This window comes from Kitasatospora sp. NPDC004614, from assembly GCF_042873675.1.
Taxonomy (GTDB): domain Bacteria; phylum Actinomycetota; class Actinomycetes; order Streptomycetales; family Streptomycetaceae; genus Kitasatospora.
This window is the reverse complement of record NZ_JBIALR010000013.1, coordinates 172,331-226,584: the sequence shown is the minus strand read 5'-3', so window position 1 is coordinate 226,584 and position 54,254 is coordinate 172,331. Positions and strand designations below refer to the sequence as shown.

Sequence of the window (54,254 nt, the reverse complement as noted above, 5' to 3'; positions counted from 1 at the left end):
AACGCTCGGCTGGGAAACCCCAGCCGAGCGCCTGCATAAACTCATCGCGGCCTAGACAACCGACCACGTGTTGCAACGACCCCTAGAAACCGCCGAGCGGTGAGGGCCCTCTTCGGACGTGACGCGGGATCAGGCGCGCTGCTCCGGAACGGCGGCCGTCGAGCCGTCCTCCGGGAAGTGACACGCGGTCAGGTGACCTGCGACGTTGCCGGACAGCTGGATCAGCGGCGGCTCCTCCACGGAGCACTTCTCCTGCGCCTTCCAGCAGCGGGTGCGGAAGCGGCAGCCCGACGGCGGGTTGAGCGGCGACGGGACGTCACCGGTCAGCCGGATCCGCTCGCGGTTGTCGTCCGGGTCGGCCTCGGGCACGGCGGACAGCAGCGCGTGGGTGTACGGGTGGCGGGGCGACTCGTACAGCGACTTGCGGTCGGCGATCTCGACGATCTTGCCGAGGTACATGACTGCGACACGCTGCGAGAAGTGGCGCACCACCGACAGGTCGTGGGCGATGAACAGGAAGGCGATGCCCAGCTCGCGCTGCAGCTCCTGGAGCAGGTTGACGACCTGCGCCTGGATGGAGACGTCCAGCGCCGAGACCGGCTCGTCCGCGACGATCAGCTTCGGGTTCAGCGACAGCGCGCGGGCCACGCCGATGCGCTGGCGCTGGCCGCCGGAGAACTCGTGCGGGAAGCGGTTGTAGTGCTCCGGGTTGAGACCGACGGTCTCCAGCAGCTCCTGCACCCGGCGCTGGATGCCGCCCTTCGGGTTGATCCCGTTGATCTCCATCGGGGCGCCGATGATCGTGCCGACGGTGTGCCGCGGGTTCAGCGAGGAGTACGGGTCCTGGAAGATCATCTGGATCTCGGACCGGATCGGCGCCAGCTCCTTGCGGGAGGCGTGCGTGATGTCCTGGCCGTTGTAGCGGATCTCGCCGCCGGTCGGCTCCAGCAGGCGGGTCACCAGCCGGCCGAGGGTCGACTTGCCGCAGCCGGACTCGCCGACCAGGCCGACCGACTCGCTGCCGTAGACCTCCAGGTCCACGCCGTCCACCGCGTGCACCGCGCCGACCTGGCGCTTGAACAGGAAGCCGTCCATCACCGGGAAGTGCTTCTGCACGCCCTTGATGGTCAGCAGCGGGTCACCGGAACCGGTGGCGGCGCCGCCCGGCTTTTCGAGGGTCAGTTCGTTGCTCATGATGTCCCTCTCAGCCGAGCCGCGGCTTGATCTGGTCGATGAAGATGTCCTGCCGCTTCGCCGCGCTCAGGTGGCAGGCAGCGGCGTGCCCGGTGGCCGGGGCGAGCGGCGGGCGCTCCGAGGTGCAGCCGCCGCCGATGACCTGCTCGACGAAGTCGCAGCGCGGGTTGAACGGGCAGCCGGTCGGCAGGTTGATCAGGCTCGGCGGGGTGCCGCGGACCGGACGCAGCGGCAGGTCCACGTCGCCGGTCAGGCTCGGCATCGAGGACAGCAGGCCCCAGGTGTAGGGGTGCTGCGGGGCCTTCAGGACCTCGCGGACGGTGCCGCGCTCCACGGCCCGGCCCGCGTACATCACCATGATGTTCTGCGCGGTGCGCGCCACCACGCCCAGGTCGTGGGTGATCAGGATGATCGCGGTGCCCATCTCCTGCTGAAGGTCCTTCAGCAGGTCGAGGATCTGGGCCTGGACGGTGACGTCCAGCGCGGTGGTCGGCTCGTCGGCGATCACCAGCTTGGGGTCGCAGACCAGCGACATGGCGATCATCGCGCGCTGGCGCATACCGCCGGAGAACTGGTGCGGGTAGTCGTCGACCCGGGTGGTGGGCTGCGGGATGCCGACCCGGGTCAGCATCTCGATGGCCCGGTCCCGGGACTCCTTCTTGGAGGCACCGGTGTGCTTGCGGAACGTCTCGCCGATCTGCTTGCCGATGGTGTGGTACGGCGACAGCGCGGTCAGCGGGTCCTGGAAGATCATCGACATGGTCTTGCCGCGGAGCTTCTCCAGCTCGCGGTTGGACGCGCCGACCAGCTCCTGGCCGTCCAGCTTGATCGAGCCGGTGATGTCGGTCCGGTCCGGGTTGTGCAGGCCCAGTACGGCCAGGTTGGTCACCGACTTGCCGGAGCCGGACTCACCGACGATGCCGAGCGTGCTGCCCGGGGACACGTCGAAGGAGAGGTTGTCCACGGCCCGGACCACGCCGTCCTCGGTGCTGAAACGGACCGAGAGGTCGCGGACTGAGAGGAACGGCTTGTCGCCGCCGCTGCCGGCGGACGAGGCCTCCTCGGGCTTGGCCTGGGTGGTCATGGACTGGGCTCCTCGGTGCGGTACGTGAGGTCGGGACTGCTGGGTCGGCCTGGGGTGCGGCCGGTCAGGCCAGGCGGATGCGCGGGTCGATCAGGGCGTAGGCGGCGTCGACGATGATGTTGAAGAACACGATCAGCGTGGCGGCCACCACGGTGACGCCGACCAGCAGCGAGAGGTCGGAGTCGTTGAAGGAGTGGATCGCCAGCTCACCCAGGCCGTGCAGGCTGAAGGTGGTCTCGGTGATGATCGCGCCGCCGAGCAGGACGCCGAGGTCGATGCCGAAGACGGTGACGATGGTGCCCATCGCGCCGCGCCAGGCGTAGCGCATGAAGACCGAGGTACCGGACATGCCCTTGGCGCGCGCCGTCCGCACGAAGTCCTCGGACAGCTGCTCGACCATCGAGGAGCGGGTCATACGGGTGTAGTTGGCCGTCCAGATCAGCGACAGGACGATCCACGGGACCAGCAGGCCGGTGAACCAGCCGACCGGGTCCTGGGTGATCGGCACGTAGGTGGGCTGGTCCAGCAGGTCGGTGCTGTAGACCAGGGCGACCAGCGCGAGCGGACCGGCCACGTAGATCTGCATCGAGGAGACGATCAGCGAGGCGGCACTGGCGATCTTGTCGGCCGGCTTGCCCTGCTTGTGGGCGGCCAGCATGCCGGTGCCGATGCCGAAGATCAGGAAGATCACGGCGGAGCCGGCGGTCAGCGACAGGGTGGTCGGGAAGCGGTCCGCCAGGATGCTGCCGACCAGTTCCTTCTTGTCGAAGGAGTAGCCGAAGCACGGGGCGGAGCAGGCCACGTTGTTGTAGGTGCCACCGGTGAAGATGGCGCTCAGCCAGTTCCAGTACTGGACCGGCAGGGACTTGTCGAAGCCCATGTCGTGCCTGATCAGGGCGAGGTTCTCGGGCGTGCAGATCTTGCCGCAGTAGAGCCGCGCCGGGTCCGCCGGGATCGCGAAGAACAGCGCATAGGTGACCATCGAGACGATCACCAGAATGACGAGAGCGCCGAGTGATCGGCGGACGAGGAATCGGAGCATCGGACGGGCTCTCCTGATCGGGGAGGGGCACCGGCAGGTCGTGCCGGTGCCCCACCGTGAGCTACTGCTCGGTGATGACTACTACTTGACGTAGATGTTGAGCGGCGACTGCAGGCCGGCCAGGGTGTCGAACTTGACGCCGCCGAGGCCCGAGCCGTACAGGCTCAGCGAACGCTGGTACACGTCCGGGATCGAGTACGCCTTGTCCTGCAGCTTCTTGTCGATCGCGGCCCACGCCTTGCCCTGGGCGATCGGGTCGGCGATCTTGACCGCCGCGTCCATGGCGGCGTTGATCTCCGGGTCGTTCACGTGGGCGTAGTTCTGACCACCGTCGGCGATCATGCGGCCGTCCCACACCGGCTGCAGCGAGGTGTAACCGGTCGGCCAGTCGGCGCCCCAGCCACCCCAGTACAGGTCGAACTCGTTGTTGACCTGCTGGATCGCGTCGTAGTAGGTCTTCGAGTCCAGCGGGTGCGGCACGAACTTGAAGCCGGCGGCCTCGAGGTTGGTGCGGATGGCCTCGGTGACCTTCTGCTGGATCGGGGTGTTGTTGTAGGCGTAGACGATGGTCTGGCCCTGGGCGTTCGCCTCGGTCAGCAGCTTCTTGGCCGCCTCGATGTCGCCCTGCGGCTTCTTCTTGATGTCGAACGGGTCGTACGACTCGAAGCCGAGGACGGTCGGGCTCATGTACGAGGTGGCGTAGTCACCGTAGGAGGTGCCGCCCTGCAGCTGGCGGGTCTGCTGGTGCGGGAACGCCTTGACCAGCGCCTCGCGGACCTTCTGGTCCTTGATGCGGCTGTTGTTGATGTAGTAGTAGTCCACGTACGGGGTCAGACCCTCGAGCGTGCGGGACTTCAGCTTCTCGTCGCCCTTGACCTTGTCCACGTAGGTCGGGTTGACCGTGTTGTGGAAGGTGAAGGTGTTCTTGTCGTCGCCGTTGTCCGCCATGAAGCGCTCGGTGGACTGCTGGGTCTGGACACCGAAGGTCATGTGCCACTTGTCCGGGTACGCGTTCCGGATCGGGTCGGTGGCGCCGTCCCAGTTCGGGTTGCGCTCCAGGTCCAGCGAGCGGTCGGTGACGTGCTCGGTGATCTGGTACGGGCCCGAGGAGAACGGCTTCTTGTCGTACTCCTCCTTGGTGTCGTGGGCCTTCGGCACGGCACCGTAGCCGGTCATGGCCAGGGTGAAGTTGGCGTCCGGGTGGACGTCCTGGAACGCGATGATGACGGTCTTGTCATCCGGGGTGGTGATCGCGTCGAGTTCCTTGCCGTCGTACGGACCGGTGTAGGCGGCGCGGTAGTTGTCACCCGAGATCCACTGCTGGATGTAGGTCGGGCCACCCTTGATGAACGAGGCGTAGGTGCGCTCGATCGAGTACTTGATGTCGGCCGAGGTGATCGGCGCACCGTCCTGCCACTTCACGCCGTCCTTCAGCGTGAACTTCCAGGTCTTGCCACCGTCGGTGGTGGTGCCGGTGTCGGTGGCCAGGTCGCCGACCAGCTTCTGCGAGCCGTCCGCGGCGGTCTTGTAGCCCGTCAGCTGACGGGTGAACAGCAGCGAGGCCTCGGCGTTGTAGTTCATGTAGACCATGGCCGGGTCCAGGTGCGAGAAGTCGTCGCGGTCGATCATGTTGACCGTGCCGCCCTTCTTCGCGCCGGGCTCGGGGATGGCCGGACCCTTCGAGTCCTCGGCGGTGCCGACGGAGATCGTGGTGGCGGCAACCGGGTCCTTCGAGCCGCTCGCCTTCGGGTCGTTGTTGGAGTGGCCACTGGAGCACGCCGTGGTGACGGTCAGGGCCCCGGCGACCATGATGGCTGCAGCGAGCCGCGACTTGCGAGAACTCATCTTCATCCTGCCTGGGGTAGGTGTAGTGACTATGTGCAGTGGGGTGCCCGGGGCTGGCTTTCCCATCCCCCCGGAGTCTTGAGGACCTGCTAGCGGTTGGCCTTCGGGTCGAAGGCGTCCCGGACGGAGTCGCCGAGCAGGTTGAAGGCGAGAACGAAGATCACCATGGCAAGGCCCGGGAAGAGCAGGAAGGTGACGTCGGTCCGCAGGTAGTTCGCCGCGTCGGCGATCATCCGGCCCCAGTCGGGGACCGGCTCGCTGACGCCCACACCGAGGTAGGACAGGCCGGCTTCGGCGGTGACGAACGCCGGGAGCGCGAGGGTGGCCTGAACCAGGATCGGGGTCCACAGGTTGGGCAGGATCTCCTTGAAGATGATCCGCATCGGAGAGGCACCGGTGACCTTGGCGGCCTCGATGAACTCCCGCTCGCGCAGCGCCAGCGCGGTACCGCGCAGGATGCGGGCCAGGCCCATCCAGCCGAGCAGCGACAGCACGATGGTCACCGCGACGAACGGCAGCCACTCCGGGACCTTCTCGTTCTTGCTCACCAGCAGGCTGGTGACCACCGGCATGGTGGCGATCAGGAAGATCTGCGACGGGAACGACATGAGCACGTCGATGACGCGGCCGATGAAGAAGTCGGCCTTTCCGCCCAGGTAGCCGAGCGCGACACCGATCACGGTGGTCAGGATCGAGGTGGCGAAGGCGATGATCAGCGAGGTACGGATGCCGTAGACCAGCTGCATCATGATGTCCCGGCCGAGGCCCGGCTCCAGGCCGAACCAGAAGTCACCGCTCATGCCGCCGTTGGGGGCCACCGGAAGACCGGAGTCGGTCAGCAGGGTCGGGTCGTCCTGGCCGTAGTGGGTCTGCGCGTCGTTGCCGTAGATCATCGAGATGAGCGGCGCGAAGATCGCCACCAGGATGAAGAACAGCACCACGCAGGCGCTCACTACGCCGGTGCGGTCACGGAGGAAGCGGCGCCACATCAGCTTCCCGGGAGAGAGGCCGCGGAAGCCGGGTTCGGCGGGCGCGTCGGCCGAGGCGTTGTCCGCGAGGTCCGACGTGGACCCGGGGGTGTCCCCGTCCGTCGTGGCCCCAGTAGGCGTCGTCATGGTGCTAAAGCTCCCGACCGTGGTCCGTGCAGAAGCAAGGAGTAAGAACTTGGATGAATGGACTCTTGCAAGTCGTTTATCGAACGTCAAGAGTTCCTCAGTTGTCAGGGGCCCATTTCCTGCTTCGTGCTGGAATGTCAACCACTTTGTAGTTCCTGAACTCTTGACAGCCTCCGATCGAGACGGTCAAAACCGGACAAACGTGATCAAGGCTCGTTCACGTGTCCGTAACGATGAACTGTCAGGTCCGCTATCTGGACAGCGAGTTCAGCGGGCCGATCTTGCGACGCGCGTAGACCCCGTGTCCGTTTTGGTGTTATTCGGTGGAATTGGGCTCGGCAATTGAGTGTCCGATAATCGGACACCTGCGTTTTCGGGCATGCCGGAGCGAATTCATGGGTAGGGGTCACCCAATTCGGGCGGCAGGCCCGGCGTCGACCGCCTGGCAATTTCTCGCCATTGGCGGGACTTCGCCGCGCGGGCGTTACTTCAGCAGCCCGATGTTCTCGTAGACGAGGTCGCCGAGCCCGGCCGCGCCGAGGTTGGCGAGGTTCTTCCGGACGCCGTAAATGGCCGGGCGCTGGTACAGCGGAACCATGCCGGCCACCTCCCACGCCTCGGCGTCGGCCCGGTTGAGCGCCGTCGTCCGGTCGTCCACGCTGTCGGCCTTGGCGGCGTCCGCCATGGCCCGGTCGAGCGCCTTGGTGCCCACCTGGGACCAGTTGGAGCCGGAGTCCTGCTGGAAGGTGCTGATCGAGTTGGAGACCGGGAAGGGGGTGCCCATCAGCGCGAACGCGGTCAGGTCGAAGTCGTGCTTGTACACGTAGCCGTCGAAGAACTCACCGGCCGGCACGGTCTGCACCGTCACCTTCACCCCGACCTGTCCCAGCATCCGGGTGACCAGCGCGCTCTCGTTGGCGGCCAGGTTGTTGTCGGCCGGCGCCACGAACCGCAGCGTCAGCTCCTTGCCGTCCTTCGTGCGGACGCCCGAGGGCCCGAGCTTCCAGCCCAGCGAGTCCAGGGACGCCTTCGCGGCGTCGGGGTCGAAGCGGCTCAGGCCGCTCGAGTTGTCCTGGTAGCCGTGCTGGGACGGCACCAGGAAGTGGTTGTTCATCGGCACGTACGGCCAGTCCAGGCCGGCCAGGTCGGTGCGGGTGATCTCCGCCCGGTCGATCGCCCGGACCAGCGCCTGCCGGAGCTTCGGGTCGGCCAGCAGCGGGCTGCGGCCGTTCAGCACCAGGTGCCGCAGGTTCGGACCGCCGGCCCGGCGGGCCTCCCCGCCAGGGGTGGACCCGATGATCCGGTAGCCCTCGGTGTTGGGCCCGTTGTTGTAGTAGTCGACCGTGCCGGCGGCGAACGCCTGCGGCATCTTCCCGGTGTCGATCGCCTTGAAGACGATCCGGTCCAGCAGCGGCTTGTCGCCCCACCAGTCCGGGTCGGCGACCACCGTGACGGTGCGCGCCTCCGGGTCCATCCTCTCCACCTTGAACGGACCGGCGGTGACCGGGAAGCGTCCCTTGAAGGAGGTGTTGAACAGCTCCGGCGTGGCGATGTACTTCGCGGGCAGCAGCGGGGCGTTGCCGGCGTTGTTGAACATCGCCTGCCACTCCGAGTACGGCTCCCGGAAGGTCATCACGGCCTGGTGGTCGTCCTGGCCGCGGACCACGCTCTCCACCTGGTCGAAGCCGTTGCTGAAGGCGGTCCGGTACGCCGGGTCCTGGCCGTTCAGCGCCTGCCAGTCGGCCTGCAGGTCGCGCCAGGTGATCGGGGTGCCGTCGGACCAGTGGGCCTTCGGGTTGAGCGTCCACACCACGGTCTGCTTGCCCTGCCGCAGTTCGCTCGTGGCGTCGGTCAGGTAGGCCGGGTTGGGGGTCTGCATGCCGCCCGCGTCGGAGCGCCAGAAGGTCGGCAGCAGCGCCTTGGCCACGTCGTTGGTGGAGACCTCGGGGCCGTCCGCCTGGATCGGGTTCCACTGGCCGGAGTACTGGTCGATCGCCCAGTTCAGGGTGCCGCCCTGACGCAGTGCCGTGCGCGGCTTCGCGTTCAGCGCCTGCTGCGTCATCCGGGGGGCGTCGCCGCCCGTCGGAACCCTGGATCCGCCGTCGTCCGACCCGCTCTTCGAAGCGCAGGAGCACAGCGCGAAGGACAGTACCGCCACCGAGGCGGTCAGGGCGAGGGCGCGGCGGCTTCGCGGGGCGGAGGGTCTCGGCACGCGGCACATCTTGCGTATCGGTACGACAAGTTGTCGACCAGCGGTCGATCAAGTCTTGATAACGCGGCGCGGCCACCCCGCCCGCCGCCCGTTTCGTCCCGTTCTGGGACGCCACTGGCGAGGATCCGCCAGCATGCCGAAGGCCGGGGCTCCGACGGTGGAGCCCCGGCCCGGCGCGGGTGTTGACGGCGGGTCAGCCGGCGAACTTGTACGCCCGGTCCCGGCCCGTCTTGGCGATGGTCTGGCCGACCGCGTCCGCCACGTCCTGCGCGGTGATCGCGGAGGACTGGCCGGCCTTGGTGATCTTCACCTTGTCGAAGGTGGTGCCGAGGGCCTTGGTCAGTTCGTCCAGGTCCCACTTCAGGACGACGTTGCCGGAGGCGTCCGGGACCAGCGTCAGCGCCTTCGCCGCGGTGCTCTTGCCGAAGTTGAACTGCTTGGTGCCCGCGGAGATGGTGATCTGGCCGTTCAGCACCTGCTTGCCGATGCTGTCCGCGGCGGCCTGCAGGGCGTCCTGACCGACCTTCGGCTTGGCGTCGGTCAGCGGCAGCGCCACCTCGGCGTCCGGCTTGCCGGCCGCCCGGTCCCGGTAGGACTGCTCGACCTTGTCGGCGGCCGACGAGGAGTCCAGGCCCTGTCCGGCCTTGCCCGGCACCACGACGGCGGCGCCCGCGCCCGCCTCGGTGAACTTGACGTAGCCCTCCTGCAGGCCCTGCCCGGACTTCGAGGCCAGGTCGTCCAGCGCCGCCTTCAGCTTCGCCTTATCCACCCGCACCTGCGGCTCGACCGCCTTGCTGCTGCCGGTCAGCGAGGAAAGCACCTCGACCGGGTTGTAGCTGTGCTTGGTCAGCCCGTCCACGGTCGCCGTGGTGTCGAAGCTCAGACCGGCACTGGCCGGGTCCAGGGTCACCGACTGCTCGCCGATCTTCAGCCGCAGCGGCTGCTGCCCGGCCTTGCCGACCGAACCGTCCAGCGCCGTCACCGCCTGGTCGCGGGAGTCGCCGCCGATGTCGGTGCCCAGCACCGTGATGCCCTTGGGAATGTCGGACTGATTCATCATCAGGCCCGCGCCGTACGCCGCCGCGCCCAGGAACACCAGGCCGGCGACGCCCGTCACCATGAGCTTCTTGGCCTTGCCGCCACCGGACTTCTTGGCGGCCGGCTTCTTCGGGGCGGGCTTCTCGGCCTCCTCCGGCTCCACCGGCGGCTGGTCGTTCGACAGGTCGCGCCTGGGCGTCGCCGCCCGCGGCCCGCCGGGGAACGGCTGCGCCTCGGGCAGGTCGGCGAACCGGCCGCCGCCGTTGCCGCCGTTGCCGTTGCCGTTCGCCGGACGGGGCCGGTCGGCGGCGAAGGGGTCGGCCGCGGCCGGACCGGACGGCGTCTTCGGGGCGTTCAGGAACAGCTGGGTGGTCGGCGGGTCAGCGGCTATCGCACCGCCCCGGGGCGGCTCCTCGCCGGTGATTGGGTCGAAGCCGCCGATCTGGGTGTCCTCCGGCTCCGCGCCCGGGCCCTGGGCGGCGGCCGGCTCGGCCGCGAACGGGTCCTGGCCACCGGGGAACGGGGCCGGGGCGCCCTGGCCGCCCGGCACGCCACCGCGCTGCGGCCGGGCCGCGCCCGGGGCCTCGGCGGCGAACGGGTCCTGGGGGCCCGCGAAGGGCTCGCCCTGCGGCTCCTGGGCGGCGTACGGCTCCTGAGCGGCGAACGGCTCCTGGGCACCGGCGTACGGGTCCTGGGCGGCGGCGAACGGCTCGCCCTGCGGCGCCTGCTGCTGCCGGCGCTGCGGCGTGGCGGCCCGCGGACGGCCCGCGAAGGGGTCCTGAGCGGCCATCGGCTGCTGCTGGTGGTGCTGCTCGGGCTGCTGCTCGGCCGCGTACGGGTCCTGAGCGGCCATCGGCCGCTGCTGCCCGGGCACCGGCGCCTGCTGCTGCGACGGCTCGGCGGCGGGGGCGAACGGCGAGGCCGGGGCGCCGGACGGGCGCGGCGCGGCCTGCGGGCCGCCGGCCGGGCCGCCCGCCACCGGGGCCGCGGGGGCGGCCGGCGCGGGAGCCGGGGCGGGCTCCTGACGGCTCTTCTGCCGGGGCTTGAACCACTCGCCGGTGGACTCCGACTCGGAGGCCTTGGGCGCGGTGGGCTCCTGCCACTCCGGCGGCAGCTTCGGCGGGGTGGCCGTGCCGCGGCCGGCGCCGGCGTCCATCACGCCGAGCACCGGGTCGCCGCCGGCCCCGCCGCGGTGGCGCGGGCCGGCCGGCTCGGCGGGCTTCTCGTCCTTGACCTTGCTCTGCACCACGACCGGCGGGATCGGCCGGGAGCCGGGGATGTTGATCCGGATCCGGGTGGTCAGCGTGGTCTCCGTCTTCGGCCCGTCGGCCTCGTCGGCGCGGGCGCCGGGAGCGGTCCGTGCGGCGGCGGGGTCCGGAAGTCCACCGGGCAGGCCGGTGCCGTACGGCGGGGTGCCCGACGGGTACGCGTCGGGGCCGCCGCGGCGGGGCTGCGGGTGGGCGTTGTCAGATTCGCGGCTGCTCAATGCTGCTCTGCTCCGGATTCGCGGCCGGGCCGACTGGGCCGTCCGCTGCGTATGGGGCGGGTTGGGCCGCCGTACGGCGGCGCGTGCGGCGTGCGGCGGGCCGAACGGCCCCGGGGACATCGGCTGTTCACATGTCGGCTGCGGCAACGCCCCGTCACGCGAGTGGTGCCGAAGGTACCGCCCGGCCCGGTTCGGGCCAAACGGAGGGGGTGGCCCGCCGAAGCACCACCATACCGACTGCGCATACGACCCGTCGGACGGCCGGGGGATGCCGATGGTCCGGATCCCCCCGGTACGGCGCTACTTGCCGCCGTCCTTGACGGCCTGTCGGGGCTGCGGCGCCGGTACGCCGAACAGGAACCCGGAGCGGGTCGGCAGGGTCGCGCACACCACGCCGAGCACCGAGCCGCCGAACAGGTAGGCGTACGCGGTCGCCGTCGCGGAGAGCACCAGGTCGCCCTCCGGGCGGGGCGCCAGCAGCACCGCCAGCACCACGAACCAGCCCGCCAGCGGGGCGCCCGCGCCGAGTTTGGTGCCGGTCGCCCGCAGCCCGCCGTAGAACAGTCCGGCGCAGGCCAGCAGGGCCAGCAGCACGCCCAGCGGCGCCCACAGAGCCTGCACGAAAGCTCCGCACACCGAGACCGCCGCGCCCAGCAGGAACAGCACCGCGTAGGCGGCGATCCGGACGCCGCGCGGCGGCAGCCGCTCGCCCAGGCGGTCGTCGCGGCTGCCGAAGAAGGGGTGGAGGAGCTTCACCGGGCCACCCCGGCGAACAGGTCGCTCTCCGGGCCGCCGGGGCCGAGCGCGCCGCGGACCAGCTGGTAGTACTCGGTGGCCAGCAGCGGCTGGCCCAGGTCGTTGCTGAGCGCGAAGTGCTGCCCGTCCACCACGATCTGGGTGGCGTGCGCCCGCATCGCGGCGGCCTTCGCACCGGCGTGCGCCGCGTTGTCGAGCGCGGTGGTGATCAGCAGGTCGTCGACCACGCCGGGGATCTGGTCGACCGGTGCGACGCCCTTGAACGGGGCCTCGTCGGCGGTCCGGCGCAGCCCGGCCTCGATCACCGAGCGGGGCATCCGGTTGTAGTAGACCTTGGCGATCCGCCAGGGCTCGCCCAGCTCCGGGCGGAACGCCGGGTCGGCGGCCAGATCGTAGCCGCGCAGCGCGACCCGGTGGGCCTGGATGTGGTCGGGGTGGCCGTAGCCGCCGTTCTCGTCGTACGTCACCAGCACCTGCGGGCGGGTCTCGCGGATCACCGTGACCAGGTGGCCGGCGGCCTCGTCCACGTCGGCCTGCCAGAAGCAGGACGGGTCCTCGTTGTCCGCGACGCCCATCATCCCGGAGTCCCGGTAGCGGCCCGCGCCGCCCAGGAAACGGTGGTCGGTGACTCCCAACTCCTGCATGGCGGCGGTCAGTTCGACGATCCGGTGGGCGCCCAGGGTGTTGTCCCGGTCCTGCGCCAGGTGGGCCAGCTCCGGCGGGATCACCTCACCGCCCTCGCCCAGGGTGCAGGTCACCAGGGTGACCCGGACGCCCTCGGCGGCGTAACGCGCCATGGTGGAGCCGTTGTTGATCGACTCGTCGTCGGGGTGGGCGTGCACCAGCAGCAGCCCGCGCGCGTCGGCCGGGGGTACGGAGGTCATGTCCGGCAGCTTACGGCCTGCCCGGAGGGGACTCCCCGGACAGGCCGTGGCGGCACGCGGGCGGCGGTCAGAGCTTCAAGCTGTTGATCATTCCGGCCAGGTTGGCCGTCACCTCCTGGATCGACGGTGCGATCGAACTGGAGGCCAGGTAGAAGCCGAGCAGTGCGCACACCAGCGCATGGCCCAGTTTCAGGCCCGAACGCCGGACCAGGAGCCAGACCACGAAGAGCATCAGGACGGCGGCGGAGACGGACAAAGCCATGACGGCTCACACCCTTCCTCGGGTGCGCCGCCCCGGGGAGGGGCAGCGGGCGGAACGATGGTCAACTGATACCGGATCGGTGACCTCCGGGTGACGTTCCGTGAGCCCGTCCGGGGTGTCGTGGCGGCCTCGTCCGGGTACAGCGCCGCCGGTCAGGGGCGGTCCGAACGGCCGTACGCCGCGGGTGCGGCGGGCTGCTCCGAAGGAGTGAGGCCCTAGGGTCTGCGGCATGACCACCGAGAAGCCGCACGACACCTTCCCCCGGCAGTACGCGCGCACCAACCGGTTCACCACCGGCGCGCCCCGGTCGTTCAGCGTCACCCCGGACGGCGCGCGGGTGCTGTTCCTGCGCTCCCGGGGCGCCGGGGCGCCCGCCAACCTGCTGTGGAGCCTGGACGTCGCGACCGGCGCCGAGACCGTGCTCGCCGACCCGGCGGTGCTGCTCGGCGGCGGCGCCGAGGAGCTGTCCGCCGCCGAGCGGGCCCGTCGCGAACGCAGCCGGGAGACCTCCGCCGGCATCGTCGGCTACACCCTGGACTCCGCCGGGCGCACCGCGGTCTTCGCCCTCTCCGGGCGGCTGTTCGCGGTCGCGGTGGAGACCGGCGAGTACCGCGAACTACCGGCCGCCGCACCGCTGTTGGACCCGCGCCCGAGTCCGGACGGCAACCACGTCGCGTACGCCACCCCCGGCGGCGAGCTACGGGTGACGGCCCTCGACGGCAGCGGCGACCGGCTGCTCGCCGGGCCCGAGGGTGAGGGCGTCAGCTGGGGGCAGGCCGAGTTCATCGCCCAGGAGGAGATGGGCCGCGACCGCGGCCACTGGTGGGCCCCCGACGGCAGCGCGCTGCTCGCCGCCCGGGTCGACGACACGCCGGTGCGCCGCTGGTGGATCGCCGACCCCGCCAACCCCGGGCGCCCGCCGGTCGAGATCGCCTACCCGGCCGCCGGCACCCCCAACGCCGTGGTCGGACTCTGGCTGCTCGGCCTGGACGGCACCCGCACCGAGATCCGCTGGGACCGTGCCGCCCACCCCTACCTGGCCCGCGTGCACTGGTCGGCCGGCGGCCCGCCGCTGCTCCAGGTGCAGGCCCGTGACCAGCGCGAACAGCTGGTGCTCGAGGTGGACCCGGCCACCGGCGACACCACCGTGCTGCTCACCGAGCGGGACGAGGACTGGCTGGAGCTGTTCGGCGGCGTCCCGGTACGGCGCGCCGACGGGCAGTTGGTGCGGATCGCCGACCACGGCGACGCCCGGGTCCTGATGGTCGGCGAACAGGCCGTCACCGACGCCGAGTTGCACGTCCGCTCGGTGCTCGGCCTGGACGGCGAGCAGGTGCTGTTCTCGGCCTCCTGCGGCGCCGCCGAGTTCGAGCGACGCCCGCCCGGCTGGCTCGGCGTCTTCACGTACGGCCCGGACGGCGTGCGGGAGCTCGGCGAGGGCGCGCTCGGCGCGGTGCGCGGGGGCGGTACCACCGTGCTCACCACCGCCGACCCGCGCCGGCCCGGCACCACCGTCACCGTGCTGCGGGACGGCGCCGAACCGCTGGTGATCGCCTCGCACGCGGACACCCCGCTGCTGACCGCCCGCCCGGTGTTCCGGTTCGCCGGCGAGCGGCGGATCCCCTGCGCGGTGCTGCTGCCCACCGGCTACGACCCGGACGTGGACGGCGACCTGCCGGTGCTGATGGACCCGTACGGCGGCCCGCACGGGCAGCGCGTGGTGCAGGCGCACAACCCGCACCTGACCTCGCAGTGGTTCGCCGACCAGGGCTTCGCGGTGATCGTCGCCGACGGGCGCGGCACCCCCGGGCACAGCCCCGCCTGGGAGAAGTCCATCAACCGGCGCACCGCCGAGATCACCGTCGCCGACCAGGTCGACGCGCTGCACGCGCTCGCCGAGGAGTTCCCGCTCGACCTCGGCCGGGTCGCCATCCGCGGCTGGTCCTACGGCGGCTACCTGGCCGCCGCCGCCGTGCTCCGCGAGCCCGACGTGTTCCACGCCGCGGTGGCCGGTGCGCCCGTCACCGAGCACGACCTGTACGACACCCACTACACCGAGCGCTACTACGGCGACCCCGCGGTGGAACCGGAGGCGTACGAGGCCAACTCGGTGGTGGCGCTGGCTCCTTCGCTGCGTCGGCCGCTGATGATCGTGCACGGCCTGGCCGACGACAACGTGGTGGTCGCGCACAGCCTGCGGCTGTCCACCGCGCTGCTCGCCGCCGGCCGCCCGCACACCGTGCTGCCGCTCTCCGGGGTCACCCACATGACGCCGCAGGAGGAGGTCGCGGAGAACCTGCTGCTGCTCCAGGTCCGGTTCCTGAAGGACGCCCTGGGCATGGCGTAACCGGTGCACCCGTGACATCCGTCATGCGGACGTCACGACGGTGCACACTGCCGACGGCACCCCCGTTCCGAGGAGTCTTGAGGAGTCGCAGAGAGACGGCTCCGAAGGGACTGAGAGACAGATGGGTACGGGAACGGGGGAGGTCGCGGCCTTCCGGAACGTCAGCAAGAGCTACGGCCGGGTGAAGGCGGTGAACGGACTCGACCTGGTCCTGCGACCGGGCGAGACGGTCGCCCTGCTCGGCCCGAACGGCGCGGGCAAGTCCAGCAGCCTCGACCTGCTGCTGGGCCTGCGCGAACCCGACAGCGGCACCGTCGAACTGTTCGGCGGCACCCCGCGCGAGGCGATCACCGGCGGCCGGGTCGGCGCGATGCTGCAGAGCGGCGGCCTGATGAGCGACGTCAAGGTCCGCGAACTGGTCACCCTCGCCTGCAAGGTGCACCCCAAGGGGCACAAGCCCGGGGAGGTGCTGAAGACCGCCGGGATCGCCGACCTCGCCGACCGCCGGGTCGACAAGCTCTCCGGCGGCCAGGAACAGCGCGTCCGGTTCGCCCTCGCGGTGGCCGGCGCCAACGACCTGATCGTGCTGGACGAACCCACCACCGGCATGGACGTCTCGGTCCGCCAGCAGTTCTGGGCCACCATGCGCGCCCAGGCCGACGCCGGCCGCACCGTCCTGTTCGCCACCCACTACCTGGAAGAGGCGGACTCCATCGCCGACCGGGTCCTCGTCCTGCACAAGGGCCGGCTGATCGCCGACGGCACCTCCGCCGAGATCAAGGCCAAGGCCGGCGCCCGCCGGATCGGCTTCGAACTGCACCCCTCCGACGGCGGCCCGCTCGACGAGGCCGTGCTGCGCGCCCTGCCCGGCACCGTCGGACTGGACGTCAGCACCCGCACCGACGGCGTGCACACCGTCCGGATCCGCTCCACCGACGCCGACGCGGGCGTCGCCGCGCTCTACAAGGCCGGCCTGTACCCGCGCGGGCTGGAGGTCACCAGCCTCGGCCTCGAGCAGGCCTTCCTGACCATCACCGGAGAGCAGGACAAGGACGACGAGGAGAGCGCGCGATGACCACCCTGATCCAGCTGGAGATCCTGCGCACCCTGCGCAACAAGAAGTACCTGATGCTCATCGTCCTCTACCCGGCCCTGCTGTACGTGTTCTTCATCAGCGCCTACGGCAGCGGCGGCACGGTGGCCGGCGGAGTCTCCGTCAAGTCGTACTTCATGGTCTCGATGGCCACCTTCGGCGCGGTCGGCGCCGTCCTCACCGGCTCCGCGCAGCGGATCTCGCTGGAACGCAAGAACGGCTGGACCCGCCAACTCCGGCTCACCGCACTGCCCGGCCGGGCCTACACCATCGGCAAGATCGCCGCCTGCGCCGTCACCACGCTGCCCGCCATCGCCGTGGTCTTCGCGGTCGGCGCGATCGAGGGCGTCGACCTCACCGCCACCCAGTGGCTCGGCCTGGCCGCCGTCCTGTGGCTCGGCAGCTTCGTGTTCGCCGCGCTCGGCGTCGCCCTCGGGTACGCCGCCCAGCCGGACGCCGTCCAGCCCGTCGTGATGATCGCCTACATGCTGATGGCACTGCTCGGCGGCACCTGGTTCCCGGTCAGCGACTCGCTGAAGACCTTCGCCCGGTTCAACCCCGTCTACGACTACAACCAGCTGGCCTCGTTCATCCACGGCCAGGGCGTCGCGGGCTCCGCGATCGCCGCCCTGGCCGGCTTCCTGGTGCTGTTCACGGCCGTCGCGGCCTACCTGTACCGCAAGGACTCCCAGCAGGCATGATGGCCCGCATGCAGACCACCGGCCCGGCCCGCCGCCCCGACAGCCTCGGGGAGGACGGGCCGACCGGCCGGTGGACCACGTACCCGGGCGCGCCCGTCGAAACCCGCCGGCAACTGCTGGTCAAACTGACCTGGACCGCCGTCTGGGCGTTCTACCTGCTGTACCCCGTCCAGGACCTGGCGACCGGCCGGCACACCACCACCGCCACCGCGGCCGGAGCGGCGCTGCTGGTGGTCTTCCTGGCCGCCTACATGTCGCTGGTGGTGATCCGCCATACCCACCGGATCGCCCGATCCCGGCAGTACGTGCCGTTCGCGCTGATCCTCGGCATCGCCATCGGCACCTCGATCGGCCTCGGCGACGCCTGGCTGACCCTGTTCACCTACACCTCGGTCTGCGCCGCCATCGTCCTGCCCGGCCGCACCGCCCTCGGCGGCATCGCCGCCGTCACCGCCGTCTTCGCGGTGATCGGCCTCAGCACCGGCGCCGACCACCGGACCCTGATCGAGATCGGACTGCCCTGCCTGCTGGCCGGCGTCGCCATGTACGGCATGCAGCGCCTCGTCACCACCATGCGCGAACTGCGCGAGGCCCGCACCGCCGTCGCCCACCTCGCCGCCTCCGAGGAACGGCTGCGCCTCGCCCGCGACCTGCACGACCTGCTCGGACACTCGCTCTCGCTGATCGCCATCAAGAGCGAACTCGCCGGCCGCTTCATGGACGCCGAGAAAGCCGCCGAGGCCCGCGCCCAGGTCGGCGACATCGAAAAGGTCGCCCGGCAGTCGCTCACCGACGTCCGCGAAGCCGTCAGCGGCTTCCGCCGCCCCACCCTGGCCGTCGAACTCGCCGCCGCCCGCACCGCTCTGACCGCCAGCCGGATCGAACTCGACGCCGACCCCCGCCTGACCGACGAACGCCCCGGCCTCGGCCCCGAGGAGACCGGCGCCCTCGCCTGGGCCCTGCGCGAAGCCGTCACCAACGTGGTCCGGCACGGCGTCGGCGCCACCCGCTGCTCCGTCCACCTCGACGAGACCTGGGAGGACGACGGCCGCCACGCCGTCCTGGAAGTCGTCGACAACGGCCCCGGCCCCGGCAAGTCCCACCCCGGCAACGGCCTCTCCGGCCTCCGCGAACGCCTCGAACAGGTCGGCGGCCACCTCGACGCCGGCCCCGCCAACCGCGGCAAGGGCTTCCGGCTGCGCGCCCTCGTCCCCCTGCGACCCGGCCCCAGCGGGGAATAGGCTGCGCCCCGTGACGGACCGAACCGGCGACCAGCAAGTACGCGTACTCCTGGCGGAAGACCAGAGCATGGTGCGGGAGGCCCTCGCCGCACTCCTCTCCCTGGAGGACGACCTCGACGTCGTCGCCCAGGTCGCCCGCGGCGACGAGGTCGCGGCCGCAGTGACGGAACACCGGATCGACGTCGCCGTCCTCGACATCGAGATGCCCGGCATGACCGGCATCGACGCCTGCGCCGAGATCCGCCGCGTCCACCCCCGCACCAAGGTCGTCATCGCCACCACCTTCGGCCGCCCCGGCTACCTCCGCCGCGCCATGGAATCCGGCGCCGACGCGTTCCTGGTCAAGGACGCGCCGGCCGCGGAACTCGCCGAGGCGATCCGGCGCGTCCTGCGCGGCGAGAAGGTCATCGACCCCACCCTGGCCGCCGCCGCACTCGCGGAAGGCGCGAACCCCCTCACGGGACGCGAACGCGACGTGCTGGCCGCGGCGGCGGACGGCTCCGTCAACGCGGACATCGCGGCCCGGCTGCACCTCTCCGAGGGGACGGTGCGGAACTACCTGTCGATGGCGATCCAGAAGACCTCGGCGCGCAACCGCGCGGAGGCGGTACGGGTCGCCCGCGAAAAGGGCTGGCTGTAACAGGATGAGGTGAACCACCAGGGGCGCGGGGAGACTTGCGCGAGCAGGCGGGTGCGAAAACAGGGGCGCTGGGGGTACCCCCAGGCGAAGCCGAGGGGGCGGAACTGCACGACCAGCGCAGACCACGTCCCCAAGGTCGCGATCAAGTGCAGGTCATTGTCCTGCGTCGCGATCTTGCGGACGGGGTGCCTCCCGCCTCGCGCAGTTCCCCGCGCCCCCGGTTTCGCACCCTCTCGCGCCCTCAGTTCAGCCGGTGCCGCGCCGATTTGGCCTCATCGCGGACGCGCCTCGCGCTGTCCGGGTCGAACGCGTCCAGGATCTCCGCGTACGAGTCCATCTCCGCGGCCCCGCCCAGGAAATCGCCGGTCTTGACCAGCAACTCGGCGCGCTCCAGCCGGAGTTGTGCGGGGTGGCGGGGGAGGAGCAGGGCGAGTTCCGCGGCCCAGAGCTGGGTGCGGGCGTGTTCGGGGCGTTCGGCGGCCCAGTGGCGGATGTTGCCGAGGACGCGCAGGACGGTGTCGAGCGGCTGGGCGGGGGTGAGCAGTTCGGGGGTGTAGGGGTGGCCGGACGCGGCGACCAGGCGTTCGACGTCGGGGATGTCGAGCAGGCGGCCGCCGTGGAAGGGGTCGGCGAGGACGTAGTCGTCGCTCCCGTCGGGCCCGCCGACCGCGACGATGAAGTGGCCGGGCAGGGCGATGCCGTGAACGGTCAGGCCGGCCCGGGCGGCGACCGCCGACCAGACCAGGGAGAGCATGATCGGCAGCCCGCGGCGGCGACGGAGCACCTCGGGGAGGAGGGAGGACTCCAGCCGCCGGTAATCGGACTGGCGGCCGTGGAAGCGTTCCCGGCCGCCGAGCACCGCCGCGAGGAGCGCGGCGGTCTCCTCGGGGCCGCGCGGGCGGCGTTCGGCGACGGCCTCGCGGATGGCGGCGGCGTGCCGGTCCAGGGCGGTCTGGCAGGCGCTCAGGACGGCGTCGAGGTCGGGCGGTTCGGCGCTGTCGCCGGGGTCGCCGAGGGTGTGCTCGGCGGCGGCGAGCAGGCACAGCAGCACCGGGTCGGGGTTGTCGGCCCGGGCCTCGGCTCGGAAGCGGGTTCTGCTCTGCTCGGTCACTGCGGCCTTCGGTTCAGCAGCGGTTCGTGGCTCGGTTCAGGTGGTGCACGCTACCGCTGGGGAAGGCGCGCGTAATGGTAAGTGTGACTGGTCGTGAAGCCCCGGTGGTCGTAGAGCGCCTGAGCGCCGTGGTTGTCGGCCTCGACCTGCAGGTAGGCGCCGGTGGCGCCCTCTTCGGCGGCACGCGCGGCGAGTACCGCCATCACGGTGGTGGCCAGGCCGCTGCGGCGGGCGGCCGGGACGACCTCGATCGCGGAGAACCCGGCCCAGTCGCCGTCCACCGCCATCCGGCCGATCGCGAGCGGGGTGCCGTCGGGGCCGGGCACGTGGGCGAACCAGACCGACGGCCCGCCGTGCAGGACGGCGCTGGCGGCGGCCTCCAGGGCGGGGTCGTCGCCCACCCGGCGGTACAGCGAGAGCCAGTCGCGGTCGGCCGTGCGGGACAGCCGGACCTGCCGCCAGCTGTCCGGTGCGGCAGCCCTGGTCAGTCCGCCGAGCCGGGCCTCGCGGACCGTGGTCGGGGCCAGCCGGTCGCCCAGCCCGTCGAGTTCGGGCGGCGAGGCGCCGTCCACCACCTCGACGAGTGCGGGCAGGCCGCGGGCCGCGTACCAGTCGCGGACCAGGTCCAGCGCCTCGTCCAGCGGCAGGCCGGGGTCGCCGATCGCCTGCACCGAGTTGGCGCGCTTGGTGAAACCGGCGGAGGCGCGCAGCACCCAGTCGCCGAGCCGCTGCTGTTCGACGGCGGGCCAGCCGCGCGCCGCGGTCCGCTGGAGTTCGGCCGGAGTGACGCCGGGCACCGGGACGTTCCGGGCGGGGAACGGCGGCACCGGCTTGCCCGCGACCAGCAGATCTGCGGCGAAACGCGCCGACACGCCGTGCCGGGACTCGATCGTCAACCCGTCGCCGTCCCAGGAAGTGAGCACGCCGATCACATCGCGGAACACCGGCCGTCCGTCCGCCACGCCGTCAGCACGCCGCGCCGAGACGCGTCTTCCCACGTCAGACGGGTCTATCCGGACCTCCGGACGGGCCTCCAGCGGTACTCCGCCGACCATCAACCGCACCTCCTGTGCATTTGCGTCCCCCGACCCGCGATACTAGGGGCGGGCATCGACGACGCCGCGCGCACCGCGCGACCGAGTAAACAGTAGGGCGGCAGCCCTTCCGAGGAGGAACGACAGCGTGACCTACGTCATCGCGCAGCCTTGTGTCGACGTGAAGGACAAGGCGTGCATCGAGGAGTGCCCCGTCGACTGCATCTATGAGGGTTCGCGTTCCCTCTACATCCACCCGGATGAGTGTGTGGACTGCGGTGCGTGCGAGCCGGTGTGCCCCGTCGAGGCGATCTTCTACGAGGACGACACTCCGGAGGAGTGGAAGGACTACTACAAGGCGAACGTCGAGTTCTTCGACGACCTGGGCTCGCCCGGCGGCGCCTCCAAGCTCGGCCTGATCGAGCGTGACCACCCGTTCATCGCGGCCCTGCCCCCGCAGAACGCCGACCACTGATCGGTGGCATCCACGCTGTGAGCACCAACGACAGCACGCACGCGCCGTTCCCGGGACACCCGGGGGCGGCGCGCCGCGTATCCGACCGCCTGCCGGTCTTCCCGTGGGACAAGCTCGAACCGTACAAGCGCACCGCCGAGAGCCACCCGGACGGGCTGTGCGACTTCTCCGTCGGCACCCCCGTGGACCCGGTGCCGGAGCTGATCCAGCAGGCCCTGGCCGCGCACACCGACACGCCCGGCTACCCGACCGTGTGGGGCCCGCTGGCCCTGCGCGAGGCGATCGCCGGCTGGCTGAACCGCCGGGTCGGCGCCGAGATCGGCCCCGCTGCGGTGCTGCCCACCGTCGGTTCCAAGGAACTGGTGGCGTGGCTGCCCGGCCAGCTCGGCCTCGGCCCCGGCGACCAGGTCGCCTACCCGAAGCTCGCCTACCCCACCTACGAGGTCGGCGCGCTGCTCTGCGGCGCCGAGCCGGTCGCGTACGGGGACATCGACGAGCTGGACGGCAGCAAGGTCCGGCTGCTCTGGCTGAACTCGCCGTCCAACCCGACCGGACGGGTGCTCGGCACCGACGAGCTGCGTCGCGCCGTCGAGTGGGCCCGGGAGCACCGGGTGCTGCTGGTCAGCGACGAGTGCTACCTCGAACTCGGCTGGGAGGCCGAGCCGGTGTCGGTGCTGCACCCGTCGGTGTGCGGCGGCTCGCACGAGGGGCTGCTCACCGTCCACTCGCTGTCCAAGCGCTCCAACCTCGCCGGGTACCGGGCCTCGTTCGTGGCCGGCGACCCGGTGGTGGTCCGTGAGCTGCTGGAGATCCGCAAGCACGGCGGCATGATCGTGCCCGCGCCGGTGCAGGCGGCCACCGCGGCCGCGCTCGCCGACGACGCGCACGTCGCCGAGCAGCGGGAGCGGTACGCGAAGCGGCGCGGCGCGCTGCGGGCCGCGCTGGAGGCGTACGGGTTCCGGATCGAGCACTCCGAGGCGAGCCTGTACCTGTGGGCGACCCAGGACCGGCCGTGCTGGGAGACCGTGGCCGAACTCGCCGAGCTGGGCATCCTGGTGGCCCCCGGCGACTTCTACGGCCCGGCTGGCGACCGCTTCGTGCGGGTGGCGTTCACCGCCACCGACGAGCGGGTGGCCGCCGCCGTGGAGCGGCTCAAGCGCTAGGCGCGTGGAAGGGGCGGAGCCGGTCGGCTCCGCCCCTTCGGCGTTCGTGCGACGGATCAGCCTGCGAGGTGGCTGCCGCCCGCACCGCCCAGCCCGCCGAGCAGCCCGCCCAGCGGGGTGGCGCCCAGCAGGCCGCTCAGCGGGTTGTTGGTGCCGCCCATCGGGGGCATCCCGCCCAGGCGGTTGGCGGACTCGTGCTCGGCCAGGCCCGCGACGGCGCCGGTGACCGGCAGCGACTGGACGGCGCCGAGGACCGGGGCGAGCTTCTCGGCGGCCGGCAGGCTCTGCGCCAGGCGGTCCACCGGCAGGTTCTTGGCGACGGTGCCGAGCGGGGTGGCGGTGGCCTTGCGGGCGGCCGGGAGGACCTTGTCGGTGACCGCGGGGCCGACCTTCTGCTCGACGGCCGGGACGACCCGGTCGGACAGCGTGCCGAGCGCACCGGTCAGCTGGTCGGCGTGGGCGGCCGGGCCGAGGTGGCCGAGCGCCTCGTCGGTGGAGGGCAGGGCGTGCGACACGGTGCTGCCGGCCGCGTCACCGACGGCCGGACCGCCCGCCGCGAGGGCCGCGGAGCCGGTGGTGCCGACCATGTGGCCGAGCTCGTGGCTCGCCCCCTGCACCGTGTCGCCCGAGTTGGGGACGTTGGCCAGCTTGGTCACTCCGGCGCCCAGGTCGGTCTGCGGGACCACCTCGGAGGCGGAGGCGGCACCCGCGGCCGCGAGCGGCGCCGCGGTTGCGGCGACGAGCAGCGCGGCCTGGGCGAGCCGGCGCGTGAGGGGGAGGGACATGGTGCTCCTAAGAGGTGAGGTCTACGGTCCGCCGGGCGGACGGCCGGTACGGCTGTCCGCCCGGCGGGCGACGTGTATGACCGCAAGAGCACCGGGAAGGTTTCGGCCGGTCAAGGTCAAGGGTTGGTAAAGATCGGACGATCCGCTTTCCGGCAAACCGGGTGGATCGTCCACGATGCGACGGCTGAAGAATCGTCACTTCCCTTGGCGGGCACGGAAACCCTCGTCCGCGTCCCGGACCGGCGTGTCGGCGGTTCGCCGACTGCCGTGCCGTCAGCGGGAGTTGACGCGAATCACCCGGTGGGCCGTCACCCGGGCATTTGTGCGTCAACGCACCGCCGGCGCCGTCACTTCTTCTTCGGCGGCGCGCCCAGCGTCACCAGCACCCGGTCCGTCGGGGCGGTCGGCAGCGGCTTCCAGCCGTCGTTGGGCCGGTCCACCCGCCACACCTTGCCGTCGTAGGCGACCTGCCCGATGCCCAGGTCCGCCGCCCGGGCCACCGACCACTGGGCCAGCGCCCAGCCGGTCTGCTGGGTGCCGCCCGCGCTCGCGGTGCTCGCGGTGGGCTGCGGGGTGAAGGCCAGCACCTCGCGCGGGTCCTTGGCTGCCTTGTCGGCGGTCGCCACCGTCACCGCCTTGCCGAACTCCCGGCGCACCCGGTCGGACACGCCGGTGGCCGGCGGGGCCGCCGCGTCCGGCTGCGGAAGCTCGTGCACCACGCAGTTCAGCGCCGCCGGCTCGCGGCCCATCAGCACGGTGGCCAGCAGCGTCGCGTTGTTCTCGTGCTTGGCGTACGCCTGCGGGTAGCCGCTGCGCTGCACCTGCTGGGCGGCGTCGGTCAGCGGCATCTGCGCGTAGCCGTTCACCTTCACCAGCGCGTCCAGGAACTTGTTGGTCGCGTACACCGGGTCCATGATCTGCTCGACGGTGCCCCAACCCTGCGACGGGCGCTGCTGGAACAGGCCCACCGAGTCCCGGTCGCCGCCCTCCAGGTTGCGCAGCTTGGACTCCTGTATGGCGGTCGCCAGCGCGATCGTCACCGCCCGCTCGGGCAGGCCGCGGGACATCGCCACCGCCGTGATGGTCGCCGCGTTCGCCGCCGCGCCCAGCTCCATCGACCCGGAACCGGACGTGGCGGTGACCTTGCAGCCCTCGTCCGGGACGGTGATCTTCTCGCGGTTCAGCCACACCACCAGGCCGCCGACCACCGCAAGTGCCAGCACCCCCACCAGGATTCGCCGCCACGGCCGCCGACGGCGCTCCTCGGCGCCACCCTCCGAATACTCGGCGTCTGTGGCCACCGTGGCCCCTCTCCTCGTCGTCCGTCGTCCACGCAGCGGTCCGCTTTCCGATTCCGCGCCGTCCGCGGACACCGTAACCGTTCGGACGGTCGTACGGGTCCGCGCGGTTGCGTGCCAGGCCCCGGGGCCGCCCGGCCGCTCGGTAGGGTGGCCGCCATGAGCAGCCCGAACGAGCCCCTCGACCTGACCCTCGACGGCGGCACGCTGACCGCCCGCCTCGTCGACTTCCCGTCCGTCAGCGGCGAGGAGACCGCCCTCGCTGACGCGGTCGAGGCCGCGCTCCGGGCCTACCCGCACCTCACCGTCGACCGGTTCGGCAACAACGTGGTCGCCCGCACCCACCTCGGCCGGGCCGCGCGGGTGGTGCTCGCCGGACACCTGGACACCGTCCCGATCGCCGACAACGTGCCCTCGCACGTCGAGGGCGACCTGCTCTACGGCTGCGGCACGTCCGACATGAAGTCCGGCGTCGCGGTCCAACTCCGGCTCGCCGCAACGGTGGAGGAGCCCAACCACGACGTCACCTACGTGTTCTACGACAACGAGGAGGTGGAGGCCGAGCGCAACGGCCTCGGCCACCTGTTCGCCACCCACCCCGACTGGCTGGCGGCCGACTTCGCGGTCCTGATGGAACCCAGCGGCGCCGTCGTCGAGGGCGGCTGCCAGGGCAGCCTGCGCGCCGACATCACGCTCACCGGCGTGCGCGCCCACGCCGCGCGCAGCTGGCTCGGCGACAACGCCATCCACAAGGCCGCCGAAGTGCTGCGCCGGCTGGTCGAGTACAAGCCCCGACGGGTCGTCATCGACGGCCTGGAGTACCGCGAGGGCCTGAACGCCACCCGGATCGACGGCGGCGTCGCCGGGAACGTCATCCCCGACGAGTGCCGGATCCACGTCGCCTTCCGGTTCGCCCCCGACCGCAGCCTGGAGCAGGCCGAGGACCACCTGCGGGAGGTCTTCGACGGCTACCAGCTGGACATCGTGGACGCCTCCCCTGCCGCTCTCCCCGGTCTCTCCCAGCCCGCCGCACAGGCCTTCCTGGCCGCCGTCGGCGGCGAGCCGCGGGCCAAGTTCGGCTGGACCGACGTCGCCCGGTTCTCCGCGCACGGCGTCCCCGCGGTCAACTACGGCCCCGGCGACCCGAATCTGGCACACAAGCGCGAGGAGCACTGCTCGCTGACCGCGATCGCCGAGGTCGAGGCCCGCCTGCGGGCCTGGCTCACCGCGTAGCCGCCGCACGGCCTTTGGCGGACGGGCAGCCGTTTCCCGTTGTTCCTCGGAAAGTTGCCTTGTCAGGCGTAGGGTTTCGTCATGACAGCCAACGGAGATGAACCCGTCCGCAGGGCCAGGAAGCCGTGGCCCGAGAAGCGCAAGGGCCCGGTGCTGCTGCGGCGGGACCAGGTCGAGACGAAAACGACGGACCAGGCCCTGCTGGACACCACCGGGCCGACCGACTGGTTGCACACCGACCCGTGGCGGGTGCTGCGGATCACCTCGGAGTTCGTCGAAGGCTTCGGCGCGCTCGCCAAACTGCCCACCGCCATCAGCGTGTTCGGCTCCGCCCGGACGCAGGTCGGCTCGCCCGAGTACCAGACCGGCGTGGAGATCGGGCGGGCCCTCGCTGAGGCCGGCTACGCGGTGATCACCGGCGGCGGCCCCGGTGCGATGGAGGCCGCCAACAAGGGCGCCGTCGAGGCCGACGGGCTGAGCGTCGGCCTCGGCATCGAGCTGCCCTTCGAGCAGGGCCTGAACGAGTACGTCGACCTGGGCCTGAACTTCCGCTACTTCTTCGTCCGCAAGACGATGTTCGTGAAGTACTCCCAGGGCTTCGTGGTGCTCCCCGGCGGACTCGGCACCCTGGACGAGCTGTTCGAGGCGCTCACCCTGGTGCAGACCCACAAGGTCACCCGGTTCCCGGTGATCCTGTTCGGCAGCGCCTACTGGGGCGGGCTGGTGGAGTGGTTGAAGTCCACCCTGGTCGCCCAGGGCAAGGCCAACCCCGAGGACCTCGAACTGTTCCACGTCACCGACGACGTCGCCGAGGTGCTGAAGGTCCTGGAAGAGGCCCGCAAGCCGCAGGGCACGCCCGCCTGATCGAGGCGGACGGATAGGTCCTAGGCGAGCCCCCGGCGGGCGACCGCCGGGGGACGGGTGCCGCGGATCGACGCCACCATGTCCAGCACCTGACGGGTCTCCGCGACCTGGTGCACCCGATAGACCTGCGCGCCCAGCCAGGCGGAGACGGCGGTGGTGGCCAGGGTGCCGAGCAGCCGCTCGTCCACCGGCTTGTCGAGCGTCTCGCCGACGAAGTCCTTGTTCGACAGCGACACCAGCACCGGGAACCCGGTCGCCGTCATCTCCGGCAGCCGGCGGGTCGCCTCCAGCGAGTGCCGGGTGTTCTTCCCGAAGTCGTGCCCCGGGTCGATGATCAACCCGTCGCGGCGCACCCCGAGTTCGATCGCCCGCTCGGCCAGCCCGACGGTCACCCGCAGGATGTCCGCCATCACGTCCTCGTACCCCACCCGGTGCGGACGGGTGCGCGGCTCCGCGCCGCCCGCGTGCGTGCACACCAGGCCCGCGCCGTACCGGGCCGCGACCTCGGCGAGCTTCGGGTCGAAGCCGCCCCAGGCGTCGTTCAGCAGGTCCGCACCGACCTCGCAGACCGCCTCGCCGACCTCGTGCCGCCAGGTGTCCACGCTGATCACCGCGTCCGGGTGGCGCTTGCGCAGCTCCGCCACGAACGGCACCGTGCGCCGCAACTCCTCCTCGACGGTGACTTCTTCGCCCGGCCCGGCCTTCACCCCGCCGATGTCCAGGATCGCCGCGCCCTCGGCCATCGCCCGGTCCGCCGCGGCGAACGCGGCCTCGTCGGCGAAGGTCGCCCCCCGGTCGAAGAACGAGTCCGGGGTGCGGTTGACGATCGCCATGACGACCAGCTCGTCCGGGCCGAACTCCCTTGTGCCGAGGCGTAGTGCCACCGTTGTCTCCTCCTCAGCGCTCCCGGGTGCAATGATGGGCCCCGGCCTGTACCGGACCATGATCCCACCTGATCCTGAGCACGGGCCGAAGCCGACCGTAACTGCCGGGCCGGAACTGCCGGAGCCGGAACTGCCGGGGACTGACGGAGGACGCTCGTGTTCTGGGTGATCGTGGTTGCGATGGCCGTGGTGGTCGGCGGTGCCGCGCTGGTGGCACTCGGCGGCGGCGGATCCCTCCCCGAGGCGGAGCACGACCGCCTCACCGCACGCCTCCCGCAGGACCGCCCGCTCAGCCGCACCGACGTCGACGACCTGCGCCTGCCGATGGCGCTGCGCGGCTACCGGATGGACGAGGTCGACGACGTCCTCGACCGCCTCGGCGCCGAACTCGCCCTCCGGGACGCGAAGATCGCCGAACTGGAGGCCGTCGGCGCGGTGCGCGGCTCGGTCGAGGCGACGGGCGGCGCGTCCGGCGAGCCGCTGCCCGGGCTGGAGTCGTTCACGGCCGTGCTGGAGAAGAAGCCCCTCTCCGAGGGCCCTGCCGACGCCGCTTCCGAGAAGTCAGAGAAGTCCGAGAAGTCCGAGAAGTTCGAGAAGGGTGACCACTCGTGACCGGTGCCGTGCTCGGTGAGGACGGGCTGCTGCGCTGCGGATGGGGCGACTCGTCCGACGACTACCGGGTCTACCACGACACCGAGTGGGGCCGTCCGGTCCACGGTGACCAGGCGCTGTTCGAGCGGATCTCGCTGGAGGCGTTCCAGTCCGGGCTGTCCTGGATCACCATCCTGCGGCGCCGCGAAGGCTTCCGGGCGGCGTTCCGGGACTTCTCGATCGCCGAGGTCGCGGAGTTCGGGGACGACGACGTGGAACGGCTGCTGGCCGACACCGGAATCATCCGCAACCGCGCGAAGATCGTCGCCACCATCGCCAACGCCCGCGCCGCACGTGAACTCGACGGCGAGCTGGACGCGTTGGTCTGGAGCCACGCCGGGGACCCGGCCCGGCCGGCGCCGAAGACGCTGGCGGAGGTGCCGGCCGTGACGGCGGAGTCGACGGCGCTGGCGAAGGCGCTGAAGAAGAACGGGTTCCGGTTCGTGGGGCCGACGACGGCGTATGCGCTGATGCAGGCGTGCGGGCTGGTGAACGACCACCTGGCCGACTGCCACGCGCGGTAGTCCGCCCGAGCAGCCACGGCTCGCCGTCCACGGACCTTACCGAGGGCGCCGTTCCCCTTCGCACAGTTCCCCGCGCCCCTGACGGGGCGCGGGGGCTGAGAGCTACTTGCCCACGAAGGCGGGCTTTTCCTTGGCCACGAACGCATCGACCGCGATGCGGTGGTCCTCGCTGTTGCCGGCCATGGTCTGCAACTCCTCCTCCTTGTCGAGGAGTTCGTCCAGCGAGTGGGACGCGCCGTACGCCAGCGACTCCTTGATCGCGCCGTAGGCGACGGTCGGGCCGCTCGCCAGGGTGAGGGCGAACTCGTGGGCGGTGGCGGCGAGTTCGGCGGCGGGGACGACGCGGGTGGCGAGGCCGAGGGTGAGGGCCTCGTCGGCGCGGACGGTGCGGGGGAGCATCAGGAGTTCGGTGGCGCGGGCGTGGCCGACCAGGCGGGGGAGGGTCCAGGAGGCGCCGGAGTCGGTGGTGAGGGCGACGCCGGCGAAGGAGGTGTTGAAGCCGGCGGTGTCGGCGACGATCCGGAAGTCGCAGGCGAAGGCGAGCGAGGCGCCGGCGCCGGCCGTGATGCCGTTGACGGCGGCGACGGTGGGCTTGCGCATCCCGGCGAGGGCGCGGACCAGCGGGTTGTAGTGCTCGGCGACGGTGCGCAGCGCGCTCTCGCCGGTCTCCTGCTGGTGGTGCAGCAGTCCGAGGTGTTCCTTGAGGTCCTGTCCGACGCAGAAGGCCTTCTGGCCGGCGCCGGTGAGCAGCACGGCCCGCACGTCGGGGTCGGTCGCGGCGGTGGTGACGGCGTCCCGGAGGGCGACCTTGGTGGCGACGTCGAGGGCGTTCATGGCGTCGGCGCGGTCGATGGTGAGGACGGCGAGGGCGCCGTCGCGGTGGTAGCGCACGGTGTCGGACATCGGTGAGGGCTCCCGGGTCGCGGTGGGCTGTCGTGGGCACAGCATGCCGGAGTGCGGCCGGGTGGGGGAGTGTGAGGTGGCGCACCCCTGGCGGGCGTGTCGGAGTGCGGCGGGATGCGGCTTCCGGCCGGTAATCGGCGCTTTGGTGCGGGTTCGGGAGGCTTGGCGGAGAGAGTGATGTTGGTCATCGAGCGGTCGCATGCGGGATAATGGCTTCCGATCAATGCGTTCGATACCGGCGGTGGACGGACTGCCGGTGCGTACCTGAACGGTTGCAGGAAGGGGAACGAGCATGGCGGCCATGAAGCCGCGGACGGGTGACGGCCCGCTGGAGGTAACCAAGGAGGGGCGGGGCATCATCATGCGAGTTCCGCTCGAAGGGGGCGGGCGCCTGGTGGTGGAGCTGACGCCGGACGAGGCGGACGCTCTGGGCGAGGCTCTGAAGAAGGCCTGCGGCTGACCCGAGCGGGTACTGCCACTCGCACGTCCCGGGCGCTCCGGGAGTGTTCGACGGGCCCGGTCCCCCGGTGCGGGGAGCGGGCCCGTTCCGCGTGTCCGGGCGGGTTCAGCGTTTGACGGCGCAGAGCAGGCCGTCGCTGACCGGGAGCAGCGCGGGCAGCAGGGTGTCGCCCTGTTCCCGGATGTCGGCGACCAGGTCGCGAACCGCGCGGGTCTGCGGGTCGTCGGCCTCGGGTTCGGCGAGCCGGCCCTCCTGGAAGACGCCCTCGAAGCAGACCACGCCGCGCGGCCGGAGCAGCCGCATCGCCTCGGTGAGGTGGAAGCCGGAGTCGGCAGGGTCGCCGTCGCAGAACACCAGGTCGTACTGCCCGTCGGCGAGCCGGGGCAGCACGTCGCGGGCCCGGCCGGGGATGAAGCGGGCCCGGTTGGCGGCGAATCCGGCGGCCAGGTACGCCTCGCGGGCGTACTGCTGGCGGACGGGTTCGGAGTCGACGGTGGTGAGCACGCCGTCGGGCCGCATGCCGCGCAACAGGTAGACGCCGGAGACGCCGGTGCCGGTTCCGATCTCGACCACCGCCTTGGCGTCGAGCGCGGCGGCCAGCAGGCGCAGGGCCGCACCGCCGCTGGGTTCGATCGCGCGTATGCCGGTGCGGGCCGACTGGGCCCGGGCGTAGGTCAGCACCGCGTCCTCGCCGACGTAGGTGTCGGCGAGGGCCACTCGCTGGGGCCCGAACTCGGTGATGGCTGCCTCTTCCGGAGCGCCGATGTCGATGGAAGTCGACAAATTCCAGCGACAGACTACTGGCCGTCCGGGAACCGCGTTCGACGGCTGGCCGTTGAGTTGTCGTGGGTGGCCGGACCACCCGCGGCGGTCGCTGTTCGACCGCTCTTATCCGGGCTTGACGTGTGAGGTGGATATGGTGGTGGCTCTGCTGGGCAGAAGAGCCGACCGAGGAGGTGTGGCCGAGGGCGACGTCCCTGTGCAGCGGCACGTCCGCGGCACCACGTCGGCCCGTACGCCGAAGCCCGTGATGAACCAGTCTGTGCACTCCCCCCTGGACAAGTCGACCGCAGCCGACGACTCGGTGGCCGAGGCCCCCGGCAAGCTCGCGTCCTTCGCGGAGGGGCCCGACGCGCAGAGCTGGACGCCGCCCAGCTGGGAGGAGATCGTCGAGGCGCACAGCGCCCGGGTCTACCGCCTCGCCTACCGGCTGACGGGCAATCAGCACGACGCCGAGGACCTCACGCAGGAGGTCTTCGTCCGGGTGTTCCGCTCGCTGTCCACGTACACCCCCGGCACGTTCGAGGGCTGGCTGCACCGGATCACCACCAACCTGTTCCTGGACATGGTGCGCCGCCGCCAGCGGATCCGCTTCGACGCCCTCGCCGAGGACGCGGCGGAGCGCCTGGCCAGCCGCGAGCCCAGCCCCGCCCAGCACTTCAGCGACACCCACTTCGACGCGGACGTCCAGCAGGCGCTGGACACCCTCGCCCCGGAGTTCCGTGCCGCCGTGGTGCTGTGCGACATCGAGGGCCTCTCCTACGAGGAGATCGCCGCCACCCTCGGGGTGAAGCTCGGCACCGTCCGCAGCCGGATCCACCGCGGCCGCTCGCACCTGCGCGCCGCCCTCAAGCACCGGGCGCCGAACGCCGCCGCGGGCCGTTCGCGCCGGGGTGGCTCCGTCGAGCCCGTGGCGGTCGGTGCCGAACCGGGCGGAAGCGACCGGAGGGGGTCATGAGCGATCACGCCCCCGAGCGCGCGGACGCCACCGGCCGCTCGCGCTGGGCGTCGCTGCGCCGCGCCGCCGAGCAGGCCCCGGCGGCGGCCGAGCTGCGGCCCGTGACGATCCGTCCGGTCGAGCCGGCGGCCGAGGAGCACCACCACCTCGGCGACCGCCTCACCGCGTACCTGGACGGCGAACTCGGCCACGACGCCCGCGAGCGGGTGCAGGCCCACCTGGCGACGTGTCCGGAGTGCCTGGCCGAGGCGGAGGGCGCCCGCGCGGTCAAGCGGACGCTCAGCGACGCCGGCGCGCCCGGCCCGTCCGCGGCGCTGATGGCCCGGCTGCTGGCCGTGGCCGCGCTGCCGGAGGACGAATCGGGCCCTGATGGGCCGTCGGGTGCCGTGTTCGGCGGCAGCAGGCTCACCGGCGGCTCCTTCGGCCGGGGCGCCGGCTTCGGTGGCGGCGCGCTGGGCGCCGACGCCCCGATACCCGGGATCGACCCGCGGGCCGGTCTGTTCGGTGCCCGCCCGTCCGCCGCACCGCGTCCGCTGGCCGCGCTTGCCGAGCTGCCCACCCCCCGCCCGGTTCCGCCCCGCGGTCGCCGGCTGGTGTTCGCCGCCGCCGGGGCGTTCTCGGTCGCCGCGGTCACGCTCAGCGGCGTCGGCGGCCTCACCACGGGCCAGGGCGGCCCCAACCGGCAGCCCACCAGCGTCACCCCCGTCGGCGGCGCGATCGTCCCCGTCAACGCGCAGCAGCAAATGGACGCCCCGGACTTTCCGATGCGCTCCCGGCTGCAGGCCAGCCCGCAGCCGTCGCCCAGCGGTGACCAGCTCCAGGTCCTGCGCTAGCCTGCCTTCACCGGCACGCCGTCGACGCCGGTCGCCCAGGTGGTCTTTACCACGGATTCACCTGAGGAAGGCCGGGGAACGGCCGCCCGCGTTTACCCTTGGTTCAGCGTTGTCGGGTGCTGGGAGTTCAGGTGTTCGGAGACATAGGCGGACTCGAGGTCCTGACGATCGTCATCATGGCCATCGTGATCTTCGGGCCGGACAAGCTTCCGAAGCTGATTCAGGACACCATGGCGTTCATTCGCAAGATCCGCTCCTTCGCGGACAACGCGAAGGACGACATCCGCAGCGAGCTCGGGCCGGAGTTCCAGAACTTCGATTTCGAGGACCTCAACCCGAAGACCTTCGTCCGCAAGCAGCTGCTCGGCGACAACGACGACCCGCTCGGGCTGAAGGACCTCAAGGACAGCGTCGACCTCAAGTCCGCGCTGAACGGCGAGCCGACGCGCACCCCGAGCGCCTCGGTCGACTTCTCCAAGCCGGCCTCCCCGTTGAGCAACGGCCCGGCCCTCGCGGCCGGCGAGCGCCCGCCGTTCGACCCGGACGCCACCTGACCGACGCTCCCCGCCCGACCCCGACCCCGACGCCCCGCCCGGCAGGCGGGGCGTCGTCGTCCGCGCCGCTATCGTGTCCACTACCTCCCCGGACGGCGGGCGCTGTGCGGTCCGTCACGCCCGGCCGTGTCCGGCCCGGTTTTCCCGGACGGAGGGGCCGCGGTGCGCCACCATGGAGCCCGCCCGTGGCAGGAGCACAGCCGAGGAGGCCCGCAGTGGACGCCACGCAAACGACCGCAGAACCCGCCGCCACGCGTCGGCCCGCCGCCGACCCCCTCGCCCCCTACCGCGCCGCCGACTTCCCCTGGTACGGCCTGGACGAGGGCTGGACCGGCCGCCGCTGGCTCGGCCAGGTCGGCACCGGCCAGAACTCACGCGCCGCGCAGTCCGACCTCCCCGACTACGGCACCCTCGGCCACGGCGACGAACCCGCCCGCGGACCCGAACCGCGCGACACCCGCCGCTTCGCGCTGGTGGTCACCGTGGCCCGCCGCGAGGTCCGCCGCAGCGCCGACAACACCGGCACCCTGGAAGCCACCTCCGCGTCCTCCGCCGCCTGGCTGGCCGGCTCCGGCCTGCTCGCCGCCACCTGGCCCGGCAACCTCGACCGCACCCTGCGCCAGCACTGGCTCGACCAGCAGTCCACCCTCGCCTGGGACCTGGCCGACGACCTCGACGGCCCCGCCTGGTCCTCCCTCACCCTCCCCGTCAACGGCGTCCCGCAGCCCTTCCGCTACCGCGAATCCGAATACGGCTGGGTCCTGGCCGGCGAGGCCCCCGGCGTCCTCATCGGCGCCTACGGCCGCTCGGTCTCCGCGTACGGCATCGGCTTCACCACCGTCCCCGACCTGGCGACCTACGACGGACGGTAGGCCCGGCCGGACACACGGCGGCTCCAGCAGAAACGGCCCCGGGCAGGTGCCCGGGGCCGTTCGTGGTGCTGGGGGTCCGTCAGAACTTGTTCTTCGGGGTCAGGCCCAGGGAGAGGCCGGACAGGCCGCGCTGGCGGCCGGAGAGCTTGCCCGCGATGGTGCGCAGGGCGGAGCCGGCGGGGGAGTCCGGGTTGGAGAGGACGACCGGGCGGCCGTCGTCGCCGCCCTCGCGGAGGCGGACGTCGATCGGGATGGAGCCGAGGACCGGAACGGTCGCGCCGACGCTGCGGGTCAGGGCGTCGGCGACGGTCTGACCGCCGCCGGTGCCGAAGACGTCGATCATCTCGTCGCAGTGCGGACACGGCATGCCCGACATGTTCTCGATGACGCCGACGATCTTCTGGTGGGTCTGCAGCGCGATCGTGCCGGCCCGCTCGGCGACCTCGGCGGCGGCCATCTGCGGGGTGGTGACGATCAGGATCTCGGCGTTCGGGACGAGCTGCGCGACGGAGATCGCGATGTCGCCGGTGCCGGGCGGCAGGTCCAGCAGCAGGACGTCCAGGTCGCCCCAGTACACGTCGGCGAGGAACTGCTGCAGCGCGCGGTGCAGCATCGGGCCGCGCCACACCACCGGCGCGTTGCCCGGGGTGAACATGCCGATCGAGATGACCTTCACGCCGTGCGCCGCCGGCGGCATGATCATGTCCTGCACCTGGGTGGGCCGACCCTCGACGCCCAGCATGCGGGGCACGCTGTGGCCGTAGATGTCGGCGTCCACCACGGCGACCTTCAGGCCGTCCGCGGCCAGCGCCGCCGCCAGGTTGACCGTCACCGAGGACTTGCCGACGCCGCCCTTGCCGGAGGCGACCGCGTACACCCGGGTCAGGGTGCCCGGCTTGGCGAACGGGATCTCCCGCTCCGGGGCGCCGCCGCGCAGCAGCTGCGACAGCTCGCGGCGCTGCTCCTCGCTCATCACGTCGAGCTCGACGGAGACGGCGGTGACACCGGGAACGGCGGACACCGCGTCGGTGACCCGCTGGGTGATCGTCTCGCGCATCGGACAGCCCGAGACGGTGAGGTACACCGCGACCTTCACCGCGCCGCCGTCGCCGATCTCGACGGACTTCACCATGCCGATCTCGGTGATCGGACGGTTGATCTCCGGGTCGTGGACGGTCGCCAGGGCTTCCTGGACGGACTGCTCCGTCACCCCGGCCGCCACCTCTGTCTCGTTGGCCATGTGTTGATGGTACGGCGCTGCGCCCCGCCCCCGACTCGCCGGTAGCGTGCCGCGGGTCACAACGGGTCGGCGGGCTCCCGCCGTTCGTCGATCTCCCGGAGCAGCGACTGCAGTTCGGACCGGATGAAGTCCCGGGTGGCGACCTCGCCGAGGCCCTGCCGCAGCGCCGCGACCTCGCGGGTCAGGTACTCGGTGTCGGCGATGTTGCGGTCGCTGCGGGCCCGGTCCTGCTCCATGTTGACGCGGTCGCGGTCGTCCTGGCGGTTCTGCGCGAGCAGGATCAGCGGGGCCGCGTACGAGGCCTGCAGTGACAGCACCAGGGTGAGGAAGATGAACGGGTAGCTGTCGAAGCGCACGCCGGGCGGGAGCAGGGTGTTCCACGCCACCCAGGCGATGATCACCACCGTCATCCAGACGATGAACCGGCCGGTGCCCAGGAAACGGGCGATCCGCTCGGAGAGCTTGCCGAACGCCTCCGGGTCCCAGGCGGGCAGGTGGATCAGGCCCGGGCGGCCGGTGCGCGGCTGGTCGAGCCGGGAACGGGAGCCCGGGGACTGGCCGGGGCGCTCCTCGCGGCGCACGCGCTGCTCCCGGGTCCGCAGTTCGCGCAGCTGGCGCAGCTGGCGCAGCTCGCCCTGGATCCGCTGGCCCGGCGAGTCGTGGTGGCGCTTGCGGTCACTGTCCATCGAGCACCTCGTCGGTGGGGATGCCGTGCGCCGAGCCCTCGCGCCAGTCGTCCGGCAGCAGGTGGTCCAGCACGTCGTCCACGGTGACCGCGCCCAGCAGGTGGTCGTCCTCGTCGACCACGGGCGCCGCCACCAGGTTGTAGGTGGCCAGGTAGGACGTGATCAGCTGGAGCGGGGTGTTCGGCGGCAGCGGGTCGAGGTCGTCGTCCACGATCGAACCGACCAGCGTGTACGGGGGCTCGCGCAACAGCCGCTGGAAGTGCACGGTGCCCAGATAGGTGCCGGTCGGAGTCTCGTTCGGCGGGCGGCACACGTACACCTGAGCGGCCAGCGCCGGCTTGGTGTCGGAGATCCGTACCCGGGCGAGCGCCTCGGCGACCGAGGCATCGGGTTCCAGGACGATCGGCTCGGTGGTCATCAGGCCGCCCGCGGTGTCCTCCTCGTAGGAGAGCAGCCGGCGCATCTCCGCCGCCTCGGCGGGCTCCATCAGACGCAGCAGCCGCTCGGCGTCCTCGGCGGGCAGTTCGGAGAGCAGGTCGGCGGCGTCGTCCGGGTCCATGGTCTCCAGGATGTCCGCGGCCCGCTCCTCCTTGAGCTTGCCGATGATCTCCACCTGGTCGTCCTCCGGGAGCTCCTCCAGGACGTCCGCGAGCCGGTCGTCGTCGAGCGCCGCCGCGACCTCCGCCCGGCGCTTCGCCGACAGGTGGTGCATGACGTTCGCCAGGTCGGCCGGACGCAACTGCTCGAACGTGGCCAGCAGGTTGGCCGCGCCCTGACCCTCCTCCGACAGCGAGAAACCGGTGACGGCGGACCAGTCGAGCAGCAGCTGCTCGCCCTTGGCCTTGCGCAGCCGGGACGGAGGCTTCCCGACCTGGACGAAGACCTTGTCGATCTCCCACTCGCGCAGGCGGGTCTGCACCATCGCGACGTCCAGCACGGTCACCTCGTCGGCGGTCTTGGTGCGGGTGACGGTGCGGTCGAGCAGCTCGGCCAGCACCAGCGTCTCCGACGGACGCTGCTCGAACCGACGCATGTTCAGCAGGCCGGTGGAGAGCACCTGGCCGGACTCCAGACTGGTCACCCGGGTCATCGGCAGAAAGATCCGGCGGCGGCCGATCACCTCCACCACCAGCCCGAGAACCCTGGGCGGGCTGCCACCGAGACGCAACGAGACCACCACGTCACGGACCCGGCCCACCTGGTCGCCGTTCGGGTCGAACACCGCGACCCCGGAGAGGTGGGAGATGAACACTCGGCTGCCTGGCCCCGCCATGCGACTCCCTCGGGGGAAACGGACACAACCACCCAAATCTATCGGTGGCGCGTCGGGGCGGCAGGTCATTGAGGTGCCGCGATCTTTCCGCCGGGTGCCTTCCGCCTTGCGCAGTTTCCCGCGCCCCCGGTTGCGCTCAGCCCCTGCGCTTCTTGAACAGGAGCTTCGGGAGGCCGGCCGGGATCGGTTTGCGGGTGGTGGCCGGGGTGGGCATGGGGATGGCGGTGAGGGCGCCGTCGGGGTGGGGGGCGAGGGGGCCGGCGGGCTCCAGGCGGAGGATGCGGCACTCGCGGGCCCAGCGGTCGCCGATGGTGTCGGTGTCGGGGGCGTTGAGGCGCTTGCCCTTGAGTTCCTCGACGGCGCCGTCCCAGGCGGGGGTGCCGGGGGCGACGGCGGTGACGGTGGCGGGGAAGGTGACCAGTCGGCCGCCCTTGTCCTTGCTGCGGACGGTGAGGGTGGCGGTGGTGCCGGCGGCGAGGCCGTGCAGGGGCTGTTCGGCGCCGTCGCCGACGACGATCACGGCGCCGTCGTGCCAGGCGTGCCAGAGCGGACGGGCGTGCGGCTGCCCGGCGGGCTGCACCCAGAGCAGGCCGGACTTCTTGGCGGACTCCTCCACCAGGGCCCGGTCGAGGAAGTCTGCCGGGCTCGCGGTCGTCGTACGCTCCATGCCGCACAGCGTACGGCCTGGTCCTCGGGGGACGGTTCCATCCCCCGGGACGACAGTGCCATGAGGGGCAGACAGCCCTTACGGTGTTTCCTGCCCCGCCCCGTCCGCCGAAGGAGAACCGTGCTCGCCACCAGGACCGCCCCCGCCGCGCCCGCGGTGGCCGATCAGCAACGGGTGTTGCCGCGCACCGACCTGCTGCTGCTGGCGGTGTCGATCGCGGGCATCTCGCTGTCCGCCCCGCTGATCAGCGCGACCGCCGCGCCCGCGCTGGCGATCGCGTTCTGGCGCAACGGCATGTCGGTGGCGGTGCTGGGCCCGTACGCGCTGTGGCGGCACCGGGCCGAGCTGCGCGGGATCTCCCGGCGATCGCTGCTGCTGGCGATGGCGGCGGGTGTGCTGCTGGCGCTGCATTTCGCGCTGTGGATGCCCAGCCTGCGGATGACGTCGGTGGCGTCCGCGACCGCGCTGGTGACGACCACTCCGCTGTGGACGATCCTGCTGATGCGCCTGCTCGGGGTGCGCGCGCCGCGGCTGGTGTGGCTGGGCACGGGGCTGGCGTTCGCGGGCGTGCTGGTGCTGACCGGCGTCGATCTGTCGGTGTCGATGCGCGCCCTGCTCGGGGACGGTCTGGCGCTGGCCGCGGGCGCCGCGGCGGCCGGGTACGTGCTGCTGGGCGCGGAGGTGCGGCGCACCCTGTCGACCACCGCGTACACCCTGATCTGCTACGCGACCTGCGCGGCCGCGCTGCTGGCGGTGTGTCTGCTGATGGGTACGCGGCTGTCGGGCTGGCCGGCCGGCGCGTGGTGGCAGATCGTCCTGCTGATGGTGGCGGCGCAGCTGCTCGGGCACTCGCTGAGCAACCGGGTGGTGCGCACGCTGGGCCCGTCGATCACCTCGACGGCGATCCTGCTGGAGACCCCGGGCGCGGCGCTGATCGCGGCGGTGTGGCTCGGCCAGTGGCCGCCGGTCGCCGCCTACCCGGCGGTCGGGATGATCCTGCTGGGCCTGGTCCTGGTCGCCCGGGCGGAGCGCCGTTGACGCTCCGCCCGGTCGGCCTCACAGCCAGCCGTTGCGGCGGAAGCCCCGGTACATGCCGACGCAGATCAGCGCGATCACGCCGAGCACGGTCGGGTAGCCGTACGTCCACTGGAGTTCCGGCATGTGCTCGAAGTTCATGCCGTACACGCCGGTGATCATGGTGGGGACGGCGAAGATCGCCGCCCACGCGGTGATCTTGCGCATGTCCTCGTTCTGGGCGACCGAGACCTGTGCCAGGTTGGCCTGGAGCAGCGAGTTGAGCAGTTCGTCGAAGCCCTGCACCTGCTCGCTGACCCGGGCCAGGTGGTCGGCGACGTCCCGGAAGTACTTCTGCATCTCCGGGTCGACCAGTCGCGCGACGGGCTCGGCCAGTTGCAGCATCGGCCGCAGCAGCGGGGTGACGGCGCGCTTGAACTCCAGCACCTCGCGCTTGAGCTGGTAGACCCGGCCGACGTCGGCGCCGCTGCCGCCGCGGTTGGCGAACACGCCGTACTCGATCTCGTCCACGTCGTTCTGCAGCCGCTCGGCGACCAGCAGGTAGTTGTCCACCACGTGGTCGGCGATCGCGTGCAGCACCGCCGCCGGGCCGAGGGCGAGCAGGCCGGTGCCTTCGGCGTCGGCCTCCAGCCGCAGCCGCAGGGCGCGCAGCGAGGAGTGCGCGCCGTGCCGGACGGTGATCACGAAGTCGGGGCCGGCGAACACCATCAGCTCGCCGGTCTCGACCACCTCGCTGGTCGGGGTGAGCTGCTCGTGCTCGATGTAGCGCACGGTCTTGAACACCGCGAACAGCATGTTGTCGTATCGCTCGACCTTGGGACGCTGGTGCGCGTGCACCGCGTCCTCCACCGCCAGCGGGTGCAGGCCGAAGCGCTGGGCGATGCCCTCGAACTCGGCCTCGGTGGGCTCGTGCAGGCCGATCCAGCTGAACGAGCCGGGCCCGCTCTGGTGGGCCGCCTTCACCTGCCGGGCCGCCTCGCGCGGGCTGCAGGTCTCGCCGATCCGCTTGCCCTGCTGGTAGACGGCGCAGTCCACCACCGCGGACGGGCTGGTACCGGAGGGCAGTCCGAGATCGTCACCGGCCCGGCGGCGGGTCGGGCGGACGACGGCGGCGCGCAGGTTGTTGATCATCGACATGGCGCGGACTCCTTGGGCCGGACCGGCGCGCACCCCGGCAGGGCAGGGCGAACGCGACGGCGGAAAACACCGGTGGACACGCCGGAGCCGATGGTGCGCCAGAAAGCCGTTGCTGGGCGGGTTTCGACGGCTCGACCCCGGGGAAGGTGCTCTCCCGGCCGGACGCCACGCTGCGTGTGAGCCCAGGTCAGCCGTGAAGGCGGCGGGCCAGGGTGGGCCGGAGAGAGCTGCCGGTACTGCATGGTCGACTGCTGTCCACCGTGACCACCTCCTCCACGCCGGGGCCCGCGCGGGGGCCGTCGCGGCCCTGGTTCGTATTCACAAGGCCGACCGCTCACATTAACAGCTCTTCCCCGTACTGAGCCCCGGAGTTCGGCGTCCGCCGGGTAAAGGTCGCGCCAAAGCTTGCCCGCGCGCCGCGCGCTAAGGTCGCGGCATGGCGCACGACTTCCCGCTCTTCGGCGACTTCTCCGATCCCGACGCCGGCCACGGCTCCGGCCCGACCCGGCAGACCGTTCTGGCCGCCGTCGAGGCGCGGCTGATCGGCACCTTCGGCGATCCCTCCGGCCGCGCCGCGGTCACCTTCGTCGGCGCGGACCGCATCGAGGTGCTGCGCTTCGGCCCGGACGCCGAGGGCCTGGTCCGATACGCGACGCTCGGCATGGCCGCCGCCCCGATGGCCGACCCGTCCTCGCCCGTCGCCGACCCGGTGCGCGGCCCGCGCGCCGAGCTGGTGCTGACCGTGCGCGGCGGGCGGGACGAGGTGCACAAGGCGCTGGTGGTGTTCGCCGCCAGCCCGCAGGTCGAGGGCCTGGTGGTGGCCCCCGGCGGCTCGCTCGACCTGGGCTCCCCGCTGTGGACCGGCGCCCCGTTCACCTCGGTGCTGGCCGCCGAGCCCGGCGGCCTGGTCGAGGACCTCGAACTCCCGGCCCCCGCCGAGGCGGTGCGCTTCCTGCCGCTGCTGCCGATGACGCCCAACGAGGCCGCGTTCAAGCGCGTCCAGGGCGCGGGCGCCCTGGAGGAACGCTGGCTGAAGCACGGCACCGACCTGCGCGACCCGAACCGCCGCGGCGTCCCGCTGGACTGAGCCCGCGTCGGCCCGGGGGTTTGAGGCCCAGGGGTGGAGGCCTAGGGGTGGAGCTCGATGAAGCCGAACACCCCGTTGGCCACCAGCTGCGCCGCGATCGCCGACAGCAGCAGGCCGGCCAGCCGGGTGATCAGGACCACGCCGCCCTCCTGGATCACCCGGATGATCGACAGTGAGAACCGCATGGTCAGCCAGAGGATCAGATGCATGATGACGATCGCCGACCAGAGCGCCAGGTGCTGCGTTCCGGTGCTGGCCCCCTGTACGGCCAGGATGACCGCGACGATCGCACCGGGCCCGGCCAGCAGCGGGGTGCCCAGTGGGACCAGGGCGACGTTGACGTCCTTGGTCTGGGTGGGTTCTTCGATCCGGCCGGTCAGCAGGTCCAGCGCGATCAGCAGCAGGAGGACCCCGCCGGAGGCCTGGAGGGCCGGGATCGAGACGTGCAGGTAGTCGAGGATCTGGTGCCCGAACAGCCCGAAGCAGGTGATCACCCCGAGTGACACCAGCGTGGCCTGCCAGGCCATCCGGCGCTGCACCTTCTGCGTCCGGCCGGAGGTGAGCGCCAGGAAGATCGGCATGATGCCCGGCGGGTCCATGATCACGAACAGCGTGATGAAGAGTGAGCCGAAGACCTTGCCGTCGATGACGGTGAGCATGCCGGGATTGTGCGCGCTTCGGACCCCGGGTGCGGCAGGACGCGCCGGGTCTTTCAGCCGGTGATGGGAGTGGCTCCGGTCGCCTGGGACACCAGTGCTTCGTACACCTCTGGCGCAGTGGTGTACTCGCCCAGTCGGACGATCTTGCGGCTGCCGTGGTAGTCGCTGGAGCCCGTCACAAGAAGCCCCAACTCGCTTGCCAGCGTGCGGAGTCGGGCCCGGGTCGGTTCGTCGTGGTCGGTGTGGTCGACCTCCAGGCCGGCCAGCCCGGCCGCCGCAAGATCGGCGATCACCTGGTCCGACACCGTCCGGCCCCGCTTGTCCGCTCCGGGGTGAGCGAAAACCGGTACGCCCCCCGCCGCCCGTACAAGCCGCACCGCGAGCGCCGGGTCGGTCTCGTGCTTGCGGACGTCCGCCCTCCCGTCGTTGGCCAGCCACTCGGGCGTGAACGCGTCCGAGACGCTCGCCACCACGCCCGCCTCCACCAACGCGGACGCGATGTGCGGACGGCCCACCGAACCGGCCCCGGCGATTCGCTGCACCTGCTCCCAGCTGATCGGCGCGCCCAGCTCCCGGCAGCGTTCCACGATCGCCCGCGCTCGCCGGAACCGGTCGGTGCGCACCAGCTCCCGCTCGGCCGCGAAGGCCGGCTCCGCCGGGTCGAACAGGTACGCCAGCAGGTGCATGCTGATCCCGCCCACCTGGCAGGAGAGTTCGGCGCCCGGAATCAGGGTCAGACCCGTCCCGGCCAGCGCGGCCGTCGCCTCGCCGTACCCGGCCACCGTGTCGTGGTCGGTCAGCGCCACCACGTCCAGGCCCGCGGCCACCGCGTTGGCGACCAGTTCGGCCGGGGAGTCGGTGCCGTCCGAGGCGTTGCTGTGGGCGTGCAGATCGATACGCATGGCGCCCAGGATAGGGAGCCGCCGGGACGGCAGGGGCGGGGAGTGGCTCAGCCGAGCAGACGGGGGGAGAGTGCCCCGCAGGGCAGCAGGCCGAGTTCGGCCCCCGCGTCGCGCAGGTCCGTCAGTACCAGTTCGTCGTGCATCAGCAGCGCCGACTGCTCGGGCCAGGCGATCGCCCACAGCCACAGGCCGCGCGCCTCGCCGACGTACACCGCCCGGTCGTCCGGGGCGCCGGGGACGTGGAACATCGGGGTCGGCCGGCCGGCCGCCATCAGCTTGGCGTCCGCGGGCTTGTACAGCGCGACGTCCTCGCCCGGGTCCGGCCCGTCCAGTCCCGCGTAGCGGGCGCCCAGGCCGATGCCCAGTTCCTCGGCCACCAGCACCAGTTCGCCGAACCCGCCGAGCGGGGCCGGCCCCGAGCAGGCGACGGCGGTGGCGCGCGCCCCCGACAGGTCGTCACCCGCGTGCGCGATCCCGGTGAACAGCCAGCCGACCGGCAGCGGCCAGGGCATCCAGACGGGCACCTGGGAGCGGTTCACGGCAACGTTCAGGGCTTCGATACTGGGGGGCAGTACCGGCTGCATCGGGTGTACGGCACCGTGCCGGTCGCACTGCCAGGTGTCGGAGAAGAGGCCGGGGGCGCGGACCCGACCGGCACATCGCGGACAGCTTGGCTCGCCCCTCATAACCGACAACGGTCCTCCCTCCGGACTGCTGCGTCAAGGACGATCACCCGGAAGGAGTCCGCCACGAGCCGCCACCCGCCGCCCCGGCAACGGCCCGGGTCCGGCAGGGTAGATGTCCCGGGCGGCAGGGCACCAAACCCCCCGCAGGTCGCGGCCCCCGAACACACTGACGCCCCGTCGTCCCAGGGGTCTCCTGTGGTGACGGGGCGTCAGCCGGGTATCGGAACGTCGGACGGCTCGGCGGCTCGTCCGCGTTCGGTCACACGGCCTTGCACGGCCGGATGTACAGGCGTTCGCCCGTTTGCGCGGCGGTCTTCAGGTACTCGGAGACGGTCGCCGCGTCGGCGATCAGTCGATCGGTCTCCGCTCCGGCGTGATCCAGACGAAGGATCTCGAAACGCATGGGCCTCTCCCTTCCCGTCCTCGGGCTCCGAGGCGGACTCGGCCGGCGGTAGGCCATCGTGCGATGGCCTGCCGGCACTGGCTGGGTCGGACGTCCGGCAGGTGCAGTCACCCGTCGCTCCCCCCACTCTCAAGCAGGACTTCTTCAGCGGCACTTACAGTGCGGCAGCCGGAGTGGGGCGACGATGCCCCTGTCTCACTGTGCCGCGACGCTGCTACCCGGCGGTTTCCCGCCGGTAAATCCGTCATTTCGACGGCCGGAGGAGGGTGCGGCCGTCGGAGGGTTCTGATTCCGGACTGAATCAAATATTACCCGAGCTAACGATCCTTGTCGCGCGAAAACGGGAGCCGACTTCTGATCAACCGTCAGAAGGCCCGCCCATGGCCCGGATCCGCCGGGAAAACGGTGCGCCCCGCCGTCACGCGCCCTGCGCGGACCAGAACGAGGCAAGGGCCGCCGCCGTCTCGGCCGGACGCTCCGCGTTCGGCGAGTGCCCCGCGCCGGGGACCACGGTGCGCAGCGCGCCCAGGCGCTCCGCCATCCGCGACTGCTCCTCGACCGGCCAGGCGTAGTCCCGCTCGCCGGACAGCACCAGCTTCGGCAGCCCGACCGCCGCCAACTCGTCCACCCGGTCCGGCGCGGCCACCAGGTGCGCCGCCGCCGCCTTCAGCGCCTGCGGCAGGTTCGCCAGCCAGCGACGGTGCAGAAAGTCCGCGATCTCCGGATCCAGCGGCGGCACCCGCTCACCCTCCAGCTGCCGCATCACCTGCCAGATCGACTCCAGGTCCATCGACTCCAGCGCGTCCAGCAGCAGCCTCGTCCGCGCCGCCTCCGCCGGATCGATCGCCCCCGGCCCCGTCGACATCAGCGTCAGCGACGCCCACGGCAACGCGCCGGGCGCCGACAGCACCGCCTCCCGCACCACCTGACCACCGAACGAGTGCCCCAGCAGGTGCAGCGGCCCGCCCTCGGCCTCCAGCTCCGCGGAGAGCGCCCGGACGTCCGCCCCCAGCGCTCGCACCGAGTACGCCTCAGGGTCGGCCGGGCCACCCGACTCGTACTGGCCGCGCTGATCCACCGCGACCACCCGGAACCCGGCCCCGGCCAGCGGCTCCAGCAGCGCGATGAAGTCCTCCTTGCTCCCGGTGAACCCCGGCACCAGCAACGCCGTCCCCCGCGCCGGCCCCACCGGCTCCCCCCACAACGCCGCCAGCCCACCCACCCGGACCGCCCGCACACACCCCGGCAGCTTCAGAAACGGCGGCGTACTCATATCTCCGTGCCCTCCCGGCAGATCACCCGACAACCCGGGGCCACCCTACGCAGCACAAATCCGCCTCCGGCGGCCGGAGCCGGGGGAAACGCCGAGGGGCGGGGCGGCGCTGGGGCAGGGCGGCGGAAATGCCGCCGGGGAGGGCGCGACCTGGCGGTCGGGCCCTCCCCGGCGGGTGGGGTGGTGCGGTGTTACTTCTCCACGGCCTTGCGGGTCCGGCGCGGGGCCGGGATCTCCTCGGTCGTGGCCTTCTTGACGGCGCGCTTGCGCGGGGCCGGCGCGGCTTCCTCGGTCGCGACCTCGGCAGCGACGGCCTTCTTGGTGGCGCGCTTGCGGGGAGCCGGGGCGGCTTCCTCGGCGACGGCCTCGACAGCGGCGGCAGCCTTCTTGGTCGTCCGCTTGCGCGGCGCCGGGATCTCCTCCGCCGCGGTCTCGACGGCGGCGACGGCCTTCTTGGTGGTCCGCTTGCGGGGAGCCGGGGCGGCTTCCTCGGCGACGACCTCGACAGCGGCGGCAGCCTTCTTGGTGGCGCGCTTGCGCGGAGCCGGAGCGGCCTCCTCGGTCACGGCCTCGACGGCGGCGGCAGCCTTCTTGGTCGTCCGCTTGCGGGGAGCCGGAGCGGCTTCCTCAGCGACGACCTCGACAGCGGCGGCAGCCTTCTTGGTCGCGCGCTTGCGCGGAGCCGGGGCCTCGACGGTCTCCTCGACCACCGGCGCGGCCGCGGCCTTGCGGGTGCGCTTGCGCGGGGTCTCGGCGACCGGCTCCGCGACGACCGCCGGGGCGACCGTCTCGACGACGACCTCGGCGACCGTCTCGACGACCGGCGCGGCAGCCTTGCGGGTGCGCTTGCGCGGGGTGCGGGCGGCGGGGGTCTCGGCGACCGGCTCCGCGACGACCGCGGGGGCAGCCGTCTCGACGACGACCTCGGCGACCGTCTCGACCACGGCCGGCGCGGCGGCCGCGGAGTTGCGACGGTTGCGGTTGCGGCGACGCGAGCTGCGGCCCTCACCGGGTGCGGCCGGAGCGGCGGTGGGCTGCTCGGCGGTGGTCACCTCGGGGGTGGCCGGAGCGTCGGCGACGGAGCTGCCGCCGCGGGTGCGGCGTCGCTCGCGGCTGCGACGGGACGGACGCTCGGCGGGAGCCGGGGTCTCGGGGGCGGCAGCGCCCCGTCCACCGCGGCCGCCACCGTTGCGGCCCGCGGCGCGCTGGCCGCGGCCGCCGGTCTCGCCGAGGTCCTCGACCTCTTCGGCGGCGAGGCCGGCCCGGGTGCGCTCGGAGCGGGGCAGGATGCCCTTGGTGCCGGGCGCGATGCGGAGCAGCTCGTACAGGTGCGGGGAGGTGGAGTAGGTCTCCTCCGGGTCGTTGAACGGCAGGTCCAGCGCCTTGTTGATGAGCTGCCAGCGCGGGATGTCGTCCCAGTCGACCAGGGTGACGGCGGTGCCCGAGGCGCCGGCCCGGCCGGTGCGGCCGATCCGGTGCAGGTAGGTCTTCTCGTCGTCGGTGCACTGGTAGTTGATGACGTGGGTGACGCCTTCGACGTCGATGCCGCGGGCGGCGACGTCGGTGCAGACCAGGACGTCGACCTTGCCGTTGCGGAAGGCGCGCAGCGCCTGCTCGCGGGCGCCCTGGCCGAGGTCGCCGTGGACCGCGCCGGCCGCGAAGCCGCGCTTGGTGAGCTGGTCGGCGACGTCGGCGGCGGTGCGCTTGGTGCGGCAGAAGATCATCGCCAGGCCGCGGCCGTCGGCCTGCAGGATCCGGGAGACCATCTCGACCTTGTCGAGCGAGTGCGCACGGAAGATGTGCTGCTCGATGTTGGCGACGGTGGTGCCGGTGTCGTCCGGTGCGGCGGCCCGGATGTGGGTGGGCTGGCTCATGTACCGGCGGGCCAGCGAGATGACCTGGCCGGGCATGGTGGCGGAGAAGAGCAGGGTCTGCCGCTTGGCGGGCAGCATGGTGATGATCTTCTCGACGTCGGGCAGGAAGCCGAGGTCGAGCATCTCGTCGGCCTCGTCCAGCACCAGCGCGCGGACCTGGGACAGGTCGAGCTTGCGCTGGCCGGCCAGGTCGAGCAGGCGGCCGGGGGTGCCGACGACGATGTCGACGCCCTTCTTCAGGGCCTCGACCTGCGGCTCGTAGGCGCGGCCGCCGTACACGGCGAGGACGCGGACGTTGCGGACCTTGCCGGCGGTCTGCAGGTCGTTGGTGACCTGGGTGCACAGCTCGCGGGTGGGGACCACGATGAGCGCCTGCGGGCTGTCGGTGAGCTGCTCGGTGGTGGCCCGGCCGGCGGCGACGTCGGCCTTGACCACGACCCGCTCGATCAGCGGGAGGCCGAAGCCGAGGGTCTTGCCGGTGCCGGTCTTGGCCTGGCCGATGACGTCGTGGCCGGTCAGCGCGACCGGCAGGGTCATCTCCTGGATCGGGAAGGGGTGGACGATGCCGACGGCCTCCAGGGCCTCGGCGGTCTCCGGGAGGATCCCGAGTTCCCGGAAGGTCGTCTTGATGGGTTCGGCGGTGCTGGACAGGGTGCTGCCTCTTCCGTGTGGAGGGGCCGAGTTCGAGCGCGTCCTGCCGTGCCCGCGCTGCCCGGTGAGGGGCGCGTCGGGCGGGCGGCGCGGGGGAGGGCGTCCCGTTGACGGGGGCGTGCGGCCCGGCGCGTCCTGGCGCGGTCCGCGGCGGCCCTCGCTCGGCCTGATGCGGTGCCTGGGCCCGAGGCTCGGGCCAGGTCGGAGCCGATCGGGTCTCCGACCGGGCATCCGCGTACGTGAGCGCCGGGAGCGGTGCACCGGGCGGCGGAAACGCCACCGGGTACGACTGCGCGGCCTGCCGATGAACGGACGGGCCGCGCGGGTTCACACCTGGCCTCACTACCTACCATACAGTCAAGCGACGACTCGAACACGTGACGGCGAATACTCCGACCGGCCGCGCCGGGGTGGCGGGACGGCTGCGGGCGGTCCCCGGACCTGTCGGGACCACTAAGGTCAGGTGCCATGGAGACTCAGGAACCCGGTGACGGGATCACCGACTCGATCGGGCCCTGGACGGCCCGGGCCGCCGACCCGCAGTACCGCGCGGCGGTGCTCGACCTGCTGGGCGCGCTCGCGTACGGCGAGCTGAGCGCCTTCGAGCGGCTCGCCGAGGACGCCAAGTTCGCGCCCGGCATCGCGGAGAAGGCCGCGCTGGCCCGGATGGCCTCCGCCGAGTTCCAGCACTACCAGCTGCTGCACGACCGGCTGGCCGAGGTGGGCGCCGACCCGGTCGCGGTGATGGAGCCGTTCGTCGAGCCGCTGGAGGCCTTCCACCGGATGACCGCCCCGTCCGACTGGCTGGAGGGCCTGGTCAAGGCGTACGTCGGTGACGCCATCGCGACCGACTTCTACCGCGAGGTGGCGGTCCGGCTGGACGACGACACCCGGGACCTGGTGCTGCGCGTGATGGCCGACACCGGGCACGGCGAGTTCGCGGTGGACCGGGTGCGGCAGGCGATCGAGGAGGACCCGCGGGTCGGCGGGCGGCTCGCGCTGTGGGGCCGGCGACTGATGGGCGAGGCGCTCAGCCAGGCGCAGCGGGTGGTCGCCGAGCGGGACGCGCTGTCGAACCTGCTGGTCGGCGGCGCGCACGTGCGCGGCTTCGACCTGGTCGAGGTCGGCAAGATGTTCAACCGGATCACCGAGGCCCACACCAAGCGGATGGCCGCGCTCGGGCTGGCCTCCTGAGCGGTGGTCAGGCGTGCCGGTGCCGGCCGCCGCGCCGGCGCCGGTCCGCGAGGTCCGGCCGGGCCGGCACCGACACCAGCAGCACCGCCACCAGGACGGACACCGCCAGCTGCACCGCCGGGACGTGCCCGTCCATCACGTAGTGGGTGAGCCGCCCGGCCAGCACGGCGGACACCAGGGCGGTGCCGACCGGCAGGGCGCGCGACCCGGGGAACAGCTCGGGCCGGACCAGTAGGGCGCCGAACCCGACGGCGAGGCCGATCAGGACGAACGCGGTCGTCTCCCACACGGCTGCCTCCCGGGGTTGTGCGGCGCTGCGGCACCCACCGCCTACCCGCCCGGGGCCGCCGGTACACAGCACGGCGCCCCGTCCCCCCAGGTGGGGGAACGGGGCGCCGGTGAACGCAGACTCAGAGCGTGCCGAAGCCGACCTTGCGGACGGACGGCTCGCCGATCTCGACATAGGCGAGGCGGTCCGCCGGGACCATCACCTTGCGGCCGTGCTCGTCGGACAGGGTGAGCAGCTTAGCGCTGCCGTCCAGGGCCTTGGCGACCGCTTCCGTGACCTCTTCGGCAGATTGCGCGCTCTCCAGGACGATCTCCCGGTTCGCGTTCTGCACGCCGATCTTGACCTCCACGGCTTCCGTCCCTCCGGTAGCTGGCCGCGCGCGCTCGAACCGCATTTCGCGGGCGGCGCGCCGTACGGGCTTCACCTTAAGGCAGCGGAGCGGCTCGGAGGCGAACGTCCCGGGTCGGTCCGCTCAGGGCCGAATCGGCGCTCACTCGCCGCCGGCGCCGGAGCCCTCCAAGGCGGGGTGCATCGGGAAGCCCTTCAGACCGCGCCAGGCCAGGCTGGCGACCAGCCGGATCGCCTCGTCGCGCGGGATCTCGGACTCCTGGGACAGCCAGTACCGGGCGGTGATCTGGGCCATGCCACAGACACCGACCGCGAGCAGCTTGGCCTCCGCCTCCGGCAGGTCGGTGTCCTCGGCGATCACCTTGGAGACCAGGGTGGCGCTCAGGTCGGTGGCCCGCTCGACCCGGTCGCGCACGGCCGGCTCGTTGGTCAGGTCCGACTCGAAGACCAGCCGGAACGCGCCGGACTCGCTGGAGATGTAGTGGAAGTACGCCTCCATGGTGGCGGCGACGCGCTGCTTGTTGTCGTTGGTCGCCTCCAGCGCCGCCCGGGTGCCGTCCACCAGGGCGTCGCAGTGCTTGTCCAGCAGCGCGAGGTAGAGCTCCAGCTTTCCGGGGAAGTGCTGGTACAGCACCGGCTTGCTGACGCCGGCCCGCTCGGCGATGTCGTCCATGGCGGCCGAGTGGTAGCCCTGGGCGACGAACACCTCCTGGGCGGCTCCGAGCAGTTGTTCACGGCGGGCGCTTCGCGGCAGGCGGGCACCGCGCGGGCGCTCCTGCGCCTCCTGGATGGCCGTCACGGCGCTCCTCACTTCACGGTCTGCGATGGCTGGCAAGGTGTTGATTCTACTTTTCGGTAACCCGCTCGTGCGCGGGTGAAGCCGAGTAAAGCGCACCACCGCCCTTGTCGGGAGCCCACAATACGGCCCGGACCAGGGGTGTCCACAGGTCCGAACGGGCCCGGGAACGGGTCGGGACGGGCCGAATCGCACCGGTGGCGAGCCGTCCTCACTACCATCGTGCTCCATGAGCGCCGCCCAGCACCCTCCCGCCGCCCTGGAGCCCTACCGCACCGTCGAGGTGCCCGGAGCGGAAGTGGCCGTCAGCCGCCATACCGAACCCCGCGACGGACTCCCGCCCGCCCTGTTCGTGCACGGGCTCGGCGGCTCCGGCGACAACTGGCTGGAGCTGCTCGACCAGCTCTCCGACGACGTCGACGGCGAAGCGGTCGACCTGCCCGGCTTCGGCTGGTCCGCGCCGCCGCTGGACGGGAACCTGAGCGTCTCCGGACACGTCCGCGCCGTCATCGGCTACCTCGAGGAGACCGGCCGCGGACCGGTCCACCTGTTCGGCAACTCGCTCGGCGGCGCGGTCTCCGTCCGGCTCGCCGCGCTCCGGCCCGACCTGGTGCGCAGCCTCACCCTGATCTCCCCGGCACTGCCCGAACTGCCCCCGCAGCGCACCGCCTGGCCCACCGGGCTGCTGGCCGTCCCCGGCGTCGCCGAACTGATCCGCCGCCGCAACGCCGGCAGCGACCCGGAGAGCGTCACCGCCGAACTGCTGCGGCTGGTCTACGGCGACCCCGACGGCATCCCCGCGCACCGCCGGGCCCGCGCCGTCGCCGAGTACCGGCGCCGCACCGCGCTGCCGTACGGGCTGCACGCGATGGCCGGGTCCGCGCGCGGCATCGTCAGCGCCTACACCGAGCGCGGCGAGCAGTCGCTGTGGCGGCAGGCCCGGCAGGTCGAGGTGCCGGTGCTGCTGGTGTACGGGCTGAAGGACAAGCTGGTCTCCTACCGCTCCGCCCGGCGGGCCTGCGCCGCGTTCCGGGACGCCCGGCTGCTGGTGCTCCCCGAGTCCGGGCACGTGGCGATGCTGGAGCACCCCGAGCCGGTGGCCCGCGCGGTGCGCGAACTGCTCGCGGAGGTCGACGCCGGGCGCTGAGTACCTCGGGCGCTGAGCACCCCGGGCGCTGAGTACACCGGGCATTGCGGGCGAGAACGCAGCTGAGGCGCGTGAGGTCACGGCCGTTCACTCGATCAGGTGGCAAGCCGGGCCGGGCCCCCAAGGGGTCCGGCCCGGCGCTCTACCGTCGTGTTGTCGGACCGAACAGGTGTGGGGGGCGAGACGGCGACGCCGGTGGACGCGGGGAGCGGACGCCGGCCGGACGGCCGTCGAGCACGGACGCACTTCCTGTGTCGTAGGGCCGGAACCCCGTCGAAACGCTCTTGCTCAGGAGGCGTCGTGCGCATAGCTCTGCTCACCGAGGGCAGTCACACCAACGCGCAGCGTGGTGGAGGAGGCTGGTGCGGCCGGCTGGTCGGCGGCCTGCCCGAGCACGAGTTCCGGCTCTACCGGCTGCTCCCCGGTGACGGGCCCGCCCTGCCCACCGGGGTGCGCGGCCTGCACGGCGTCCACGAACTGCCCATCTGGGGCCGCCGCCCGGCCGGCCGCGGGCCCACCGCGCTGCGCCGCCGCGGCTACCTCCGGGCGTACGAGGAACTGGTCCGCGCACTGGTGATGCCCGGCGAGCGGGCCGGGTTCGGGCCCGCGCTGTACCGGCTGGCCGCGCTCGGACGGGAGGACGACGCGCTGCCCGCGTTCCTCGCCTCCGGCCACGCGCACCGTGCGCTGGAGCGGATCTGGCGGATGCCCGGCGCCGACACCGCGGGCGGCGGGCCGCAGGTCTGCGACGTGCTGGTCGCCGCCGACCTGCTCGAACAGTGCCTGCGGCCACTGTCCGCGCCCTGGTACGGCACCGGACCGGCCGGGCTCGGCGGCGCCGACCTGTGCCACGTGGTCGGCGGCGGCCCGGCCGCGCTGCCCGCGCTGGTCGCCCGCGAACTGCACGGCGTCCCGTTCGTCGTCACCGAGCACGGCCTGCACCTGCGCGAGCAGTACCGCGGCTACCGCTCGGCCCCCTACCGCTGGCCGGTGCGCGCTCTGCTGCTGTCGTTCTTCCGGCAGCTCACCGAGGAGACCTACCGGCAGGCCGCCGTGCTCACCCCCGGCAGCGACTACGACCGGCAGTGGCAGCGGCACTGCGGCGGCGACCCCGTCCGGACCCGGATCGTCCACGAGGGCACCCCCGCCACCGGGCGGGACGCCGCCGGGGCCGAACCCGAGGTGCCCACCCTGGTCTGGGCCGGCGCGCTGGAGCCCGGCCGCGACCCCGAACTGATGCTGCACGCCTTCGCGCAGGTCCGCGCCGAACTGCCCGAGGCCCGGCTGCGGATGTACGGCGAGGAGGGCGCGCCCGGCTACCTGGCGCACTGCGAGGCGATCGCCGATCGGCTCGGCATCGCCGGGGCCGTCGAGTTCGCCGGACGGCCGGAGAGTCTGGCCGCGGCCTGGGAGTCGGGCAGCGTCGTGGTGTTCAGCGCGCTCGCCCAGTGCAGCCCCCGGTTGCTCGCCGATGCCATGCTCAGCGGCCGCGCCGTGGTCGCGACCGAGGTCGGGGTGGCCGGCGAGGTGCTTGGGGCCGGGCTGCTGGTGCCGCCGCGCAGCCCGCGTGCCCTCGCCGGGGCCTGCCTGGCGCTGCTGCGCGACCGGGAGCGGCGCTCCCGGCTGGGTCTGGCCGGTCGGCTGCGGGCGCAGGAGCGCTTCGGCGTGGAGCCCGTGGTCGGCGCGTTCCGCGAGATCTACCTCGAACTGGTCTCCCGCTACCCGGCCTTCCCGGCCGGGCCCGGCACCCTGGCGCGGCCGTTCGCCCGCCCCGCCGAGTACTGGGTGGCCGCCGGCGGGACACCGCTGCCCGCGCTCGCGGAGGCGGTGTGACCACGTCGCCATCAGCGGATCCCGTCCGCGAACTCCTGGATGCCAACCGCGAGTTGTGCGAGCGCGCGGTGGACCCGCTGGAGATCGCCGCCGCCCTGGAGGACTCCGGCCTGGCCGCCGACGGCGCCGCCCGTTACCGGCACGCCGACGTCTTCGGCCTCGCCGAGGAGCTGTACGCCCGGGTGCCGCGCCGCCCGCCCGCGCCCGAACCGCTGCCGGTGGCCCCGGCCCGGCTGCCCGCCGCGCTGTGCGGCGCCGCCGTCCAGCTGCTGCCGCTGCTGCCGGCCGCCGCGCTCGGCGGGGTGGCGGGCGGGGTGCTGGCCGTGCTGGTCGGCGCGGGCGGGCACGCGCTGGTCGCCGACCGGCGCGGAAGCGTGCCGGGGCCGGTCGCCGGGTGGCAGCCGGACGACGGGCTGCTCGACGACCCGGCGCAGGCCGGACCCGGGCCGTCCGGATGGTGGACCGGCCAGTGCGCGCAGCAGTCCGCGCTCGGCGAGGGCGCCGGCAGCGGACTGCTGCTCGCCCTGCTCTGCGCCGCCGACCCCGGCGCGGCGCTCGTGGTCGCGCTCGGCGGTGCGGTCGCCGGGTGGGGTGCGGCCCGGGTGCGCCGGTTCGGGCAGCGGCAGACGGGGGTCGCCACGCTGCGGGAGTTCCGCTCCCGGCTGCGGCCCGTGCTGCCGCTGGCCGTACTGGCGCAGCTGGCCGTGCTCGCCGTGCTGGGCCGGGTGACGGTCGGGGGCCGGTCCGGCACC

53 protein-coding genes (1 of these 53 cut by a window edge) are annotated in these 54,254 nt (G+C 72.4%); 22 read left to right on the top strand and 31 right to left on the bottom strand.

What is annotated here, in order from left to right:
• Positions 1-129: 129 nt before the first annotated feature.
• The 10 genes from ACFYST_RS25385 to ACFYST_RS25340 all read right to left on the bottom strand — a co-directional run bounded on the left by ACFYST_RS25385 (position 130) and on the right by ACFYST_RS25340 (position 12,918).
• Positions 130-1,194: an ABC transporter ATP-binding protein gene (locus tag ACFYST_RS25385; RefSeq protein ID WP_387637702.1), complete on the bottom strand. Its 1,065-nt coding sequence runs from the start codon at positions 1,192-1,194 to the stop codon at positions 130-132.
• A gap of 10 nt (positions 1,195-1,204) precedes the next feature.
• On the bottom strand, positions 1,205-2,278 hold the full coding sequence (locus ACFYST_RS25380; protein WP_387637700.1) for an ABC transporter ATP-binding protein: 1,074 nt from the start codon (positions 2,276-2,278) through the stop codon (positions 1,205-1,207).
• Between the two features lie 64 nt (positions 2,279-2,342).
• A complete protein-coding gene (locus tag ACFYST_RS25375) occupies positions 2,343-3,320 on the bottom strand; it encodes an ABC transporter permease (protein ID WP_387637697.1) in 978 nt (325 codons plus the stop codon).
• A gap of 81 nt (positions 3,321-3,401) precedes the next feature.
• A complete protein-coding gene (locus ACFYST_RS25370) occupies positions 3,402-5,165 on the bottom strand; it encodes an ABC transporter substrate-binding protein (RefSeq protein WP_387637694.1) in 1,764 nt (587 codons plus the stop codon).
• 89 nt (positions 5,166-5,254) lie between these two features.
• A complete protein-coding gene (locus ACFYST_RS25365) occupies positions 5,255-6,280 on the bottom strand; it encodes an ABC transporter permease (protein WP_387865661.1) in 1,026 nt (341 codons plus the stop codon).
• Between the two features lie 484 nt (positions 6,281-6,764).
• On the bottom strand, positions 6,765-8,492 hold the full coding sequence (locus ACFYST_RS25360; RefSeq protein ID WP_387865658.1) for an ABC transporter family substrate-binding protein: 1,728 nt from the start codon (positions 8,490-8,492) through the stop codon (positions 6,765-6,767).
• A 193-nt stretch (positions 8,493-8,685) separates the two neighbouring features.
• Complete coding sequence (locus ACFYST_RS25355; RefSeq protein WP_387865655.1) at positions 8,686-11,016, bottom strand: hypothetical protein; 2,331 nt, start codon at positions 11,014-11,016, stop codon at positions 8,686-8,688.
• Positions 11,017-11,316: 300 nt separating this feature from the next.
• Entirely contained in the window at positions 11,317-11,772 is a 456-nt protein-coding gene (locus ACFYST_RS25350; RefSeq protein WP_387865653.1) for a DUF6113 family protein, read from the bottom strand.
• Complete coding sequence (gene mshB, locus ACFYST_RS25345) at positions 11,769-12,656, bottom strand: N-acetyl-1-D-myo-inositol-2-amino-2-deoxy-alpha-D-glucopyranoside deacetylase (protein WP_387865651.1); 888 nt, start codon at positions 12,654-12,656, stop codon at positions 11,769-11,771. The genes ACFYST_RS25350 and mshB overlap by 4 nt, the downstream gene beginning before the upstream one ends.
• Positions 12,657-12,723: 67 nt before the next feature.
• Complete coding sequence (locus tag ACFYST_RS25340; protein WP_380487809.1) at positions 12,724-12,918, bottom strand: DUF2304 domain-containing protein; 195 nt, start codon at positions 12,916-12,918, stop codon at positions 12,724-12,726.
• Positions 12,919-13,147: 229 nt separating this feature from the next.
• Here ACFYST_RS25340 and ACFYST_RS25335 point away from each other — a divergent pair, with 229 nt between their 5' ends.
• The 5 genes from ACFYST_RS25335 to ACFYST_RS25315 all read left to right on the top strand — a co-directional run bounded on the left by ACFYST_RS25335 (position 13,148) and on the right by ACFYST_RS25315 (position 18,940).
• Positions 13,148-15,265, top strand: a complete 2,118-nt coding sequence (locus ACFYST_RS25335; protein ID WP_387865648.1) for an alpha/beta fold hydrolase — start codon at positions 13,148-13,150, stop codon at positions 15,263-15,265.
• A gap of 121 nt (positions 15,266-15,386) precedes the next feature.
• Positions 15,387-16,340, top strand: coding sequence for an ABC transporter ATP-binding protein (locus tag ACFYST_RS25330; protein WP_387865645.1), 954 nt, complete (start codon positions 15,387-15,389; stop codon positions 16,338-16,340).
• On the top strand, positions 16,337-17,059 hold the full coding sequence (locus tag ACFYST_RS25325) for an ABC transporter permease (RefSeq protein WP_387865642.1): 723 nt from the start codon (positions 16,337-16,339) through the stop codon (positions 17,057-17,059). The genes ACFYST_RS25330 and ACFYST_RS25325 overlap by 4 nt, the downstream gene beginning before the upstream one ends.
• 8 nt (positions 17,060-17,067) lie before the next feature.
• Complete coding sequence (locus ACFYST_RS25320) at positions 17,068-18,300, top strand: sensor histidine kinase (RefSeq protein WP_387865641.1); 1,233 nt, start codon at positions 17,068-17,070, stop codon at positions 18,298-18,300.
• A gap of 67 nt (positions 18,301-18,367) precedes the next feature.
• Positions 18,368-18,940, top strand: a complete 573-nt coding sequence (locus tag ACFYST_RS25315; protein WP_387865682.1) for a response regulator — start codon at positions 18,368-18,370, stop codon at positions 18,938-18,940.
• A 241-nt stretch (positions 18,941-19,181) separates the two neighbouring features.
• Here ACFYST_RS25315 and ACFYST_RS25310 read toward each other — a convergent pair whose 3' ends face one another.
• Together ACFYST_RS25310 and ACFYST_RS25305 are read right to left on the bottom strand one after the other, a co-directional pair.
• Positions 19,182-20,051 carry a transglutaminase family protein gene (locus tag ACFYST_RS25310; RefSeq protein ID WP_387637669.1) on the bottom strand — a complete coding sequence of 290 codons (870 nt, stop codon included), beginning with the start codon at positions 20,049-20,051 and terminating at the stop codon, positions 19,182-19,184.
• 50 nt (positions 20,052-20,101) lie between these two features.
• The gene (locus tag ACFYST_RS25305) at positions 20,102-21,013 is read right to left on the bottom strand and encodes a GNAT family N-acetyltransferase (RefSeq protein ID WP_387865638.1); all 912 of its coding nucleotides are present in this window, start codon (positions 21,011-21,013) and stop codon (positions 20,102-20,104) included.
• A gap of 220 nt (positions 21,014-21,233) precedes the next feature.
• Here ACFYST_RS25305 and fdxA point away from each other — a divergent pair, with 220 nt between their 5' ends.
• Both fdxA and dapC read left to right on the top strand, forming a co-directional pair.
• On the top strand, positions 21,234-21,560 hold the full coding sequence (gene fdxA, locus ACFYST_RS25300) for a ferredoxin (protein ID WP_350511846.1): 327 nt from the start codon (positions 21,234-21,236) through the stop codon (positions 21,558-21,560).
• Between the two features lie 17 nt (positions 21,561-21,577).
• Positions 21,578-22,723 (top strand): succinyldiaminopimelate transaminase, encoded by a 1,146-nt coding sequence (gene dapC / locus ACFYST_RS25295; RefSeq protein ID WP_387865635.1) that lies wholly within the window; start codon positions 21,578-21,580, stop codon positions 22,721-22,723.
• 56 nt (positions 22,724-22,779) lie between these two features.
• Here the strand turns inward: dapC and ACFYST_RS25290 are convergent, their stop codons facing one another.
• Both ACFYST_RS25290 and ACFYST_RS25285 read right to left on the bottom strand, forming a co-directional pair.
• Positions 22,780-23,508, bottom strand: a complete 729-nt coding sequence (locus ACFYST_RS25290; protein WP_387865630.1) for a hypothetical protein — start codon at positions 23,506-23,508, stop codon at positions 22,780-22,782.
• A 347-nt stretch (positions 23,509-23,855) separates the two neighbouring features.
• Entirely contained in the window at positions 23,856-24,809 is a 954-nt protein-coding gene (locus ACFYST_RS25285; RefSeq protein WP_387637658.1) for a hypothetical protein, read from the bottom strand.
• A gap of 156 nt (positions 24,810-24,965) precedes the next feature.
• Between ACFYST_RS25285 and dapE the strand changes: the two genes are divergently transcribed.
• Both dapE and ACFYST_RS25275 read left to right on the top strand, forming a co-directional pair.
• Positions 24,966-26,039, top strand: a complete 1,074-nt coding sequence (dapE, locus tag ACFYST_RS25280) for a succinyl-diaminopimelate desuccinylase (RefSeq protein ID WP_387637655.1) — start codon at positions 24,966-24,968, stop codon at positions 26,037-26,039.
• Positions 26,040-26,120: 81 nt separating this feature from the next.
• On the top strand, positions 26,121-26,903 hold the full coding sequence (locus tag ACFYST_RS25275; RefSeq protein WP_387637652.1) for a TIGR00730 family Rossman fold protein: 783 nt from the start codon (positions 26,121-26,123) through the stop codon (positions 26,901-26,903).
• A gap of 20 nt (positions 26,904-26,923) precedes the next feature.
• Here ACFYST_RS25275 and folP read toward each other — a convergent pair whose 3' ends face one another.
• Positions 26,924-27,736 (bottom strand): dihydropteroate synthase, encoded by an 813-nt coding sequence (folP, locus tag ACFYST_RS25270; RefSeq protein ID WP_387638864.1) that lies wholly within the window; start codon positions 27,734-27,736, stop codon positions 26,924-26,926.
• Between the two features lie 207 nt (positions 27,737-27,943).
• On the opposite strand from folP, the gene ACFYST_RS25265 reads away from it, so the two are divergent.
• Both ACFYST_RS25265 and ACFYST_RS25260 read left to right on the top strand, forming a co-directional pair.
• Complete coding sequence (locus ACFYST_RS25265) at positions 27,944-28,399, top strand: DivIVA domain-containing protein (RefSeq protein ID WP_387865627.1); 456 nt, start codon at positions 27,944-27,946, stop codon at positions 28,397-28,399.
• Positions 28,396-28,962 carry a DNA-3-methyladenine glycosylase I gene (locus ACFYST_RS25260; RefSeq protein ID WP_387637647.1) on the top strand — a complete coding sequence of 189 codons (567 nt, stop codon included), beginning with the start codon at positions 28,396-28,398 and terminating at the stop codon, positions 28,960-28,962. Before ACFYST_RS25265 ends, ACFYST_RS25260 begins: the two co-directional genes overlap by 4 nt.
• 102 nt (positions 28,963-29,064) lie before the next feature.
• Here ACFYST_RS25260 and ACFYST_RS25255 read toward each other — a convergent pair whose 3' ends face one another.
• The gene (locus ACFYST_RS25255) at positions 29,065-29,865 is read right to left on the bottom strand and encodes an enoyl-CoA hydratase/isomerase family protein (RefSeq protein WP_387865625.1); all 801 of its coding nucleotides are present in this window, start codon (positions 29,863-29,865) and stop codon (positions 29,065-29,067) included.
• A 292-nt stretch (positions 29,866-30,157) separates the two neighbouring features.
• Between ACFYST_RS25255 and ACFYST_RS25250 the strand changes: the two genes are divergently transcribed.
• The gene (locus ACFYST_RS25250) at positions 30,158-30,325 is read left to right on the top strand and encodes a DUF3117 domain-containing protein (RefSeq protein ID WP_014137929.1); all 168 of its coding nucleotides are present in this window, start codon (positions 30,158-30,160) and stop codon (positions 30,323-30,325) included.
• A 105-nt stretch (positions 30,326-30,430) separates the two neighbouring features.
• Here ACFYST_RS25250 and ACFYST_RS25245 read toward each other — a convergent pair whose 3' ends face one another.
• Complete coding sequence (locus ACFYST_RS25245) at positions 30,431-31,108, bottom strand: O-methyltransferase (RefSeq protein WP_387637642.1); 678 nt, start codon at positions 31,106-31,108, stop codon at positions 30,431-30,433.
• A 247-nt stretch (positions 31,109-31,355) separates the two neighbouring features.
• Here ACFYST_RS25245 and sigE point away from each other — a divergent pair, with 247 nt between their 5' ends.
• The 4 genes from sigE to ACFYST_RS25225 all read left to right on the top strand — a co-directional run bounded on the left by sigE (position 31,356) and on the right by ACFYST_RS25225 (position 34,322).
• Positions 31,356-32,063 carry an RNA polymerase sigma factor SigE gene (gene sigE, locus ACFYST_RS25240; RefSeq protein WP_387637639.1) on the top strand — a complete coding sequence of 236 codons (708 nt, stop codon included), beginning with the start codon at positions 31,356-31,358 and terminating at the stop codon, positions 32,061-32,063.
• Positions 32,060-32,896: an anti-sigma factor family protein gene (locus ACFYST_RS25235; RefSeq protein WP_387865623.1), complete on the top strand. Its 837-nt coding sequence runs from the start codon at positions 32,060-32,062 to the stop codon at positions 32,894-32,896. The genes sigE and ACFYST_RS25235 overlap by 4 nt, the downstream gene beginning before the upstream one ends.
• 131 nt (positions 32,897-33,027) lie before the next feature.
• Positions 33,028-33,450, top strand: a complete 423-nt coding sequence (locus ACFYST_RS25230; protein ID WP_387637633.1) for a sec-independent translocase — start codon at positions 33,028-33,030, stop codon at positions 33,448-33,450.
• Between the two features lie 215 nt (positions 33,451-33,665).
• On the top strand, positions 33,666-34,322 hold the full coding sequence (locus ACFYST_RS25225; RefSeq protein ID WP_387865620.1) for a hypothetical protein: 657 nt from the start codon (positions 33,666-33,668) through the stop codon (positions 34,320-34,322).
• 79 nt (positions 34,323-34,401) lie between these two features.
• Here the strand turns inward: ACFYST_RS25225 and ACFYST_RS25220 are convergent, their stop codons facing one another.
• The 4 genes from ACFYST_RS25220 to ACFYST_RS25205 form a co-directional block, all read right to left on the bottom strand.
• The gene (locus ACFYST_RS25220) at positions 34,402-35,562 is read right to left on the bottom strand and encodes an Mrp/NBP35 family ATP-binding protein (RefSeq protein WP_387865619.1); all 1,161 of its coding nucleotides are present in this window, start codon (positions 35,560-35,562) and stop codon (positions 34,402-34,404) included.
• 56 nt (positions 35,563-35,618) lie between these two features.
• A complete protein-coding gene (locus ACFYST_RS25215) occupies positions 35,619-36,248 on the bottom strand; it encodes a DUF1003 domain-containing protein (protein ID WP_387637625.1) in 630 nt (209 codons plus the stop codon).
• Positions 36,238-37,521 carry a magnesium transporter MgtE N-terminal domain-containing protein gene (locus tag ACFYST_RS25210; RefSeq protein WP_387637622.1) on the bottom strand — a complete coding sequence of 428 codons (1,284 nt, stop codon included), beginning with the start codon at positions 37,519-37,521 and terminating at the stop codon, positions 36,238-36,240. The genes ACFYST_RS25215 and ACFYST_RS25210 overlap by 11 nt, the downstream gene beginning before the upstream one ends.
• Positions 37,522-37,657: 136 nt before the next feature.
• Positions 37,658-38,188: a hypothetical protein gene (locus tag ACFYST_RS25205; RefSeq protein ID WP_387865616.1), complete on the bottom strand. Its 531-nt coding sequence runs from the start codon at positions 38,186-38,188 to the stop codon at positions 37,658-37,660.
• Positions 38,189-38,308: 120 nt separating this feature from the next.
• Here ACFYST_RS25205 and ACFYST_RS25200 point away from each other — a divergent pair, with 120 nt between their 5' ends.
• Positions 38,309-39,226, top strand: a complete 918-nt coding sequence (locus ACFYST_RS25200; RefSeq protein ID WP_387865613.1) for a DMT family transporter — start codon at positions 38,309-38,311, stop codon at positions 39,224-39,226.
• An 18-nt stretch (positions 39,227-39,244) separates the two neighbouring features.
• Here ACFYST_RS25200 and ACFYST_RS25195 read toward each other — a convergent pair whose 3' ends face one another.
• Entirely contained in the window at positions 39,245-40,360 is a 1,116-nt protein-coding gene (locus tag ACFYST_RS25195; protein WP_387637614.1) for a magnesium and cobalt transport protein CorA, read from the bottom strand.
• Between the two features lie 436 nt (positions 40,361-40,796).
• Here ACFYST_RS25195 and ACFYST_RS25190 point away from each other — a divergent pair, with 436 nt between their 5' ends.
• Entirely contained in the window at positions 40,797-41,447 is a 651-nt protein-coding gene (locus tag ACFYST_RS25190; protein ID WP_387865610.1) for a suppressor of fused domain protein, read from the top strand.
• A gap of 41 nt (positions 41,448-41,488) precedes the next feature.
• On the opposite strand, the gene ACFYST_RS25185 is transcribed toward ACFYST_RS25190, so the two are convergent.
• The 6 genes from ACFYST_RS25185 to ACFYST_RS25160 all read right to left on the bottom strand — a co-directional run bounded on the left by ACFYST_RS25185 (position 41,489) and on the right by ACFYST_RS25160 (position 47,781).
• On the bottom strand, positions 41,489-42,106 hold the full coding sequence (locus ACFYST_RS25185) for a MarC family protein (RefSeq protein WP_387637610.1): 618 nt from the start codon (positions 42,104-42,106) through the stop codon (positions 41,489-41,491).
• 53 nt (positions 42,107-42,159) lie between these two features.
• Positions 42,160-43,008, bottom strand: coding sequence for a PHP domain-containing protein (locus tag ACFYST_RS25180; protein ID WP_387637607.1), 849 nt, complete (start codon positions 43,006-43,008; stop codon positions 42,160-42,162).
• Positions 43,009-43,055: 47 nt separating this feature from the next.
• Positions 43,056-43,694, bottom strand: coding sequence for a DUF6758 family protein (locus ACFYST_RS25175; protein ID WP_387637604.1), 639 nt, complete (start codon positions 43,692-43,694; stop codon positions 43,056-43,058).
• 259 nt (positions 43,695-43,953) lie between these two features.
• Positions 43,954-44,097 (bottom strand): hypothetical protein, encoded by a 144-nt coding sequence (locus tag ACFYST_RS25170; RefSeq protein WP_167349416.1) that lies wholly within the window; start codon positions 44,095-44,097, stop codon positions 43,954-43,956.
• 418 nt (positions 44,098-44,515) lie between these two features.
• Positions 44,516-45,370 (bottom strand): alpha/beta fold hydrolase, encoded by an 855-nt coding sequence (locus tag ACFYST_RS25165; protein ID WP_387865608.1) that lies wholly within the window; start codon positions 45,368-45,370, stop codon positions 44,516-44,518.
• Positions 45,371-45,561: 191 nt separating this feature from the next.
• Complete coding sequence (locus ACFYST_RS25160; protein WP_387865606.1) at positions 45,562-47,781, bottom strand: DEAD/DEAH box helicase; 2,220 nt, start codon at positions 47,779-47,781, stop codon at positions 45,562-45,564.
• 582 nt (positions 47,782-48,363) lie between these two features.
• On the opposite strand from ACFYST_RS25160, the gene ACFYST_RS25155 reads away from it, so the two are divergent.
• Positions 48,364-49,089, top strand: coding sequence for a ferritin-like fold-containing protein (locus tag ACFYST_RS25155; protein ID WP_380487407.1), 726 nt, complete (start codon positions 48,364-48,366; stop codon positions 49,087-49,089).
• Positions 49,090-49,096: 7 nt separating this feature from the next.
• Here the strand turns inward: ACFYST_RS25155 and ACFYST_RS25150 are convergent, their stop codons facing one another.
• From ACFYST_RS25150 to ACFYST_RS25140, 3 genes are all read right to left on the bottom strand, one after another.
• A complete protein-coding gene (locus tag ACFYST_RS25150) occupies positions 49,097-49,378 on the bottom strand; it encodes a hypothetical protein (protein WP_387865603.1) in 282 nt (93 codons plus the stop codon).
• A gap of 121 nt (positions 49,379-49,499) precedes the next feature.
• Positions 49,500-49,727 carry a DUF3107 domain-containing protein gene (locus ACFYST_RS25145; protein ID WP_387637592.1) on the bottom strand — a complete coding sequence of 76 codons (228 nt, stop codon included), beginning with the start codon at positions 49,725-49,727 and terminating at the stop codon, positions 49,500-49,502.
• 141 nt (positions 49,728-49,868) lie between these two features.
• Positions 49,869-50,525: a TetR/AcrR family transcriptional regulator gene (locus tag ACFYST_RS25140; protein WP_387637590.1), complete on the bottom strand. Its 657-nt coding sequence runs from the start codon at positions 50,523-50,525 to the stop codon at positions 49,869-49,871.
• A gap of 226 nt (positions 50,526-50,751) precedes the next feature.
• Between ACFYST_RS25140 and ACFYST_RS25135 the strand changes: the two genes are divergently transcribed.
• From ACFYST_RS25135 to ACFYST_RS25125, 3 genes are all read left to right on the top strand, one after another.
• Positions 50,752-51,669, top strand: coding sequence for an alpha/beta fold hydrolase (locus ACFYST_RS25135; RefSeq protein WP_387637587.1), 918 nt, complete (start codon positions 50,752-50,754; stop codon positions 51,667-51,669).
• A 300-nt stretch (positions 51,670-51,969) separates the two neighbouring features.
• Positions 51,970-53,502, top strand: a complete 1,533-nt coding sequence (locus ACFYST_RS25130; protein ID WP_387865601.1) for a DUF3492 domain-containing protein — start codon at positions 51,970-51,972, stop codon at positions 53,500-53,502.
• Positions 53,499-54,254: the 5' portion of a hypothetical protein gene (locus ACFYST_RS25125; protein WP_387637582.1), read on the top strand. 318 nt of this gene lie beyond the right edge of the window; 756 of the gene's 1,074 nt are visible here — the first part of the coding sequence; the start codon lies at positions 53,499-53,501; its stop codon lies off the right edge, out of view. Before ACFYST_RS25130 ends, ACFYST_RS25125 begins: the two co-directional genes overlap by 4 nt.

Excerpts from the sequence above, each read along its gene's own strand:
- ACFYST_RS25385 (WP_387637702.1), bottom strand. The coding sequence starts at position 1,194 with ATGAGCAACGAACTGACCCTCGAAAAGCCGGGCGGCGCCGCCACCGGT.
- ACFYST_RS25380 (WP_387637700.1), bottom strand. The coding sequence starts at position 2,278 with ATGACCACCCAGGCCAAGCCCGAGGAGGCCTCGTCCGCCGGCAGCGGC.
- ACFYST_RS25375 (WP_387637697.1), bottom strand. The coding sequence starts at position 3,320 with ATGCTCCGATTCCTCGTCCGCCGATCACTCGGCGCTCTCGTCATTCTG.
- ACFYST_RS25370 (WP_387637694.1), bottom strand. The coding sequence starts at position 5,165 with ATGAGTTCTCGCAAGTCGCGGCTCGCTGCAGCCATCATGGTCGCCGGG.
- ACFYST_RS25365 (WP_387865661.1), bottom strand. The coding sequence starts at position 6,280 with ATGACGACGCCTACTGGGGCCACGACGGACGGGGACACCCCCGGGTCC.
- mshB (WP_387865651.1), bottom strand. The coding sequence starts at position 12,656 with ATGACCTCCGTACCCCCGGCCGACGCGCGCGGGCTGCTGCTGGTGCAC.
- ACFYST_RS25340 (WP_380487809.1), bottom strand. The coding sequence starts at position 12,918 with ATGGCTTTGTCCGTCTCCGCCGCCGTCCTGATGCTCTTCGTGGTCTGG.
- ACFYST_RS25335 (WP_387865648.1), top strand. The coding sequence starts at position 13,148 with ATGACCACCGAGAAGCCGCACGACACCTTCCCCCGGCAGTACGCGCGC.
- ACFYST_RS25330 (WP_387865645.1), top strand. The coding sequence starts at position 15,387 with ATGGGTACGGGAACGGGGGAGGTCGCGGCCTTCCGGAACGTCAGCAAG.
- ACFYST_RS25325 (WP_387865642.1), top strand. The coding sequence starts at position 16,337 with ATGACCACCCTGATCCAGCTGGAGATCCTGCGCACCCTGCGCAACAAG.
- ACFYST_RS25320 (WP_387865641.1), top strand. The coding sequence starts at position 17,068 with ATGCAGACCACCGGCCCGGCCCGCCGCCCCGACAGCCTCGGGGAGGAC.
- ACFYST_RS25315 (WP_387865682.1), top strand. The coding sequence starts at position 18,368 with ATGGTGCGGGAGGCCCTCGCCGCACTCCTCTCCCTGGAGGACGACCTC.
- ACFYST_RS25290 (WP_387865630.1), bottom strand. The coding sequence starts at position 23,508 with ATGTCCCTCCCCCTCACGCGCCGGCTCGCCCAGGCCGCGCTGCTCGTC.
- dapE (WP_387637655.1), top strand. The coding sequence starts at position 24,966 with ATGAGCAGCCCGAACGAGCCCCTCGACCTGACCCTCGACGGCGGCACG.
- ACFYST_RS25275 (WP_387637652.1), top strand. The coding sequence starts at position 26,121 with ATGACAGCCAACGGAGATGAACCCGTCCGCAGGGCCAGGAAGCCGTGG.
- folP (WP_387638864.1), bottom strand. The coding sequence starts at position 27,736 with ATGGCGATCGTCAACCGCACCCCGGACTCGTTCTTCGACCGGGGGGCG.
- ACFYST_RS25255 (WP_387865625.1), bottom strand. The coding sequence starts at position 29,865 with ATGTCCGACACCGTGCGCTACCACCGCGACGGCGCCCTCGCCGTCCTC.
- ACFYST_RS25250 (WP_014137929.1), top strand. The coding sequence starts at position 30,158 with ATGGCGGCCATGAAGCCGCGGACGGGTGACGGCCCGCTGGAGGTAACC.
- sigE (WP_387637639.1), top strand. The coding sequence starts at position 31,356 with ATGAACCAGTCTGTGCACTCCCCCCTGGACAAGTCGACCGCAGCCGAC.
- ACFYST_RS25235 (WP_387865623.1), top strand. The coding sequence starts at position 32,060 with ATGAGCGATCACGCCCCCGAGCGCGCGGACGCCACCGGCCGCTCGCGC.
- ACFYST_RS25220 (WP_387865619.1), bottom strand. The coding sequence starts at position 35,562 with ATGGCCAACGAGACAGAGGTGGCGGCCGGGGTGACGGAGCAGTCCGTC.
- ACFYST_RS25215 (WP_387637625.1), bottom strand. The coding sequence starts at position 36,248 with ATGGACAGTGACCGCAAGCGCCACCACGACTCGCCGGGCCAGCGGATC.
- ACFYST_RS25210 (WP_387637622.1), bottom strand. The coding sequence starts at position 37,521 with ATGGCGGGGCCAGGCAGCCGAGTGTTCATCTCCCACCTCTCCGGGGTC.
- ACFYST_RS25205 (WP_387865616.1), bottom strand. The coding sequence starts at position 38,188 with ATGGAGCGTACGACGACCGCGAGCCCGGCAGACTTCCTCGACCGGGCC.
- ACFYST_RS25195 (WP_387637614.1), bottom strand. The coding sequence starts at position 40,360 with ATGTCGATGATCAACAACCTGCGCGCCGCCGTCGTCCGCCCGACCCGC.
- ACFYST_RS25190 (WP_387865610.1), top strand. The coding sequence starts at position 40,797 with ATGGCGCACGACTTCCCGCTCTTCGGCGACTTCTCCGATCCCGACGCC.
- ACFYST_RS25185 (WP_387637610.1), bottom strand. The coding sequence starts at position 42,106 with ATGCTCACCGTCATCGACGGCAAGGTCTTCGGCTCACTCTTCATCACG.
- ACFYST_RS25180 (WP_387637607.1), bottom strand. The coding sequence starts at position 43,008 with ATGCGTATCGATCTGCACGCCCACAGCAACGCCTCGGACGGCACCGAC.
- ACFYST_RS25175 (WP_387637604.1), bottom strand. The coding sequence starts at position 43,694 with ATGAGGGGCGAGCCAAGCTGTCCGCGATGTGCCGGTCGGGTCCGCGCC.
- ACFYST_RS25170 (WP_167349416.1), bottom strand. The coding sequence starts at position 44,097 with ATGCGTTTCGAGATCCTTCGTCTGGATCACGCCGGAGCGGAGACCGAT.
- ACFYST_RS25165 (WP_387865608.1), bottom strand. The coding sequence starts at position 45,370 with ATGAGTACGCCGCCGTTTCTGAAGCTGCCGGGGTGTGTGCGGGCGGTC.
- ACFYST_RS25160 (WP_387865606.1), bottom strand. The coding sequence starts at position 47,781 with ATGACCCTGCCGGTCGCGCTGACCGGCCACGACGTCATCGGCCAGGCC.
- ACFYST_RS25155 (WP_380487407.1), top strand. The coding sequence starts at position 48,364 with ATGGAGACTCAGGAACCCGGTGACGGGATCACCGACTCGATCGGGCCC.
- ACFYST_RS25135 (WP_387637587.1), top strand. The coding sequence starts at position 50,752 with ATGAGCGCCGCCCAGCACCCTCCCGCCGCCCTGGAGCCCTACCGCACC.